We start from the raw sequence: 43,372 nt of genomic DNA, 5'->3' as shown, positions 1-43,372 counted from the left end.
TTGGTTTGTGTCGGGGGTGACTCTGACGGGGGGTTTTTTTTTTTTTTTTCTTTCCTTCTTGTTTTTTTTCCTTCCTTTTTCTTTTTCTTCCCCCCCCCCCCCCACGGACCGCGGCCACAGTCCCTGTCCACCGTCAAGGCACGAAGGTGTCCATGCTTCCCGCTGCCCCCCAGCAGGCCCCGCCGTCACGTCCCGAACGCGCACCCCGAACCGGAGCGGGGGGACGAGCGAGGCGGCGCGCTCCGAGCGGGTTGTTCGAACCCGCCCAGCTCGTCCGCTCCTTCCCCGAAGCGCTGCGCAAACTGCATCCGCGCGTCCTGGTGAAGAACCCGGTGTTGTTCGTCGTGTCCGTCGGCGCGATGCTGACCACGCTGTCGGCGTTACTGCACCCAGCCGTGTTCACCTGGATCATCAGCCTGTGGCTGTGGCTGACGGTCGTCTTCGCCAACCTCGCCGAGGCCGTCGCCGAGGGCCGCGGCAAGGCACAGGCCGAGTCGCTGCGCAGGGCCCGTACCGACACGGTGGCGCTGCGGCTGGAGCACTGGAGCTACGGCACGAATCCCGCCGCAGCCCGCACGGAGGCCGTCGCCGCCACCGACCTGAAACCGCTGGACGTCGTGCTCGTGGAGGCAGGCGAGATGATCCCGGCGGACGGAGACGTCATCGACGGGGTCGCGGCCGTCGACGAATCCGCCGTCACCGGCGAATCGGCCCCGGTGATCCGGGAGGCGGGCGGCGACCGCAGCGGCGTCACGGGCGGCACGACGGTCCTGTCCGACCGGATCGTCGTACGGGTGAGCGCCCGCCCCGGGCACAGCTTCCTGGACCGGATGATCGCCCTGGTCGAGGGCGCATCCCGGCAGAAGACCCCGAACGAGATAGCCCTGAACATCCTGCTGGCCTCGCTGACCATCATCTTCCTTCTGGTCGTCGTCGCGCTCCAGCCGATGAGCGAGTACGCGGGCGCCGCGCAGTCCACGACCGTGCTGGTCGCCCTCCTCGTCACGCTCATCCCGACCACCATCGGTGCCCTGCTGTCCGCGATCGGCATCGCCGGCATGGACCGCCTGGTACAGCGCAACGTCCTCGCCATGTCCGGCCGCGCGGTCGAGGCGGCCGGCGACGTGAACACCCTGCTGCTCGACAAGACCGGCACCATCACCCTCGGCAACCGGGAGGCCGCCGCCTTCATCGCGCTGCCCGGCATCGACGAACGGCAGCTCGCCGACGCGGCCCAGCTGTCCTCGCTGGCCGACGAGACACCCGAAGGCCGCTCCGTCGTCGTCCTCGCCAAGAACCGGTACGGCCTGCGGGCTCCCGCCGAGGGCGAGTTGGCGAACGCCCGCTGGGTGCCGTTCAGCGCGCAGACCCGGATGAGCGGGGTCGACCTGCGCTGGGACAACGGCGCCGTGTGCGCCATCCGCAAGGGCGCCGCCCAGCAGGTGATCGACTGGGTGCAGATGTACGGCGGCCACGTACCGCCGGAGGCGCGCAGGTACGCCGATGCCGTGTCCGCCTCCGGAGGGACACCGCTCCTGGTCGCGGTGCACGACTGGGACGGACCACGCGCCCTCGGCGTGATCCAGCTGAAGGACGTCGTCAAGGACGGCATCCGCGAACGCTTCGCCGAACTGCGCCGCATGGGCATCCGCACGGTGATGATCACGGGCGACAACCCGCTGACGGCGAAGGCGATCGCCGAGGAGGCAGGCGTGGACGACTACCTGGCCGAAGCAACGCCCGAGGACAAACTCGCCCTGATCCAACGGGAACAGGAGGGCGGCAAACTGGTCGCGATGACCGGTGACGGCACCAATGACGCGCCCGCGCTGGCCCAGGCGGACGTCGGCGTGGCAATGAACACGGGTACTTCGGCCGCCAAGGAGGCCGGCAACATGGTCGACCTCGACTCCAACCCGACCAAGCTGATCGAGATCGTCGAGATCGGCAAGCAACTCCTCATCACACGCGGTGCGTTGACGACGTTCTCCATCACGAACGACGTGGCGAAGTACTTCGCCATCATCCCGGCGATGTTCGCGGGTTCGTACCCGGGCCTGGAGTCGCTGAACGTGATGGGCCTGCACAGCCCGACCTCCGCGATCACCTCCGCGATCATTTTCAACGCCCTGATCATCGTCGCCCTGATCCCCCTCGCCCTGCGCGGGGTGCGCTACACCCCGTCCTCCGCACATGACCTGCTGCGCCGCAACCTGCTGGTCTACGGCCTTGGCGGTCTCGTCCTGCCCTTCGTGGGCATCAAGCTGATCGACCTGATCGTCTCGGGGGTGCCCGGCCTTGGGTGAGTCGCGTCCGTCCGCCTGGCTGGCCCGTCAAGGCCCCGTAAGCGCACGTCAGAGCCCCGTCAGAGACGGGGGTTTCGGCTTGCCCGGCGGATGCGGAACGGCTTCCATGGACTTCGTGAACAGCGCCTGGCTTCTCTTCGACCGGCCGCCGAGTCCCGCTCGGCCGCCGCGTCGTGCGCCACGCTGACCGGAAGCGTCCACGTCCTGCCGACATCGCGTCCCGCCGACGCCGTGCCCGCTGACGTCGCGTCCCGCCGACGCCGCTTTCCGTGACCCGAGGGGCGCCGTGATCGGCTCCGGCGCCCCTCGTTCACCTTTCCCCCTCGCACGCCCACCGCCCCTCACCGGGCCGTGCCGGCGTGCCTGCAACCCCGGATGGGATCATGTCCAACTCAACCCTCTCCGCCCGTACCGTCCTGGTCACCGGCGCCACCTCCGGCATCGGCTACGAGACCGCACGACAGCTCGCCGAGCGCGGCGCCACCGTGCTGCTGCACGGCCGCACCGCCGAGGAGACGCAGGCCGCCGCCGACCGCCTCATCGCCACGGCCGGCGTGAAGGCGAACCAACTGGTCACTTATTTCGCCGACTTCGGCCACCTCGAGCAGGTCGAGACCCTCGCCCGCACCGTGGTCGCCGCCCACCCGCACCTGGACATCCTGGTCAACAACGCCGGCATGGCCGCGCCGGAGCGGCACACGGTCACCGCCGACGGCAACGAGGTCGCCTTCCAGGTCAACTTCCTCGCCCACTACCTGCTGACCTGCCTGCTCGAACCGGCGCTCACGAGTGACCCGGGCGGCCGGGTGGTGAACGTGTCCTCCTCGCTGCACCGCACGGCCTCCATCAGCTGGGCCGACCCCAACCGCGCCCGCCGCTACTCCCGCCTCGCCGCCTACGCCCAGTCCCAGCTCGCCCTCACGGTCTTCGCCTCCGACCCGCGCGTCACCGCCGTCTCCGTCCACCCGGGCGTCTGCGACACCGCCCTGCTGCCGCTCTACGCCCACGAGGGCGTCTCCCCGGCCGAGGGCGCCGCACACGTGGTCCGGCTGTGCGACCCGGCCGTCGAGATCGTCAACGGCGCCTACTACGACCGGGACGAGCGGGTCGACCCGGCCCCGGCCGCGACCGAGGACCGCACGGTCAGGCGCCTCAGCAAGCTGGCGGACCTCCTGGTCGGCCGTACCGCCTGAAGAACACACGAAACAAGAGGAGTTGTACGTGTCCAAGCGCGCACGCAAGAAGAAGACCCGCCGCAAGAAGAAGGCCAACCACGGCAACAAGGCCGGCCAGAGCTGACCGAGCACGACAGCAGGGCGGGCGACAGGGAACAGCGTTCCCCCGGTCGCCCGCCCGTCCGCATCCCCTCTCCCCCTCCCATGAGGCATTGATGATCGAGATTTCGCCGCCCGACAAACGGGCGCTCGCGCGCTGGTTCCCCACGCACTCCCCGGGTCCCGCCACGATCGGTGAGCACGTGCTGGCGACGGGCATCGGCCGCTGGTGGGCCGACCGGTCCGTCCAGCCGAGCACGGTCGCCGTCTCCTGCGCCGGCCACGTCGTGCTGCGCGGCAGCCCGGAAGAGCTGACACCGGAACTCCTCGCGCCGCTGGCCGGCAACCGGGTCGAAGCACCGGCCCGGTTCCTGCCCGCCCTCGGCGCCGCCTTCGACCAGCTCACCCCCTGGGAGCGCATGATCTGGACCCTCCAGGCCACACCCCAGCCCGCCACGGTCCCGCACGCGGTCACTGTACGGCGCCTGGAACCGGCGGACACCGACGCCGTGCACGCCCTCGGCCCCGACGCCTCCTGGCTGTCGGCCAGCTGGGGCGGCCCGCGCGGCCTCGCCGCCTCCGGCCACGCCTGGGCCGCGGTAGGCCGCACCGGCCGCATCCAGGCGGTCGCCTGCACCTACTTCCGCGGCACCAGCTACGAGGACGTGGCCGTCCACACCGTCCTGGACCACAGACGCCACCACCTCGCCCTGGCCTGCGTCACCGCCCTGTGCGCGGACATCACCTCCCGCGGCCACACGCCCAGCTGGAACTGTTCCCTCCACAACCGCGCCAGCCGCCTCCTGGCCTGGAACGCCGGTTTCCGCCTCGTCCGCGAGTACGTCCACTACGCGGTGGGGAGCCCGTGTCACTCCATCGGCTCAGTGCCTAGCCAGCCGGCAACCGCCACGGAGACAAGGAGCCGTCAGTGCCCAGGAAACCCCCACTCCTCACCTTGCCGATCCTCGAAGGCCGCCACGAGCTCACGATCACCCGGCTGAAGCGCGGGGAGGACTCCTTCACGCTCCACTACCGAATCACACCGCAGGTCCCGGAGCCCGACGGCGAAACCCTCGCGCTCCCGGTCCTGGAGGCCCTGGACGACCTCGGCAACGAGTACGGAGACCGCGGCGGTGCCTACGGCACCCATCCGGACGGCACCTGCACCGACGGCAGCCTCAGCGGACATCCGTCCCTGCATCCGAACGCGAGCAGCCTGCGAATCCGCATCACCTGGCTGCGGGGCGCCAGGGAAACGTCGTACGCCATGACGCTGGGTGTCCGGCCCTGAAGGCGCGCCACGCGATGTGCTCGGCCTTAACGCGGTCTTGACGCGCTAAGCGGATATCCGTGCGGGCCCATGCGTCACTCCTTGCTTAGGCTGGTGCGGCCGTCCGTGTGATGGCCGGAACCCCACGCTGAGCCGCACATCAGGAGAGCACGTCCATGGCCACCACCGAACGCCCTCCCAGTACCAGCCGCCTGCGCACCTGGATGCTGGAGGGCCTGTCCGACATGGGCAAGCACGGCGGCCACACCGGCCCGCACGCCGAGCCCGAGCCCCCGCACAAGGGCCAGCGCTGGTACCGGGTGATGTGCCTGACCGGTGTCGACTACTTCTCCACCCTCGGCTACCAGCCCGGCATCGCCGCCCTGGCGGCCGGCCTGCTCTCCCCCATAGCCACCCTCGTCCTCGTCGTCGTCACCCTTGCGGGCGCTCTCCCGGTGTACCGCAGGGTGGCCGAGGAGAGTCCCCACGGCGAGGGCTCCATCGCCATGCTGGAGCGGCTGCTGTCCTTCTGGAAGGGCAAGCTGTTCGTCCTGACGCTGCTGGGCTTCGCCGCCACCGACTTCCTGATCACCATCACCCTGTCGGCCGCCGACGCCTCCACCCACCTGATCGAGAACCCCCACCTGACGAGCACGCTGCACGGACAGCAGATGCTGATCACGCTGCTGCTGGTGGCCCTGCTGGGCGCGGTGTTCCTCAAGGGCTTCCTGGAGGCGATCGGTGTCGCGGTCGCCCTGGTGGTCGTCTATCTCGCCCTGAACGCCGTGGTCGTCGTGGTCGGCTTCTGGCATGTCCTGACCGCCGGGCACGTGGTCACCGACTGGACCAGCGCCCTGACCACCCAGCACGGCAACGTATTCGCCATGATCGGTGTGTCCCTGCTGGTCTTCCCCAAGTTGGCTCTGGGCCTGTCCGGATTCGAGACCGGCGTCGCCGTCATGCCCCACGTCCAGGGCGACCCCGACGACACCGAGGAGAATCCGAAGGGCCGGATCCGCGACACCAAGAAGCTGCTGACGGCCGCCGCGCTCATCATGAGCGTGTTCCTGATCGCCACCGCCTTCATCACCACGGTGCTGATCCCTGCGAACGAGTTCAAGACGGGTGGCCAGGCCAACGGCCGGGCACTCGCCTATCTCGCCCACGAGTACCTGGGCAACGCCTTCGGCACGGTCTACGACCTTTCGACCATCGCCATCCTGTGGTTCGCCGGCGCCTCCGCGATGGCCGGCCTGCTCAACCTCATGCCGCGTTACCTGCCCCGCTACGGCATGGCCCCGCACTGGGCGCGGGCGGTGCGCCCGATGGTGATCGTCTTCACGCTGGTCGCCTTCCTGGTGACCTGGATCTTCGACGCCAACGTCGACGCACAGGGCGGCGCCTACGCCACCGGTGTACTGGTCCTGATGTCCTCCGCGGCCATCGCGGTGACCATCGCCGCCCGCAGGGCCGGGCAGCGCCACTGGACCATCGGCTTCGCCATCGTCTCGGCCGTCCTGCTCTACGTCACCGTCGCCAACGTCATCGAACGCCCGGACGGTGTGAAGATCGGCGCCTGCTTCATCGTCGGCATCATCCTCATCTCCCTGGCGTCCCGGCTGGCCCGCGCCTTCGAGCTGCGCGTCACCCATGTCGAGCTGGACGACATGGCAGAACGATTCATCCGCGACATCGCCAGCCGGAAGATCCGGTTCATCGCCAACGAACCGGGCCGACGGGACAAGGCCCAGTACCGCGACAAGGTCGAGCAGATACGGGCCGACAACGAGATGCCGGAGCAGGAGGACTTCGTCTTCGTCGAGGTCACGGTCACCGACCCCTCCGAGTTCGAGGCCGGCCTGACCGTACGCGGCGAGGTCCTGCACAACCGCTACCGCGTCCTGACGGTGGAGTCCTCCTCCATCCCCAACGCCCTCGCAGCCCTCCTCCTCCACGTCCGGGACACGACCGGCTGCACCCCGCACATCTACTTCGAGTGGACCGAAGGCAACCCCTTCGCCAACTTCCTGCGCTTCTTCCTCTTCGGCCAGGGCGAGGTCGCCCCGGTCACCCGCGAGGTCCTGCGCGAGGCAGAACCGAACCGGGAACGCCGCCCCCGCGTGCACACCGGCTGAGGACCGACCCCGCGACCGCGTCAGGATCCCGTCAAGATTCGCCCGCACGCGTTAGGAGCCCGTAAGCAGCGGTCGCCGCACCGGGTGCGGGCGCCTAGCGTCGGCGGCATGCGACGGAGCGGACCGCCAGGCTCGGCCGGCGACCGCCACTGGCGTGGCAGCGCCCGGCTCGCGGTGAGCTGCGCCCTGCTGTTCTGCGCCATGAGCATGCTCGTCGACTGGGACGCCGACACCCTGACACCCCTGCGCACCCTGCTCTGGATCACCCTGTCGGCCGCGGTGTGCGCCGTCCTGCTTCCACAGCGGGTGAGCGCGGGCCCCGGCTGGCTGGCGGTCCGCACCCCCTGGCGCCGGCACATGGTCCGCACGGACGCGCTGGTCTCCGTAAGGCAGTACGACGGCGTCTCCTCCCACCTGGTCCTGCGGGACGTCCACGGCCACCGCCTGGAACTCGACCCCCGCGTCCTGGCCGCCAACCCCCTGCTCTGGCACGAACTCGACACGGGCGTCCGCCGCTCCATGGAACGCGGCACCTTGCGTCAGGGAACCGACGTTCTGGAACGGCTGGGCCACCGTATCGACGACGAGGCGCTGCAGGCGGTCCTCCGCGCGTCGGGACTCTCCTGACCTCATCCCGGCGCCACGCACACGGTCCCACTACCCGTTCCCGGCGGTGGCCACATCTCCAGCGAGCCACGCGGCCGGCAGGAAGTCCCTGGCGCTGAGAAGCCTGTCCAGGACGCCGACGGACGATCGGGGGCGGCGGCGAACTCGGTTCTCGGCCTGGCCGTGACTCCCGCTTGGCTTTCGGCCTGCCGCATGACGTGGAGGTCACGGTGCACTCTGCGAACACCCAGGTCATCAACGGACCAATCGGCAGCCTTCTCTGACGTCCTCTTATCGCTGCCAGCTGCCGCTGGTGTGTCGCAAAGCGGTGGTTTCATCTGATCGACGAGGTGACGGGAGCGTGAAGGCATGTCGGTCAAGGGTGGGCAGAGCTGAAGGCGAAAGCTCAGATGCGGGTGGAACGAGGTGGATCCAGGTGAGCCATCGCCCAGTCGGGCGGACTGTCCGTCGGTGGCCTCGCCGGTGGGGTGCGCTCCTCGATGGACGGGAAGGGGATCTGCGCCCGCCTGCAACACGGCCGCACGACATCCTGCTCGCCCACGAGCGGACCCATCTCGCCTCTCGTGCAGGAAACGTTGTTCAGGCGACCGACGAGCGACCCAACCAGCGCATGCGAGACCTCGGCGTCGTCCAGGGCGCCAGCGCCCGATGACGACCGTCATGGTCGAGGCAGCGGCTACCGATGGGCTCGAGCGATCCGCCGCAATAACCCCTACAGGCCGGCGACACGGAGACGCCGTTGAGACGCAGCGCCCCCGCCTACCTGCATTGGCGCTGGTGATCGGTATTGTCCGCCTCGATGCACCGGGCCCGTGGACAGTGGTCCGCAACGAGGAGGATCACCATGGCCGATCGCCGGCAGGGGAACGCGCCGGATGACGGATCGCGGACGCCCGAGGCTCATCATGCGAGCGCGTACGACACGGTGCGCATCGCGCTGGTCATCGGCGCTCTCGGTGTGGTCTTCGGTGACATCGGCACCAGCCCGATCTACACCCTCCAGACCGTGTTCAATCCGACGGACCCGCACCCCGTCCCGGTCACCCCACAGAACGTGTACGGGGTCGTGTCGCTGGTGTTCTGGTCGGTGGTAATCATCGTCCTGGTCACCTACGTGCTGCTGGCGATGCGCGCCGACAACGACGGCGAGGGCGGCATCATGGCGCTGATCACCCTCGTACGTCGGTGGACCCCGCGACGGGCCGGACGGACCGCCGCCGTACTGGCCGCGCTGGGCATCTTCGGCGCGTCCCTGTTCTTCGGCGACAGCATGATCACCCCGGCGATCTCGGTACTGTCCGCGGTCGAGGGACTCAAGGTCGTCCAGCCCTCGCTGGAGAGCGCGGTCGTGCCCATCACCGCAGTCATCATCGTGCTGCTGTTCCTCGTCCAGCGCCGGGGAACCGCGGCAGTGGGCCGGGTGTTCGGTCCCGTCATGATCGCCTGGTTCACCGCCATCGGCGCCTGCGGTGTCGCCGGCATCGCGGACCATCCGGCCATCCTCAGGGCACTGTCACCGACGTACGCCCTGGGCTTCCTGTTCGGCCATTTCGGCACGGCCTTCTTCGCCCTGGCCGCGGTCGTGCTCGCGGTCACCGGCGCCGAGGCGCTCTACGCCGACATGGGGCACTTCGGCCGCCGGGCGATCACCCGCGCCTGGATGTTCCTCGTCTTCCCCGCCTGCATCCTGAGCTACCTCGGCCAGGGCGCCCTCATCCTCGCCGACCCGCACAACACCAGCAGCCCCTTCTTCCTGCTCGTGCCCACCTGGGGACAGTGGCCGATGGTCGTGCTCGCCACGGCGGCCACCGTCATCGCCTCCCAGGCCGTGATCACCGGCGCGTACTCGGTCACCTCCCAGGCCGCCCAACTCGGCTACCTGCCGAGGCTGCGGATCGCGCACACCTCCGAGTCGACCATCGGCCAGATCTACGTCCCCTGGATCAACTGGATGCTGATGGTCTCGGTCCTCACCCTCGTCTTCGCCTTCCGCAGCTCCACGGCGCTCGCCTTCGCGTTCGGCATGGCGGTCACCGGCACCATCACCATCACCACCCTGCTGTTCTTCTACGTCGCCCGCGCGAAATGGGGCACGCCCAGATGGCTGGTCGCCACCGGCGCCACCGTATTGCTCTTCGTGGACCTGCTGTTCGTGGCGGCCAACATGACCAAGCTCGTCCACGGCGCCTGGCTGCCGCTGCTGATCGGCATCACCGCGTTCACCGTCATGACGACCTGGCAACGCGGCCGCGAGATCGTCACCGCCGAACGCGCACAACTCGAAGGCCCGCTCCCCGAGTTCATCGAAGACCTCCGCTCGGAGAAGGTGACGACGCTCCGGATCCCGGGAACGGCCGTCTTCCTCAACCGGGGCAAGCAGACCGCACCCCTGGCCATGCGGGCCAACGTCAAGCACAACCACGTGCGCCACGACCAGGTCGTGATCCTCTCGCTTGAGACAGAGCCCGTGCCCCGCGTCCCGGCCGACCAGCGGATCGTCGTCGACGACCTCGGTTACGCCGACGACGGGATCATCCACGTCACCGCCCGGTTCGGCTACATGGAGACACCGGACGTACCCAGCACCCTGGCCATGCTCACCCCGGCCCAGACCGAAGGACCGTTGAACCTCGACCAGGCGTCCTACTTCCTGTCGAAGATCGATCTCCGGCGCGGCAAGTCACCGACGATGGCGCCCTGGCGCAAGCGGCTGTTCATCGCCACCTCCTACATCACGGCCGACGCCGCCGAGTACTTCGGCCTTCCCCGCGACCGCACGGTGATCATGGGCTCACACATCGAGGTGTAGACGCGCTCCGGCCGCTGATCGTCGGGCGGAGCGGGCCCGGGATGCACTACGCACCAGGTTCTTCAGGTCCGGTTTCGTCGCTTCCCGCTCCTGCCGCGCGGCCGACGGCATACCCACCGAGTGACACCACGGTCCAGGCTGCCGTCGCCACCGCCAGGGCGAGCCATGCCGAGTGGTGGCGCAGAAGGACGGCGGTGGTCAGTGCGACCAGAAGGCCGATGGTTCCCAGGGCGGCGCGGCGGGCGTCGTCGCGGGCGCCGCGCAGGCCCTCCTCCTTGGCCACCAGGGTCAGACTGGCCGGCAGGATGGCGGGAAAAGCGAATAAGACCCCGCCTACTGGCAGTCGCCGCGATGGCGGGGAGTACGCCGGTCAAATCAAGGACGGGACAGCCGACGATGAAGACGACGGCGCTTTGGCCACGGTCTGGGTGACGAAGAAGAAGGCGCAGTTGATCACCGGGTACCAGCGCCGTGAGGGCAGTGCGGCCACCGCCTCGTCTGCGCACCAAAATCCTGGCACGGACGCCCCTATTACGAGGGGCGCTTGAAACCGGCCTCACCAGGTTGAATACCCGATCCTGCCATCCACGCCCCCACCCGCGCGTGGCCGGGCGCGCCATGTGCTACGCGGATCGTTACGGACGAGCAGGCGGGTGCGATCGCAAATCAGGCACTCCCAGATCGTCGCAGGAACCCGGACTGCGTGAGGCGCCGACTGCATCGTCCGCGCCAGCGCAGACGCCCCTATAACGGGGGAACGCTGGATACCGTTCTGACCAGGTTGAAGACCTCGCGGGCGACATACCGCTTGAGGCATCGGATGATCTCGCGCCGGGTCTTGCCTTCCTGGGTGCGGCGTTCGTAGTACGCCTGGGTTCGGGGGTCGTGGCGCAGGCGGGTGAACACGATGCGGTGCAGGGCGGCGTTGGCCTGCCGGTCGCCGCCGTGGTTGAGCCGTCGCGTGATGCGCCGCCCGGAGGAGTACTCGATGGGGCTGACTCCGCAAAGGGCAGCAAAGGACGCCTCGGTGTTCAGCCGCTCGGGATTGTCCCCCATGGTGATCAGGAGAGTGACGGCGCTGTCCGGGCCGATGCCCATCGGTACGAGCAGTTGCGGCGCGTGGCGTTCGACGAGCCGGGTCAGGCGTTGGTTCAGCTCGTTGATCTGCCCGGTGAGCTGTTCGATGCGTTCGGCGAGCATGCGTAATGTCATGTGGGTGGCCTGGACCACCGCGTCCTCGTCTCCCCCACCATCGGGTGGGCTGAGGGTCGCGCAGGTGCGGAACAGCTCGGCATTGCCCAAGCTCGACAACCGTTCCCGCAGGGCGGGGTCGGCGATCACTAGGACGGCCTTGAGCTGGTTGATCGCCTGCGTGCGGGCCTTGACCGCGGAGTCCTTGGCGAGTTTGTAGATCCGGGCGCCTTGCACGGGTCCGTCGCCGGCCTGGGCCCGGGTGCCCGCTGAGCACGGCTCGCGCTGCGGCCTGCGCATCGAGCGGGTCCGACTTGCCGAGCAGACGGCGGGCTGTGCGGTCAGGCCGATTCACTTCGAACACCTGGACATGCTGGGCCAGCAGGTAGCGGGACAGGCCCGCGCCGAAGGTACCGGTGCCCTCCACACCGGCCCGGCGCACCGTCCCCCGCCTGCGGGCCCACACGAGCAGCCGACGGTAGCCGGCCACCGTCGCCGGAAAGGACTCGGTGCCAAGGACCTTCCCCAGCGGGGAGATTACGGCGGCGACGTGAACCTCACCGTGCGTGTCCACGCCGAGCACGACTTCTCTCCGCACGGGAGGATCCGTACTGGAGGAGGTGCTGCGCTGTCTGGTCGTCATGGTGGTTCGCCTCCCGCAGGGTGACACGCTGAGTGGATGGCACCGGCCCGCTCGGGCGGTCTGAACCGTGATGGCGCCTGGAACTCGGCAAGGCCCCTATTGGGACACGCCCTGTGGCTCGGTGACAGCAGAAGCCAGCCCGCAACGACGGTCGACAAGCCTGTGACTGGACACTTCGGTCAAAGATCTCAAGAGTCAGACCCCCGTCCGGGACGGCATCGCGCAACCGTCGCATCGATCCCGGCGTATCGGCATCTACCGACCACAGCCGGATGGCTTCGCCCGAACCAATGCCCAACCTGGCCGGAGCAGGCTGAGAATGAGTTGACTCCCCGCCCACTCGCGACCGGCAATGACAGACAGCCGTCTGGGCCGCCTTACGGTCGCCCTCCATCGGCCATCGCACGAACGGCTTCGAGCCCTCATTCTGGTGCACGGTTGTCCGCAAGTCATGGCGCGGGCTGCCAAAGAGGCTGCCTAGCAACTCGGCAAAGGCACCGGCGAGTGCTTGGGAACTCGGTCTACTCGAGTAACGGGGAACAGCAGCACCGCACGAAGGGGCGCCCGCGTGGAAGGCATAGCGCATGTGGGCGCTGCCGGACCCGATGCTCGCGGCCCCCGTCACCGACCCGGCGCCGCCCGATGGGTGGGCCGCCGAGGAGAAGTGGGACGGTTCTCCAGACACCTCGTGATGTCTCATTCGCGTTGGCACCGTTCACCCAGGTCACGACTGGTCCTTCGTGCGTGCGGCTGAGGCTTGCCGGGTGTCTGCGCCGGCGCTGACGTGCCGCTGGGTCTCCTGGGGGCCGTGCCAGTCCAGGCAGACGGCGGTGGCATCGTCTTCGAGCCGGCCGTCGGCGGCGTCCCGGACCGCGGACGTCAGCGCCAGCACGGTCTCCCTCGGGTGCAGATTCCGGGTGCGCGCCAGCAGGGCGGGCAGATCGACCTTCTCTCCGTGACGTTCGAGCATGCCGTCGGTGAACATGAGCAGACGGTCACCGGGCCGCAGGTCGAGGTCCTGCACACGGTACGGGTGGGGAGTAAGCTCAGACAGCCCGAAGGGATGGTCCACCTCGCAGGTGATCGTCTCCACAGCCCCGTTGCGCATGCGCAGCGGCCAGGGATGACCGGCGTTGACGAGCCGGGCCCGCCCGGTATGGAGATTGATGCGCAGGAGCTGCCCGGTGGCATGACCGTGGCCGTGCTCGATCAGTGCCTGGTCTGCCCGGTGGGCCTGTTCGGCCAGGCCGGTGCCCGCCCGGCGGGCACCGCGCAGGGCGCCCACCAGGACCGTGGCGGCCAGGGCGGAATCCATGTCGTGGCCCATGGGATCGGTCACCGACACGTGCAAGGTGTCGCGGTCCACGGTGTAGTCGAAGGTGTCGCCGCTGAGGTCCTCGGAGGGCTCCAGGTTCCCGCACAGGGTGAACTGTGCGGCCTCACACGACAGCGACAGGGGCAGCAGCTGGTACTGGATTTCAGCTGCCAGGGTGGGGGGCTTGGAGCGTTTGCCCCAGGTGTAGAGATCGGTGAAGCGGCCGTTGGCGATCACGATGTAGGCCAGGATGTGGGCGGCTTCCCCGACTGCATCGAGCACGTCCTCGCCAGGGCCGGTCGGCAGGAGCAGTTCCAGCAGCCCGATCGCATCCCCCCGGTTGGTGACGGGCACGATCACCCGCTGCCCCTCGCCGGTCGCGTCCTGATACAGGCGCTGGGTACGGATCACCTCCTCGTAGACGCTGCCGAACAGAGGAATCCGCTCGGCCTGCCGCCCACCCTGAGTGGGAGCGGTGGACAGCCGAGCCACCGCCTTCCCCGTCAGGTCCACGATGAGGAAAGAGACCTTCGTGGCCTCGAAACGCCGCCGCAGGTCCTCCGCGATCACGTCGACGGCGTCCGCCGGCGCCGCTTTCTCCGCTGCCGTCAGCAATCGGGTGAGCCCACTCTGTCCACCACTCACGACCGCAGCCCCTTCCACAGCCCCCCACCAGCTTGGTAATCGCCGCAGTGAGCGTCAATCCGTGAACAGTCACGCTCCGGCATTCGCCCGCGGACGCGGCCGCCACGGCTGCTCTGTACAAAAGCGGCTCGACGGGCCCATGTCTTATGAGACACGCCAGAGTCTGGAGAACGATGGCTGGAGAGCGCTGCTCTCTCTGGATGCCGGGCGTTTGGTGTTGCGCTCTCGCAGGGACAGGAACCTCGCACCCTCCTTCCCCGAGGTTCGTTCCGGGCACGGTCCAGCCGCCCGACGCGACGGCACTGGACGGCGCTGGTCGTACGGGAAATCCAGCAGGCTCGCCTTCGAGCGACTCCAGGGTCGCCTCCAGCGGCGCGGTGCCGGCGCTGCCCGGCTCACCGAGCAGTGGCCCGCCCACTTCGTCGCCTTCGACTTGTTGCGCCTGGCGGGCACCGACACGACCAGGTGGCCGTACGCGGGCGCCGCAGGGCTGCTCTGGAACGCCTCTTTGCCGAACGGAACCTCACCGCGCCGTGGGCGCTGTGCCCGTCGTTCCCCTCGCTGACCTGGAGATTCACGGAACTGCGGACAGAGCCCTGAAAACGGCCAGGGCTACTTGTCGCCCCACTTGGTCCGGCGTTCAACAGAGTGGGGAGTTTCAGCGAGCGTCGCGCCCGCTGCCGACCACGCGGCCGGTACGTTGGCGGCCACCGGTCCCAGCTGACGTGGACCCGCAACGCGGCCGGCCCGCAATCCCGCAGTTCAGGGGCGGCCACTCCGCCGACCTGACCGCCGAATACCGAGCCGGTGTCCCATGGCCGGCCGCTTCACCGTGCCGTCGGGCCCGTTTTCGCGGGGAATTCCTCGATACCGATGACCCGCAGCAGTTCCAGCCGCTCGCGAGCCTCGGCGACGCCGAGCGCGGCGCCGTGGTCGGCGAGCAGAAGACGGATGCCGCGCCGGCCGCTCCCAGGAAGGCGCTGTGCACGGTGGCCAGCGGGGAGTCGGGCGGTGCGTCCAGGTCCACCCAGCTCGTCGCTCAGCTCGTCGAGGTCCTGGTCGACCGGCCACGGTGATGTCGACGGCTGTCACCGTGAGCCCCAGGTCCTGCCCGGCCGAGTGGAGGACCGATCGGCGTACCTGGTGGACCCGGTCGGGCAGCGGGCGGTCGAGGGCGGCGGCCAGGGTCATGGTCACCCGCACGTCGGTGCCGTTGCCCTCGGGTATGAGCCGGCAGGTCGCGGCCCTGGCACCGGGGACCGTGTCCGCGGCCCGCCTCAGCACCTTCGCCGCGGCGCTCTCGGCGTTCCGCAGGTCCCGGTCGGGGTCGGCCAGGGGCAGCAGGCACCCGAACCGGACCTCTGCCCTGACGACGTCCATGACCCGGTCGGCGAGCGCGTGCAGGCCCGGAGGGTCCTCGTCGCGCAGCGTCCGGGCGGCCGCGTTCACCGCGGCCAGTGCCTCGACCGCCTCGCGGCAGTGAGGACAGGACACCGGGTGCGGGTCCGCGGCCGGTGCCGCGTCCTGCGCCTGTTCCCAGACCCGGCTGAGCAGGCGGCCGCAGGGCAGTACCTCATCGCCTGCGAACAGGGGCACACCGCTGACCGCAAGCGCTCTCATGGCCGCGGACGAGACCCTGCACGCCGTCTCCGCCGCCGACCGGCCACTCGGACCGGACGAGGCAGGGAAGTACGGGGAGGACGGCCCCGCCTCAGCGGCCGTTCCGGCACGGACCGATCGCGCCAGTCGCCTGGTCATCGGCATGTAAGACGGTCGCCACGACCGATGCCTTCCCGGGTTTCGGACCTGCCTCACGAACCGGCGCAGGCACATGCAGGGGTCTCGACCGGCGGCATCCCCGCCCCCCGTGGTCCTCGTCCCGAGGAGCAGCACATGCGAGCCCTGATCGTTCTCATCGTCGTGATCGGCCTCCTGGCCGTCCTGACCCTCGCCCTGTCCGTGAAGGTCGTCAAGCAGTACGAGAAGGGAGTGCTGTTCCGCTTCGGCCGACTTCTCGGAACACGCTCCCCGGGGCTGCGGTTCATCATCCCGTTCGTCGACGCCCTGCACCGGGTGTCGCTGCGGGTCGTCACCATGCCGATCCAGTCCCAGGGCATCATCACCCGGGACAACGTGAGCGTGGACGTGTCGGCGGTCGCCTACTTCCGGGTCGTCGACGCCGTGAAGTCGGTCGTCGCCGTGGCAAGCCGACGGGTTCGCGGATTCTCGAGGTGGAAGCGCGAGGAACCGGAGGGAGGCTTGGCGCGCGCTGGCGGAGTAGCCCACGGGTTCGGGACCGACCTTGGGGGAGCGTTCGTCCGGTCGGGTGTGGGTCAGGTGGGCTGCCGTCCGGCCGGGGCTCCGCCCGGGCATTTGTGAGAAGCATGCACGCGCCTCTCTTCTGCTGAGTCCGCCTGGGGGGCCGGGCGCGAGTGGGTCAGGTGAGGGACCCCAGGGCGGCGTCCAGCCGGGCGGTGGCATCGGTGGCGACCGGCTCCAGGGCGGGCAGGCCGGTGAGGGTGACCATGGTGCCTGGGTCGAGGGCCTGGACGAGCGTGGTGTCGCCGTCGCGGCGGACCACGACGTTGCAGGGCAGGAGCAGCCCGATGCTGCGGTCGGCCTCGAGGGCCTGGTGGGCGAGCGGCGGGTTGCAGGCGCCGAGGATCAGGTAGTCCTCCATGTCGTGGCCGAGCTTGGCCTTGAGGGTCGCCTTGACGTCGATCTCTGTGAGGATGCCGAAGCCCTGATCGGCCAGGGCCTTGCGTACGGCGATGACGGCGCTGCCGAAGTCGGTGCTGAGGCGGACGGTGCGGTCGTAGGACACGGACACTCCCGGGTAGCGCGGAACGACTGATTCCTCTATACCCCACCGGGTACCCGCCGGGCGTCGGGCGAAGCCCTGAGGGGGCGCTTCCCGCCTCTGGAATACCCCCCTGGGTATAGCTGTTAAGGTGAGTGCCAGATACCCCCCGGGGTACATCATTCGAAAGGAGTTATGAGCCGTGTTCTTCGTCGACACCCTGGAATTCGAGGGCCTGGGCAACCGCAGCTACCTGGCCGGCGGGCCCGATGCGGCGGTGGTCATAGACCCGCCGCGGGACATCGACCAGGTCATGGCCGCAGCGGCCCGCCGTGGGGTGCGTATCGCTTTCGTGGCCGAGACCCATCTGCATAACGACTACGTCACCGGCGGCCTGGAGCTGGCGCGCGTCACCGGTGCCCGGTACCTGGTGCCGACCGGGGCGAACGTGTCGTTCGACCGCACCCCGGTTGCCGACGGCGACACGGTGACGGTGGACGAGGGCCTGGTGCTGCGCGCGATCGCTACTCCCGGGCACACCCCGCACCACACCTCCTACGCCCTGACCGAGGGCGGGCGCGGTGTGGCGGCCTTCACCGGCGGATCCCTGCTCATCGGCACCGTCGGGCGCCCCGATCTGGTCGAGCCGCGGTTGACCGATCAGCTGGCCCGCGCCCAGTACGCCTCCGCCCACCGGCTGGCCGACGAGTTGGACGACGAGGTGCCGGTGCTGCCCACCCACGGGTTCGGCAGCTTCTGTTCCTCCTCCCAGGCCGAGGGAGACGCGACCACGATCGGTAAGGAGCGCGAGACCAACGACGCGCTGACCCTGGATGTGGACACCTTCGTCGCCCGGATGCTCGCCGGGCTGGACGACGTGCCCGCCTACTACGCGCGCATGGGCCCGGCCAACGCAGCAGGCCCCGCGCCGGTCGACCTCACCCCGCCGAGGCGTGGGGACGCCGAGGAGATCGCCTCCCGGCTGGCCGCGGGTGAGTGGGTGGTGGACCTGCGCAGCCGCACGGCCTTCGCCGAGGGGCACGTGGCCGGGTCGTTCAACTTCGAGGGCGAGGGCAAGCTCGCCACCTACCTGGCCTGGCTGATCCCGTGGGGCAAGCCCGTCACCCTGCTCGCCGACACCCCGGAGCAGATCGCCGACGCGCAGCGGGAGCTGGCGCGGGTGGGCATCGACCGCCCGGCCGCCGCCGCCACCGGCGACCCGGCCGGCTGGATCCGTGAGGGCGAGCAGCTCGCCTCCTTCCCCCGCGCCCGCTTCGCCGACCTCGCCGAAGTCCGTGAGCGCGGCGACGACGTCGTCGTCCTGGACGTGCGCCGGGACTCGGAGCGCGCGGGCGGCTACATCGACGGCTCCGTCCACATCCCCATCCACGAGCTGCACGGCCGCATCGACGAAGTACCGGACGGGACGGTCTGGGTGCACTGCGCCGGCGGGATGCGCGCGGCGATCGCCGCCTCCCTCCTCGACGCCGCCGGCCGCGACGTGGTCGCCATCGACGACGGCTTCGACGCCGCTACCGAGGCAGGACTGACCCTCACCCGCCCCGGCCGCACCGACTGACACGCCCTACCGCGCCACCGCACGAAAGTGATCGAACGATGTTCTCGCTTCTCCGCCGCGGCCCCGGCCGCCTCACCCCCCAGCAGGCCCACCAGCAGACCAGCGACGGCACCGCCGTCCTGCTGGACGTCCGCGAAACCCCGGAGTGGAACGCCGGGCACGCGCCCGGCGCGCTGCACCTGCCCCTTTCCCGTCTGGCGGCAGGGGCGCCGCTCCCGGCGGCCACGCAGGGCGGGCCGGTGGTCACGATCTGCCGCTCCGGTCACCGCTCCCAGCAGGCCGTCACATTGCTGGCCGGACGCGGTGTTCAGGCCACGGACGTCACCGGCGGCATGACTGCCTGGGCGCGTGCGGGGCTGCCGGTCATCGGTCCGGGCGGCAACGAGGGTGTCATAGCGTGAGTGCTCTGATCCTGGCCCTGATCGCGGGGGCGGTGGTCGGTCTCGCGCTCGGCGCGCTCGGCGGGGGCGGCAGCGTCCTGGCCGTCCCGGCGCTGATCTACCTGCTCGGCTTCACACCGGCCGCCGCGACCACGGCCAGCCTGATCATCGTCACGGCCACCTCGCTCACCGCCCTGTACGCCCACGCCCGCACCGGCAACGTCCGCTGGAAAGCCGGCGCCCTGTTCGCCGCGGCCGGACTCCTGCCCGCAGCCGCAGCAGGAGCCGCCGCATCCCGCCTGCCCCAGCCGGTACTTACCGCCGCATTCGCTGCCATCGCCGCACTCGCCGCCGTCAAGATGCTGCGCCCCAGCCGCACCGCCACCGGCCCGGCGGCCGGCGAAGCAAGGCCGGCCAAGGCCGCCGGCACCGGCGCAGGGCTCGGCGCGCTGACCGGACTGCTCGGGGTCGGCGGAGGCTTCCTCGCCGTCCCGGCCCTGGTCACCGTGCTGGCGTTCGAGATGCAGGCCGCCGTCGGCACCAGCCTGCTGGTCATCTCGGCGAACTCGCTGGCTTCCCTGGCCACCCGCGGCGCCACCACCGCCGGTGTCAACTGGCCGGTGATCGGCCCCTTCACCGGGGCGGCCATCCTGGGTGCCTGGGACGGCAAACGCCTGGCCACCAAGGTCACCGGCACCCTACTGCAGCGCACCTTCGCCGCCGTGCTGCTGGCCGTGGCAGCCTTCATGCTCATCGACGCCCTCACCTGAGGAGTCAGACGGATGATCGGGCGCCGCGGCACCACGGCTCAGGCCAGAGACAGGAACAGCTTCTCCAGCCGGGTGCGCATCTGCTCCCGGTCGCCGGAGGCGGCCATGTCGGCGTCGGTCATGCAGTGCTGCAGACCGGTGGCGATGATCGCGAAACCGGCCTTGTCCAGAGCCCGGGACGCCGCGGCGAGCTGGGTGACGACGTCCTCGCAGTCCCGCCCCTCCTCGATCATCTTGATCACCCCGGCGATCTGGCCCTGCGCCCGGCGCAGCCGGTTGACCACCGTCTTCAGTTCCTCAGCCGCCATCGCCAGTTCCACAACCCACGCTCCTTCGAGATACCCCCTCGGGTATCCTACCGAAGGGGTAACCCGAACCAGGCAAAGGAAAATCCCCGTGGCACCCACCACCGCCCTCACCGCCGACCAGGCCAACGCCCGCCTGCACGAGCTGACCGTCATCGACGTGCGCACCCCCGGCGAATACGCCTCCGGCCACCTGCCCGGCGCCCACAACATCCCCCTCGACCACCTCGATGCCGCCCTGCCCGCCCTGAAGACCGCTGCCGACCGCGGCGACCTCCTCATCGTGTGCGCCTCCGGCGCCCGCTCCGCGACCGCCTGCCGGCGTCTGGCCGACCACGGCGTCACCGCCGCCACCCTCACCGGCGGCACCACCGCCTGGACGCAACTCGGCCACGACACCCACCGACCCGCCGGCACCCGCACCCCCTGGGCCATGGACCGCCAGGTCCGCCTCGCCGCCGGATCCCTCGTCCTGACCGGCCTGATCGCCGGCCAACGCTGGAACGCGGCCCGCTGGCTGTCCGCAGGCGTCGCTGGCGGCCTGGTCTTCTCCGCCCTCACCAACACCTGCGGCATGGCCAAGGTCCTGGCCAAGCTCTCCCACAACCAGCCCAAGGCCACCGACCTGGACGACACCCTCGCCGCCCTGACCGGCTGACCCCCGGCCGCCAGGCGGAGCAATGACCGCCCACTCAGAGTTCTCCCGCGAGACGATGCGGTCGGCGCAGACCGGGCGAAGTTCTTCGCCGCCGGAGCGTGCTATCTGCTGGTGACGTCGAGTTCGGTGTACATCCCGGCGAGGTAGTGGCCGGGAAGATTGCACACCAGCTCGTAGCGCCCGGGACGCAGCGTCAGCGTGGTCCATGCCATCGCGCCAGGGGCGATGCCGTTTCCCTCGCCTGCTCCGCAGCTGCGGGATGCCTCGCCCAGGCTGCTCGCCTCGTTGATCTTCCCGTCAGGGCCGGTAGGGCGCTCCCCGATGACCTGACCCGCCGGCAGTGGGAGCACCACCACCTCGTGCGCCATGGCACCGGTGTTCACAACCCGCAGCGACACCACACCGGCGGAGACCGTGGCGGGACGAGCCTTAAGACGCATCATGCGGATGCCGTACCCGCCGGGAACGCCGCCCATCATGCCCCGGCCCATGTCGCTCGCGGTCACGTCCACCACCTGGCCCGGCAGCGGGGGCGCGCTGCAGCGCGTTCCTTCGGCGCGCCATGCCGCAGGAGCCGCATGGCGGAAGGCGCCGGTTCCGGCCAGCACCATGGTGCTCGCGATGCCCAGCACCAGTGCGGCAACCGCCCCGGCGATGATCAACCATGTGCCGCGCCGGCGGTCCGGGTTCACCGGTGCTCCCGCAGCAGCGCAAGGCGTCGTTTGTACTCGTCTTCGTCGATTTCCCCGCGGGCGAACCGCTCGGCCAGCAGATCCTCGGCCCGCCTGCTTCCCCATCCCGGCTCACCGGACGAGGGAGGCCGTCCGAACTGGCGGTCGTGATGGGCACCGCTGAAGTAGCGGACGAGCGCGACGATGCCGAAGATCACCAACGCCCAGAACAGCACCATGAACACGGCCATGAAGAACCAGCCGCCCCAGCCCCAGCCTCCGTCGTACCACATCACGCCAATCACCTACTCTCGGCTCGCCTACGGCTGTGAGCTCTCCTTTTCCAGGATGACGCGGTTCGACGTCGGTGAAGAGGGCCTACCGGCCCTCGCTCAGGGACAGCAGGCCGTGCATGCAATCGGGCGGTCCGGGGCGATCGGACACCGAAGATCGTCAAAACCTGACTCAGCGTGCTCAGGCCGCATCGGCGAGATGCGCACACCCTCCGCCGCTGCGGTCGCCCTGCCGCCTCGATGTCGAGCTCGGCGAGCAGGCCGCGAATCCGTCGCTCACACGCTCGACGAGACGCTGTCGGAGACGGACCGTATCGACCTGGACATCCGCCAGATCCTCGACGTCACCACCGTCGACTGGGGTGTGCAGGTCACGCTGGTCGAACTCAAGGACATCCAGCTGCCCGACACCATGAAGCGCGCCATGGCCCGCCAGGCCGAGGCCGAGCGGGAGAAGCGAGCGAAGATCATCAACGCGGAGGGCGAGTCCCTGGCCGCAGCCGCGCTCGGCGACGCCTCGGACACCATGATGGCCCACCCCCTGGCGCTTCAACTGCGCAATCTCCAGAGCCTGGTGGAGATCGGTGTCGACCAGAACACCACTGTCGTCTTCCCGGCCCCTCTCATGAGCACGATCGGCGAGCTCGGCTCCTTTTGACCCGACTACGGCCCGAGCGATCCGTGCCGTGACCGTCGCCTGTCGCGCGCGTCCTCCGGGCACCAGCTGATGATGGGAGTACGGCCGAACACGCGGAGTTGATCATGACGGGTTGGCGGGTCAGGGACTACACCCAGGACGATCTCGAAGCGGTGATCCGTGTCGACATGCAGAGCGGCACGACCGAGGAGCCGCCGCTCTTCCCGCTCTCGGACGCCGTGACGGCCCTCCAGACCCGCCACCCGGCCGTGGTGGCCACGGCCGACGACGTGCTGATCGGCGCCGCGGTGAGCAGGGTGGAGGGCGAACGGGCATGGATCCTGCGCATCTGCATGGTGCCCGGCTGGCGGCAGCGCGGGCTGGGCAGTGCCCTGATCACCGCCCTTGAGCAACGGCTCTTCGCCGCCGGCGTCCGCGCGGTGCACGCCGCCCTGCCCGAGGGCGAGACCGGTGCCACCGCCCTGCGCAACTGCGACTTCGGTGCCCGCCCCGGCCTGGTCTTCTTCGAGAAACGCGGACCGGTGACCCCACAGTCGGCCGGCACGCTGTCCTCGCTCGGAGCGGAGCTGCCGCCAGGGGGGCTCTGGCAGAAGGTCGCGGGCATGCAACGGGAGAAGCAGCTCATCGAGCGGCGCCTGGTCCTGCCGCTGGCCCATCCCGAACTGGCCGCCCAGCACGGAGTGGAACCGCCACGGGCGGTGATGCTGTTCGGCCCGCCCGGGACCGGCAAGAGCACGTTCGCGCACGCGATCGCCAGCCGCCTGGGATGGCCCTTCCTCGAACTGTTCCCCGCCCGTCTGGCCGCCGAGTACGGCCTGGCGACCGGGCTGAACCGGCGCTTCGACGAGATCGCCCGGCTCGACCACGTCCTCGTCTTCATCGACGAGGTCGAGGAGGTCGCCGGCGAACGCGGCGGCGCGGACGCGACCGCTGTCGGCGTCGTCAACGAACTGCTCAAGGCGATCGTCCGGTTCCGAAGCCAGGACGGACGGCTGCTCGTCTGCGCCACGAACAACGTGACCACGCTCGACTCCGCGTTCCTGCGGCACGGCCGCTTCGACTACGTGCTGCCGATCGGCCCTCCCGACCACACCGCCAGGACCGCGCTGTGGGAGAGCTACCTGGTCCGAGCGGGCGCACGGGCCGACAGCGCGGTACTCGCGTCCGCCAGCGAGGGGTTCACCCCGGCCGACATCGCCCACGCGGCGCGCACCGTCTCCCAGGCCCAGTTCGAGCGCACCTTCGACACCGGAACCCGGACCACCCCCACCACCGACGACTACCTGGACACGATCCGCGACACCAAGCCCACGGTCAGCGCCGCCATGGCTCGGGAATTCGCCCAGCAGACGGAGGAGTTCGCCCGCATCTAACGTCCAGGCCGATGGAGAGCCGATCTGCGACGGACGTGTCAGGCCGGCGTAGGTGGCGTGTCGCTGCCCGTTTCGATGAGGATCTGCCTGGCCTCGGTGACGTTGTCGGCCCGTACGGCCCTGGCCATCGCGGCGCGTGCCGCGTCGGGCGACGTGTCCGGAGGGACCAGCAGCAGGGAGAAGTGGTCCCGGTCGCCCCGGGTGATGAGGACGGTGTCGTCACCGACCGGGAAGGAGTCGATGTGCACGACCCGGTCGTCGACCATCACCCGGGTCGGCAGTCCGTCCCAGGCACTGCCGTCCAGACCGACCCGGGTGATGGGCCCGAGATGCTCGGTCAACGCGGAGATCAGCGAGGGAAGCTCGGCACCGATGTCCCGGGACCGTGGCCACCATGCGCCGTCCAGGATTCCCTCGCGTGCGTGTGTGGTCTCCAGCCGCAGCAGGGCCGTCCCGGGTTTCACCGACCGGTGCACGGCGTCCGGCAGGAGCCTGGGGAAGTCGGGGGTGTCTGAGCCTGCCATGGTGTCCGCCCGTCCGCAGAGAGCAGTGCGACCGCACGGCGTGCGACCGCACGGCGTGCGACCGCACGGCGTGCGACCGCACGGCGTGCGACCGCACGGCGTGCGACCACGATACGACCCTGCTACCTCACGGTACTCCGCACGACGCTCCCGCGAGCGCTTCGCCGCAGGCGCGGTTGCGGAAACAGGCAACGGCTCCGGCGTATACCCGCCGGAGCCGCCCTTCCGGGTCATTGCACGTGAGCGTGCGCCGACCCGCTTTCCAGGTTACGTCAAAGGGACTAATCCGCCATAAGCAATCCTTGCGAGGGTTCACTTCGGTCCGAGAAGCCGACGCGGCGGTTCAGCCACGCCCTTCCTCTTCCGTCTCCATCTGCCGGATCCCCTGGTGCGTCAGCGTGATCATCCCGGGCGTGTTGCCCCTCTCCCAGTCCACGACGACCCAGCCTTCACCTGCCAGGTACATACAGGCAGCGGCCATGTCCTGCTCAGGGATACCCAGGTCCGTGCGGAGCTTCGCCCCATCGACACCCAGGAGGCGATTGCCCTCGGCGGCCTGGTACAGAGCCTGCATGATCCTCTCGCGGTACGTCTTTCGGTCTCGCAACATCGCCATGACGCGCCTTCCTCTACCGCCCACGGTCGGGCCGAAGCCGATGTCATCCGCGGTCGCCGTCGCGGTGGGGCGCGTCGGAACGGTCGCGTCCACCGACCGACGGTGTCTCCGGGGCCGACGCCCGATCCCCGGCAGAACATCGCTGTAGTGGAAGGCAGCGATCCGTTCGGCGTGCTGGCCGTTGAGCCGGTGGATCAGAACGACTCCGACGGCGATCAGGACGAGCAGCACGGCCACGGCGATGACGAGCATGGGATCTCACCTCCGCCGACCGGCGGGCGAAGGCCCTGCCGAGCCGATGGACCGGGGCCGGGACGACGGTCGACCTGCTCCGCCGTCGTCCTCCCAGGCTTCTTCCCTGTTTCGTGCATCGATCCTGTCTGCTGCTTGCTCCCGGGCCGAGGCATCGACGCCGTCGCCGACCATCAACTGCGCGGCGGCATCCGCACCGGTTTCCGGCGGAATCACCAGCACGTCCCGGCGGCCGTCAGCGGAGAAAAGAGTGAGTCGGTGGGGATCCTGCTCCTCGGTGGACCAGCCCACCTGCACGGTGCGCCCGGCGTAGGACACCCAGTGCGGCAGGACGGGCCAGTAGGCCGGGTGCACGGTGACACTCGTGATACGACCCCAGAGATCACCCAATGCGGCCGTCAACGACGGCAGCTCACGGGTGAAGGCACGGGAGCGAGGCCACCACATACCGTCCAGCCCGCCCGGCGCGGGCGTCAGGGACAGCCGGGCCGGCTGCGGCGACGCACCTCTGCTCGATGTCTTACGGTCAATGGTCACGGCCATGGCGCGGACCTGTCCCCGGGCTCGTGGGTGCGGCCCGGCGCTGTCGATCATCGGGAACGGCACCCGCAGCGGAGCCGGTGCGCGAAGAACTCCCGGTGTCTTCACACTACTCCGCTCACCGGTCCGAAAAGCCCGGGATGACCAGGCAGTTTTCTGCCGTCGGGGCCTGGTCGCCGGTGCCGGTGCCGGTCAGAGCCAGTCCTTGCGCTTGAACGTCAGATACAGCAATGCGGACAGGAGCACGATGACGGCGGCGGAGGTGACGAATCCCGACTCGCGGCCGAAACCGGGATAGGGGAGGTTCTGGCCGTAGTAGCCGGTGATCGCGGTGGGTACGGCGATGATCGCGGCCCAGCTCGTCACCTTCTTCATGATCAGGTTCATGCTGTTGGCCTGGACCGAGAGGTTCGTCTCCATGACCGAGGCCACCAGGTCCCGCAGTGATTCCGTCCACTCGGTGGCACGCAGCACGTGGTCGTAGACGTCCTGGTAGTACGGGACGAGAGGGTCGGTGATCAGGTGCAGGCCGGGGCGCATGAGCCCGTTGACCACCTCGCGCATCGGAAGCACGACGCGGCGCAGCCGGATGAGCGATTTGCGCAGTGCGAAAACCCGGCGCTGCACGGCTTCGATCTCACGGCGCCCGGCCGCGAAGAGCAGGCCCTCCAGCTCCTCGATGCTGTCGTCCAGTTGCTGGACGGCGGCGAAGTGTCCGTCCACGAGATGGTCGAGCAGGCCGTGCAGCAGGAATCCGACGCCGTGGCCGGCCAGGTCCGGGCTCTCGTCCCAGCGGGCGACGACGTCCTCGATGTCGAAGCCGTCGTCCTTGCGGACGGTGATCATGGCCTGGCCGGTGAGGAATACGGCGATCTCGCTGTACGTCAGCTGCGCACCGTCCGGGCTGACGGTCACGGCATAGGCGCTGAGGAACTCGTGGGTGCGATAGCGGTCGAGCTTCGGCCGCTGTCCACGCTGGGCGGCATCCTCCAGAGCCAGTTCGTGGATGCCGAACTCCTGACCGAGCATGGTGAGTTCAGCGGCTCCGGGCCGGTGCAGGTCCAGCCACAGGACCGACGCCGGATCAGCGAGATGCGCAGGGACGTCACCGACGGGAAGGTCCTCCAGGACGAGAGTGCCGTCGTGATACAGCCGGGTACGCGTCACCATGACCCGAGGCTAGTGTCTTATATCCCTTCCATGCCGCTTCGCCCCGATTGCCAGCGCGGCAGGTTCATCGACAGCAGTCACCCTCCGGGGAGGATCTCACGACGTCAAAGCCCGGCGACATCCGCAGGCTCCGGCCTACAAGCACCGGGGTGCCGGTCCGAAGGCAGGGATGTGGGTACCCGGCTGCCGCATCGCATCCGGCGTACACCGCACGACCGGATGCGGCCCGTCAGCCGGGAAGGGCACTCCGAGACCATGACCACGCATACCCCGCGCCGTCGCCCGCCTCCCCCCGCAGGTGGCAGTGATTTCGCCCGCCTGTCGAAGAAGATCGCCGAGGCCGGCCTGATGAACCGGCGCCCCGGCTACTACACCGTCCGGTCCATCGTCGTGGCCGTCGCCTACGCTGGGGGCTGGAGCGCGTTCGTCCTCATCGGCGCCGGGTGGTGGACCCTGGCGCTCGCCGCGTTCCTCGCCGTGATGTTCGGGCAGGTGGCTCTGCTCGCCCACGACGTCGCGCACCGCCAGGTCTTCCGCCGGCGCCGGCCCAGCGAGACGTGCGGCCGCATCGCCGGGGCCGCGATCGGGATGGGCTACGGATGGTGGCAGGACAAACACACCCGCCACCACGCCAACCCCAACCACGAGGACCTCGACCCCGACATCGCCCCGGACCTGCTGGTGTGGTCCCAGGACCAGGCCCGCGCCGCGACCGGACTGCCGAGGATCATCGGCCGCTGGCAGGCGTTCCTCTTCTTTCCCCTGCTCCTGCTCGAAGGGGTCAACCTTCATGTCTCCAGCGCGCGAGCACTGGGCAACCGCGCCCTGAAGAACCGCGCCCTGGACGGCACGCTGCTCTACGGGCACACCGCCGCCTACCTGACCGCACTGTTCCTCGTCCTCCCACCCGGCATGGCGATCGCGTTCCTGGCCGTCAACCAGGGCCTGTTCGGCCTCTACCTCGGCTGCCTCTTCGCCCCCAACCACAAGGGCATGCCGACCCTGACCGGCAACGACCGCCCCGACTTCCTGCGCCGGCAGGTCCTCACCGCACGCAACGTACGCGGCAGCTGGTTCACCGACCGCGCCCTGGGAGGCCTGAACCACCAGATCGAACACCACCTGTTCCCCAACATGCCCAGCCCCCACCTGCGCAGGGCCCGGCCCATCGTCCGCCACTACTGCCAGGACCTGGGAGTCGACTATCTGGAAACCGGACTGATCGCCTCCTACCGGCAAGCACTCGCCAGTCTCCACCGAGCAGGAGCGCCACTGCGGCGAGCCCGTATCGGCAGCGCCCCAGCATGACGCACCGGCGCCGGCGGCGTACTCCAGAGCCCTGTCCCGGTGCCCGGCTGCAGTGATCCGGTGAAACGCAATTGCCGGAACAGCCCCGTCGGCTTCCCGGCGGGGCTGCGCCGCCTCACGGCTCCCCTTGAGGTGGCTGCTAACGCGGTCGCGCGAGCGCGGCCACCAGGCGGTGCAGCAGGGCCGGTGCGGAACCGGTGGGAGCGAGCGTGAGGCGAAGGACGGGGCGAACCCGCCTTCGGGTGAAGCCGGGCGGGAGATGGTCGCAGTCATGACGCGAACCCTGCCTCGGGCCGACCGGAAGCGGCCCGGCGTATTGGATCACCGAGAACTACACAGACATGAAGGCCGATGTTCGAAGGGTCCTCGGTAACTCCAGCGTACTTCTGGGCAGTACGACTCAGTGGTCTGCGTCGTAAGTCTTTCGGGGGTTGACTTCGCGGCTGGGCGTCGGCGGGCTTGTGGCCAGGTGACGGGGCGGATCTGGCATGCGATGCCGAGGGCATTCTCGGGTGCCGATGGGAATGCCGGCGTACAGGAGGCGTCTGATCGGGGGAGGCTGGCTCGCCCGGGCCCGCCTTGTCCCGGGCGCGCCTGGGGCCGAGGCGGCGGAGGGATGTGGCGTCAGGAGTCAGGCGACGGGCTGTGCTTCGAGGAATGCGAGGGCTCTGGCCACGAACTCGTTGTGGAACTGGAAGATCCCGCCGTGTCCGGCGTCCGGGTAGAGGGGGACGAGTTCGCTCCGGGGCAGGCGTGCGGCGAGGTCGAGGGTGTTCTCGCTCGGCACCATCCGGTCGCTCTCGCCGTTGGCCACCAGGACTGGCTGGTGGATGCGCGACAGGTCCGCGGGCGCCTGCAGGCCCCATCGGTGGATGGCCTTGAGCTGGGCGCGGAACGACGTCAGCGAGATGGCCCTGTCGCGGTCGCTGGTGCGTTCCTTCAGCCGTTTGAGGAAGGCGCGTGCTTCGCGTCGGCCGTGTTCGGTGTCGGTGAAGAAGAGGAACTGCTTGGGGTCCTTGCGGGTCAGGAAGCCCTTCAGGATGTCCCGGAGGGTCAGTGCGGTGACCTTGTCGATGCCCGGGCCTCCGGCGGGGCCGGTGCCCGCGAGGACGACCCTGCGCACCAGCTGCGGTTCCTCGGCTGCGATGACCTGGGCGATGAAGCCGCCCATCGACAGGCCGAGCAGGTCGACCTGCTCGAAGCCCAGGGCTCGGATGAACAGCACTGCGTCGCGGGCCATCGCTTCGATGGTGTCGGGGGTGGAGCCGCCCGACGCGCCGACTCCGCGGTTGTCGAAGGCGATCACCTGGCGCCGGGCGGCGAGTCCGTCGACGACGCGGGGGTCCCAGTTGTCCAGGACAGCGGTCAGGTGGTGGAGCAGGATCAGTGGTACGCCGTCTCCTTCCGAGCCGAGCTGGCGGTAGACGAAGTCGACGCCGCGCACGGACACCGAACGGGTCGGTGCATCTTTGTACGTCGACGGGGCGGGCCTGGGGGTGGGGGACCTGCGCGGTGCGCTCATGATCGGTTCCTGGGGTGTGGAGGGTAGGGGTGGTGGGGTGTGGGATCCTCTCGCCGCCCGGGGCCTGGCGGTGGAGCGGCGGGGGCTGGTGCTCACACCGTCGCGATGACGACCTTGCCGGCCTTGGCGCGTCCCTTCTCGGCGTACTCCATGGCTTCGCGGCCCTGCTCGAAGGGGAAGACACAGTCGACGACGGGGCGGATCTTCCCGGCGTCGACGAGCCGGGTGATCTCGCGCAGCTGCTCGCCGTCGGCCTTCATGAACAGGAAGGAGTACGTCACGCCCTGGCGCTTGGCGTGGCGCCGGGTCGTGAAGCTCAGCGCGTTCATCGCCTGGCGCAGGACCGGGTTCGCGCCCAGCTCGCGGGCGAAGTCCGCGTCGGGGGGCCCGGCGATGCTGATGACCTTCCCACCGGGCTTGAGGATGCGCAGGGACTTCTCCAGGGTCTTGCCGCCGAGGGTGTCCAGGACGACGTCGTAGCCGTCCAGGACGTCCTCGAAGTCCTGGGTGCGGTAGTCGATGACGACGTCCGCGCCGAGCTCCTTGGACAGGGCGGTATTGGCCGCGCTCGCGGTAGTGGCCACGTGTGCGCCCAGGTGCCTGGCCAGTTGGAGGGCGATGGTGCCCACCCCGCCGGAGCCCGCGTGGATGAGGACCTTCTGGCCCGGCCGGACCCGTGCCTTCTCGACCAGCGCCTGCCATGAGGTGAGGGCGACCAGGGGAAGGGAGGCGGCCTCCGCCATGGTGAGGGTGGCCGGCTTGTGGGCCAGGTCGTCCTGGTGGACGGCGATGAGTTCGGCGAAGGTGCCGATGCGGTCCTTGTCGGGCCGCGCGTAGACCTCGTCGCCCACCGCGAAGCGGGTGACGGCCGAGCCGACCTTGACCACCACTCCAGCGAGATCGTTGCCCAGGATGAGAGGCAGGCGGTACGGGAGGATCCGCTTGAAGGCACCGTCGCGGATCTTGAAGTCCAGCGGGTTGACGCTCGCCGCGTGGATCTTGACCAGCACGTCGTCGGCGCCCGGCTTCGGATCGGGCAGCTCGGCGGCGCGCACCGCGGACTGGTCACCGTACTTCTCGATCAGGTACGCCTTCATCATCATCTCCGTTTTCCGCCCGCAGGGGGACGGGGTCTCCGCTCGCTCCAGGCTTGCCCCGGTACGAGGTACTTTCTTGTCTGCACTGCTGGTTCAGAGGGCTCCGCGCCGATGCGGCGGGGGCGCCTCACCCCGCATTCGGCGCGGCGGCCAGGCCCTGCTTCACGTGCCGGGTGACGTCGTCGGCGAGGACCTCGGGCAGGCCCGTCTCGATGCCTGACAGAGCCTGGGCGGCGACCTCGGCCGGGTCGGCCTTCTGCTCGGCGGGAACGCTGGCGGCCATGTCGGTGTCCATGTATCCGACGTGCAGCGCCGTCACGGCGATGCCGCGGGGCACCAGCTCCTCCCGGACCGCACCGGTCAGCGCCCAGGCGGCGGCCTTCGCCGCGGCGTAGGAGCCGAGGCCGGCCGGGTGCAGCCAGGACAGGACGGACAGCACGTTGAGCACGGCGCCGCCACCGTTGGACTCGATGACCGGGGCGAAGGCCCGGGTCACGGCGAGCGGGCCGAAGAAGTTCACCTCCATCTCCAGGCGCACCGCTTCCAAGCCGCCCGCAATCAGCGGCGTGCCGGTGGAGATGCCGGCGTTGTTCACCAGCAGCGTCGCGTCAGAGGCGGTGCGGGCCGCCTCCCGGATCGACTCCGCGTCCGTCAGGTCGAGCCGCAGCGGGACGGCCCCGGGCAGGTCCACCGTCTCGGGGCGGCGGGCCGCCGCGTACACCTTGGCCCCGCGCGCCATGAGCTGGGCGGCCAGATGCCGCCCGAGCCCCCGGTTGGCGCCGGTGACCACCGCGACCGCGTCCTTCAGTTCCATGAGCACTCCCAGCGTTGAGCACGGCGACGACCGCACGATAGATTGCATCCGTCATCTAAATCTCAGCCTAGAATAGATTTCGCTCGACATCCAACTGGGAGGGGTGACCGATGGGCCGCGTATCGCAGGCACAGGCACAGGAAAACCGCCGACGGGTCGTGGAGACCGCCTCTCGGCTGCTTCGGGAAGAGGGCACCCGCCTGAGCGTCGCCGACCTCATGAAGTCGGCCGGCCTGACCCACGGCGGCTTCTACAAGCAGTTCGCCTCCAAGGCGGCCCTCATCGACGAAGCCACCGCCCACGCGTTCGCCGAACTCGCCCAGCACCACAAGGACGGGCTCGATCAGTACGCCGGGCAGCGCGACGCCGCCCAGCGGGCGCTGATCGACGCCTACCTCTCCGTCGAACACCGCGACAGCCCGGCTGACGGCTGCCCCGCCGCCGCACTCGCCACCGACATGGCCCGCGACGGCGGAGAGACCGAGGCCCACCGCGTCTACAGCCAGGGGGTGGGCGACTTCGCCGACTTCCTCGCCACCGAGGACCAGGACGGCATCACCCGGCTGTGCACCATGCTCGGCGCACTCGTCCTGTCCCGAGCCACCAACGGCACCCCGCTCTCCGACGAGATCCTCACCGCCGCACGCACGGCACTGATCGGCACCAACTGACCACAGAGACGGTGCAGGGCGGCACGCCGCAGGAAGGGCGCGCTTCTTTGCACCCCGTCGCCATCCACTTCTCGTGCACGGCTCTCCCGCGTTGCATCGCACCGCCGCATGCCCGATCGTCCTGACGGCCTCCGAGCGTGAGCGGCTGAAGAAGATGGCCTACGGCCACAAGACAGAGCACCGGCTGCGCCAGCGCGCCCAGGTCGTCTTGTACGCGGCTCGGGGCCGCTCCAACGCGCGCATCGCCCGCGAGACCGGGCTGCAGGTGGAGACCGTCCGCACCTGGCGCGACCGTTTCGCCGGGAACCGGCTGCCCGCCCTGTCCGACCGCAAGCGTTCCGGGCGTCCCGCTTCCTTCGCCCCGTTACAGAGGGCCAAGGTCAAGGCGCTGGCCTGTCAACTGCCCGCGGAGAGCGGCACGCCACTGTCCCGCCGGTCGGCCTCGGAGCTGGCCCGCGAGGTCATCGCCCGCGCCATCGTCGACACAATCTCCGCTTCCACAGTGCGACGCTGGCTCGTCCAGGACGCGATCAAACCCTGGCAACACCGGTCCTGGATCTTCATCAGCGACCCCGGCTTCCGGCTCAAGGCAGCCCGTGTCCTTGACCTGTACACCCGCGCCTGGGACGGCGAGCCGCTCGGCGCAGACGAGTATGTGATCAGCGCGGACGAGAAGACCTCCATCCAGGCCCGCTGCCGCTGTCACCCCACCCCTCGCCCCCGGGCAGGCCAGGGCGGTGCGGGTCAACCACACCTACGGGCGCGGCGGAGCACTGGCCTACCTGGCCGCCTACGACGTCCACCAGGCCAAGGTGTTCGGCCGCTGCGAGCCGACCACCGGCATCGGCCCGTTCATGAACCTGGTCACCCAGGTCATGAGCCAAGAACCCTACGCCAGCGCGAAACGCGTGTTCTGGATCGTCGACAACGGCTCCTCCCACCGCGGCAAGGCCGCAGCAGCCCGGCTGACCACTGGGTTCTCGAACGCGGTACTGGTCCACACCCCCGTGCGCGCCTCTTGGCTGAACTAAGTCGAGGTCTATTTCTCCGCCGTACAGCGCAAGGCCCTCTCGCCCAACGACTTCACCGACCTTTGCCAAGTCGGGAACCGGCTCCGAGCCTTCGAAGACCGCTAGTACGCCACGGCGCAGCCGTTCCAGTGGAAGTTCACCACCTCCAACCTGGACGATCTGCTGGCCAGGCTCGACCGACACGCCGCCGATCGCCCAGAAGAATGCTTGCCCCGACGCGCCGCATGATCAACCCCCGAAGGACTAACGACGAAGACTACTTGGACCGGTCGAGACGAGCCCGTTCCCTGCCGCTCGGGCATAGCGTTGATGCAGGTCGTACCGATCGTTGTCAACTCCGCAGTCGTCGATCCGCTGGTGTGTCGGCCTGCCAACGCGTCCGCGGTTTCCGGCGAGGGTTTGCATGGCTGGAAAGGCGGCATGGTGGAGGACATGGGAGATGAGGGGCGGTGCCGGTCGGTGGCCGAGCCGGATTTCTGGCGGCAGGTCGTCCGACGGCTGGGCACAGCTCTCATCGTGGTGGACCCCACTGGACGGATTCTCGCGGCCAACCCGGCTGCCGAGCGCCTGCTGGGCCGTGCCGCCGCCGCCATGCGGGGCGAGGACGCACACGACCTGCTGCACCGGGACGCGGCCGGCGGCCCGGTGCCCCGGGAGCAGTGCCCACTACTGCGGTCCCTGGCCGAGAGAGCCGAGGCACGGGGGGGGGTGAGATCTGTCTGCGCGGTGACGGCCGTCTGACCGCGATCTCCTGGTCCGCTTCCCCTCTGAGGGACGACAGCGCCTTCCAGGGCGTGGCCGTGCTGTTGACCGACGCCGCCGGCAACCGCAGCACGCGCCGGGAGCGTGCGGCCTACACGCGGGCTCTGGAGGACCGCACCGAGCGGCTGACGCTGGTGGCGGAGATCACCGACGTGCTGGGTCAGACACTCGAGATCGACGAGGCCCTCGCCCGGCTGGGCCGCCTGCTGGTTCCCCGCCTGGCCGACTGGGCGGCGGTAGACCTGCGGGTCGGTACCGGACAGGTCCACCGTGTGGCGGTGACGGGCCCGGGGGGCCGCCACGCCGCGCAGGAGGACTGGCGCGAGCGCCTGCCCCAGACGGAGGTGGGAAGAGCCCACTCTCCGCTCGTCCAGGTATTGAACGGCGGTGATCCCGTTCTGCAGCGCGAAGCAGACGTCACCGAGTCGGCCGGCTCTGCCCTGGCCGCCGTCCACAGCGGCTTCCTGCGGGCGGTGGGCGCGACATCCGCCCTCACCGTGCCGCTGGGCTCCGCCCGTCAGGTCACCGGCGCCCTGACGCTGGTGCGCACCGCCCCGGAGACCCCCTTCGACACCGACGATCTGAAAGTGGTGGGCGACATCGGCCGCCGGGTCGGCCTGGTCATCGACAACGCCCGCCGGTTCGGCCGCCAGCGTGCCGTCGCCGAGGCCATGCAGCGCAACCTGCTCGCCCCGCTGCCCCGGCTCGGCCGCCTGCAACTGGCCGCCCGCTACCAGCCCGCCCCGGCCGGCTCCCAGGTCGGTGGCGACTGGTACGACGCCTTCGAGCTGAAGGACGGCACGCTCGCGCTGGTCATCGGCGACGTCCTGGGTCACGATCTCACCGCCGCGGCCGGCATGGCACAACTGCACGGCATCCTGCGGTCACTGGCCTGGGACCGCGCCGGCCCACCCGGCGCTGTCGTGGACCGCCTCGACGACGCCCTGCCCGCCATCACCACCGTCCCCATGGCCACCCTCGTCCTCGCCCTGCTCGAAGGCAGCCCGCACACCGGCCCATGGACGCTGCGGTGGACCAGCGCCGGGCATCCGCCGCCCCTCCTGCTGGCCCAGGGCGGACAGGCGCAGTACCTCGAAGCCGGGCAGGGGCTCCTCCTTGGCGCCGGTTCGAGCACCGTCGGCAGCCGACCGAACGCCGCGCAGTCGCTGCCGCCGGGTTCCACCCTGCTGCTCTACACCGACGGCCTGATCGAAATCCCCGGCAGCGACCTCGACACCGGCCTCACCCGTCTGCGCCACCACGCCCTCGCTCTCGCCCACGAACCGCTCGACACCCTGTGCGATCAGCTACTCGGCCGCATGCCACCCGGCAACACCGATGACGTGGCCCTGCTCGCCCTGCGGATGCCGTCCTGAACCATGACGTGGGCAACTACAGGCGTGGACCTCATCTTGCGGAGCGGTCGCGGAGCGTTACCTCCCCCTGGTCGATGACGAGGAGACGGGTTCGCGTGAGACCCGCACGCCTGCCCTTCTTGGTGGAAGGGATCTGGTGTGACGTGGACGCGACCGCTTCCAGTACGTCGGCCGCACGACCACGCACCGAGTTCACCGACGCTCGGTTGGTCGCGTGGGCGCGGTTCGCGATCCGCCCGGCCTCGGAGAGACATGCCGTGCCGTAGACACTCCTCAAAGGCCGATGAGTTTGCAGAAGCGAAGAGTGCCTCCCGCTTGGGCGCGGAGAGTCCCTGGGTGACAGGCTGTGCCTCGGCCGTCAGAGCGGCGGCGTCGCCCCCTCCTTGCTTCGGGTGCTCAGGAGGGGAGAAGCCGGGCACAACGGTGCCCTCGGCGGACGTTGCACGCACCTGTTTGAGAAGCCCCGTCGGACCGCACCGGCGAGGCTTCTCGTCGAACACCGCTATCACACACCTGTCACCGACTGCGTCGACTCACGCGGACCAAAACGCTCTGACCTGGAATTGTGCGGTCACCTTGGACTGACCTGGACGCCGACAGACGGTCTCTACAACCTGTGCCACGTGGTACCCAGTGAGGGACCCAGGATCAGGACCGGAGCGTCTTCTGGCCCGTCGAAGCGGTATTGCAGGGTGTTCGGGGGTGTCTCACTCACGCCCCAGACCCTCTCACGTCTCACGGACGCCCCTATAACACGGGGGTGCGGGAAACCGGTCTGACCAGGTTGAATACCTCCCGGGCGGCATATCGCTTGAGGCATCGGATGATCTCGCGTCGGGTCTTGCCCTCCCGGGTGCGGCGTGCGAAGTACGCCTGGGTGCGCGGGTCGTGGCGCAGGCGGGTGAACACGATGCGGTGCAGGGCGGCGTTGGCCTGGCGGTCGCCGCCGTAGTTGAGCCGGCGTGTGCTCCGACGGCCGGAGGAGTACTCGATCGGACTGACTCCGCAAAGGGCAGCAAAGGACGCCTCGGTGTTCAGCCGCTCGGGATTGTCCCCCATGGTGATCAGCAGGGTGACGGCGCTGTCCGGGCCGATGCCCACCGGTTCGAGTAGTTGTGGGGCGTGGTGTTCGACGAGCCGGGTCAGGCGTTGGTTCAGCTCATCGATCTGCCCAGTGAGCTGTTCGATGCGCTCAGCGAGCATTCTCAGGGTCATGTGGGTGGCCTGAGCCACCACGTTCTCGCCGTCCTCGCCGGCGCCTGGGCCGAGGCGTGCGCAGGTGCGGAACAGCTCGCGGTTGCCCAGGCTGGACAGTCGTTCCCGCAGTGCGGGATCGGCGATAACCAGAACGGCTTTGAGCTGGTTGATCGCCTGGGTACCGGCCTTGACCGCGGAGTCCTTGGCCAGCTTGAAGATCCGGGCGCTGTGCGCCGGTCCGTCGCCAGACTTGGCCCGGGCCCGGGCGCGACCGCTGAGCACGGCCCACGCGGCGGCCTGAGCGTCGAGCGGGTCCGACTTCCCGAGCAGTCGGCGGGCCGAGCGGTCGGGCTGGTTCACTTCGAAGACCTGAATCTGCCGGGCCAGCAGGTAGCGGGACAGGCCCGCGCCGAAGGTGCCGGTGCCCTCCACACCGGCCCGGCGCACCGTACCCCGCTTGCGGGCCCACACGAGCAACTGTCGGTAGCCGGCCGCCGTCGCGGGAAAGGACTCCGTTCCCAGGATCTTCCCGAGCGGGGAGATCACGGCGGCAACATGCACCTCGCCGTGCACGCGTAGGTCTGCGGCGGTGGCCGCAGCACGGCACCCGCCGTGTGCGAGGCCCTGGCCGCCCTCTACCGGGCGCTCCCGGCGCTGTCAACCATCCCGGACGGGGATCAGAGCCACCCGCGGCGAACTGCCTGCGCGCCCGCCTGGAACCGGCTCGTCGCCCCGAGGCGGACGGTCAGGTCGGTGATCCGGCGGCGCAAGGTGCGTTCGCTGAGGCCGAGTTGGCGGGCTATGGTCTCGTCCTTCAGTCCGGCGTGGAGCAAGTGGAGCAGAGCACGCTCCGCCTCGCTGAGGTCGGGATGGTCGTCCGTCTCCCGGGCCTCGCTGCCGAAGACGGGCGTGGCCTGCTGCCAACTCGCCTCGAAGAGGTCGACCAGTGCGTCGCACAGCGGTGACCGGTGGACCAGGGCGGCCGTGGTGCGCAGGCCGTCCGCGCCCGCGGTGAGCGGAACCAGGGCATCGCGGCGGTCGAAGACCAGCAGCTTCAACGGCACATGGGGCAACACCCGGGCCTGCTCTCCGAGTGACACGAGGTGCTGGAGCAGTTCCGCGCGCTCGGGGACGGCCAGCACCTGGCTCGAATAGACAGCCCGCGCCCGCACGCCTCGGGCCAGCAGGTCCTCCTCGAACTGCAACGCACTCGCGTCAGCCGACAGATAGGGCGGGGTGTCGAAGCACAGTACCTCGTGCTCGGCGGCCGCCATCAGCTCGGTCAGCCAGTCGTTGATCGCTGTCGGCCCCTCGATGATCTCCACCAGCCGACTCGGGTCGGAGCTCAGTTTGCGCTCGTTGAACTCGGCGCCGTAGGCGTCCAGCGCGGCCTCCGCGCGCTCCAGCTCCAGACGGCGGGCGCGGATCAGAGCGGCCAGGCCGATGCGCGGATCCAGCGGGGCGTAGCGGGTGGGTCGTCCCGCCGAGGGGACCGCGAGGCCCGCCGCGACCAGGTCGTCGAGCATGCGGCGGGCCTGTGCCGTGCCGCAGGACTGATGCCTGGCCATTTCGGTCGCGGTCAGTGGCGGCGAAGCCAGCAGATGGCGGTAGGTGCGCTCGGTCGCATCGTCCAGACCCAGGGACTCCAGCACAGGTTCGCCTCCTCATGTATGTCCCGGCCGAGGCGGCGCCTGGCCGCTACCGGCTGCTGACCGGTATCGGCCAGCCGTTCGTCTCCCGGTGAGCCGGGTGCGCTGGAACAGTACCGGCATCCCCTGCAGGGCGGTTCACCAGTGCTTCTTCGACACAACCGCCCTGCTCCCACCCGAGAGGCGCGTGGTCACTTGAGAATGCGTGGAAAGGGCATACGCTCCGGCATGGTCGCCACCGTGCTGGGGCTCGCCGCCGGCCTGCTGGTCACACCGTCGGCTCAGGCGGTCCCTCAGCAGGGCGCGAAGAGCGTCCGGCTGACCGCCGCCGCGATCGAGAGGCTCAGCAGGCGGTACGAACCCCGGATCGACGGCACGCCCGGGCAGGTCGCCGCCCAGGAGGGGCCCGCGGCTGCCGCCCCGGTGCTGCCGGGCACGAAGCCGAGCGTGATGGCCGGCCCGGGCGAGCACACGGACACCCCGTCCTCGTCCGTCGCCCCGGGTTTCCAGCGGACCGGTCGGTGGGAGACAGCCCGTGGCTTCGCCGAGAGCCTGGCGCTCGGCGGCACCAAGGACTGGGTGGGCGTCTTCAGCGGCGGGACCGTCGCCCGGTACGACGCCCAGGGCAGGCAGGTGTGGAGCCGCGGAGCCACCTCCTTGTACAAGGACTGGCAGGTGACCCCCGACAACTGGTTCCAGCCGTACCCGTATCTGCCGAACCTCTACGCCGGCTACAACCCGTACCAGATGTCGGCCACCGGCAAGCAGCCGTACGTGACGGGCGACTTCAACGGCGACGGCGTCCAGGACGTCGCCGTCGCCTACGCGGTGGGCGACTGGCCGTTCCGGCCGTTCTCCTCACCCGGTTCGAAGGTGGACTACGGCACCTTCGTCACCGTCCTGGACGGCCGTAGCGGGAAGACGGCGTGGAGCAAGCTGGTTCCCGGCTACGTCGGCACCATGCTGTTCCAGGACGGCAAGCTGATCGTCGCCAACACGGTCGGCCCGGACTGGGGCGGCGATCCGGTACCCGAACAGGGCGACAGCCGCAGCAATCTGACCGCCTACAGTTTCGGCCACGCCGGTGACGGCAAGCTCACCGGAACCGCCGACTGGACCTACTCGACGCACGCGCCCTGGGCGTACTGGGGCGCTCTGACGTCGATGGGAAGCGGCCGGATCGCCGCGTCGTGGTCCGACACCCCGATGGACCTGGGAAGCCCGCGCCCGGCGGACGGCAACGTGCTGGTGCTCGAGACCTCCGACGGCAGCGTCATGGCGCACACCAAGACTCCCGGCTACCCGCGCATGCTGGTGAAGGATCCGGGCGCGGACCGTGTTCTGGTGGTCGAGCAGAACGACCCGTTCGACAAGGTGCGCTGGGACCTGACCGCGATCGACACGCACAGCGGTGAGCGTGCGGTGCTCGCCTCTCGTGAGGGCACCGTGCCGGAGGCCTTCCACGTCCTGCCGAACGCCAAAGACGGCCGGCCACGGTTCGCTGTCGCGGAGCTTGGCATCGACGCCGACATGTCCGACGGACAGAGCACCATCTCCGGCTGGGACGCTCAGGGCCACACCCTCTGGTCGTACTCGACGGCATCCACAATCGGCGGACCGAACGCCCCGACCATGGAGCTGGCCTCCGACGCGAAGGGCAGCGAGGTGTTCGCCTCGCTGTCCGACCCGACGACCGCCACCGCCGCCGCCCCCGCGGGTCCCGAGCACACCCAGCTCATCGGACTGAACGCCGCGAGCGGTCACCTCGACTGGCGACAGGAGGGCGCCGTCTCCGGCGACACGATCACCCGGTACCAGGGCGGACTCCTCACCGTCGGCTATGACGACACCGCCTACACGGTCAACCCCCACAGCGGTGCGTCGCACGCCATGCCCCTGGCCGGCGACCCGTACACGGCCGTCGCCACGGACGTGAACCGGGACGGGAGCAAGGACCTGGTCGTCGCCGGCCAGAGCCGTGGTGTCTTCGCCGTCGACGGCAGAACCCTGAAGAAGGCGGCGCCGACCGTTCTGTGGCGGGCCACCGTCGACAGCTCGGTGCACGCCCTGCGCCTCCTGCCGAACCCGGGCAAGGACGCGACCGGCGCCTCGGTGGTGGCCGCGACCGACCACGGCTTCGCCGTACTGGACACGCACAGCGGTGAGGTACGCGCGAACGTGCACACCGGCGGCTATGCCGCTTCGCTCACGGTCGTGGGCGACGGCCGCGGCGGATCCGAGATCGTCGTCCCGGACAGCAGCCTGACCGCGTACACCGCGCAGGGCAAGAAGCTGTGGACGTACCGGCCCAAGGGCACGGCGGGCAAGAGCCTGGTCTTCTCCAGCGTCACCACGGACGGCGCCGGACACCTGTTCTTCGAGTACGGCGGCACACACCACGGCATCGGCCTGCCCACGCAGGCCACCGACCCGGCGCCGACGGCGGTCAGCCTGGACGCCGCCACCGGCATCCCGAACTGGACCGAGACCCCGACCGGCTCTGATGCCGTCGCGATCGTGCCGACCAACCCCGCCCTGGCCGACCCGAACATCCCGGGCGCCAACGGGCACGGTGTCGCCTTCGCCTACACCGGCGATTTCAGGAACTACCGCCACCTGGTCCAGATCCTCGATGCGCGCTCCGGCGCGGTGATCAAGAACTACGACAGCCCCGGAACGTCGCAGGGCTTCGTCGCGTCCAAGAAGACCGGCCTGGTCGAGATGCGCGAGTTCAACGACTTCGTGTACCCGGCGAACGGCGGTGAGCCCTACGACGTACCCACCTTCTTCGGCTTCCACTCCGCAGTGTTCGCCAGATCCGTCGGCGGAACCGAGGCGTTCGTCGGTGCCTACCAGAACCTGTGGTCCTACGACACTCCCTTCGCGGACAACGACGGCTTCCTTCGCGAGAGCGCGACGGACTTCGCCCTGGGGGCGAGCCAGGTGAAAACAGCGGCGCTGGGCGACGGCCCCGGCGACGACTTGATCGGTCTCGCGCTCGACTGGCGGGCTCTGAACATCGCGGCGCAGTCGATCGGTGACGCCGTCAACGACATCGACTACTTCCCGCACGGCCTGACCACCTACAAGCTCTCCGAGGACGAGCCCACCCGGATTCCGACTCCTCCGAACGGCGACACGTCGGCCGCGGCCCCGCAGACCGCCGCCAAGGCGGGTCAGTTCAACGGCGACCGGATGCACAGCGCGAGCCCGCTGAAGGACCTCGGCATGCCGATCGGCACCGCCTCGGTCCCCATCGAGATCCAGTCGAAGACTCCGGCAGCCAAGAGGCTGAGCGCGGGCCAGGACAACGCCCAGGAGGTCGCCCCCGGCTACACCCCGCAGCAGATCCAGGCACGGCTGGGCCTCAAGGGTGACGGCACGGGCCAGACGATCGCGATCGTCGACGCGTACCACTACCCGACGGCGAAGGCGGACCTGAACCACTTCGCCGCGCACTTCAACCTGCCGCAGACCTGCGATACGGCCGGCACGGGAGAGGACTGCTTCGACTTCCAGCAGGTCTACGCGGACGGTACCCAGCCGGACGTGGACACCGGCTGGAACGAGGAGGCGGCGCTGGACATCGAGTGGGCGCACTCGGCGGCCCCGCACGCCAAGATCGTCCTGGTCGAGGCCAAGGATCCGACCATGGCAGCGCTGTCCCGGGCCCAGGACGCGGCCGCGGCGCTGCACCCGGCCGCCGTCAGCAACAGCTGGGGCGCCGGCGAGTTCTCCGAGGAAGCCTTCTACGACGGCCACTGCAAGCTGGCCGACTCGGTCTGCGTCCAGTCCACCGGAGACTTCGGCTACCCCGGCAGCTACTCCGCCACCAACCCCTACGCCCTGGCCATCGGCGGCACCAACCTCCGACTGGACGCCGACGGCAACACCATCGACGAGACGGCGTGGAGGTCCACCGGCGGCGGCCTGAGCTACTTCGAGCCGCGCCCGGCCTACCAGGACGGCGTGCAGCCCTCGCCACTCAGGGCCACACCGGATGTCAGCTTCGTGGCCGACCCCGCCACCGGCGTGCCGGTCTACCTGACGATGACGTACGGCGGCGCCTCCCACTCCATGTGGTTCAAGGTGGGCGGCACCAGCCTGTCCGCCCCGATCTGGGGTGCGATCATCGCCTCGGCCGACCAGCTCCGGGCCACCGCCGGCAAGCCGCACCTGGCTTCCGACGGTCCGGACGGCGACACGGCGCACACCGATGTCTACGCGCTCGGCAGCAGCTACCTGCGAGACATCACCGCCGGCTCCAACGGCCGATGCGGCGCGGAGTGCACAGCCGGCCCCGGCTACGACACCGTCACCGGCCTCGGCTCCCCCACCGCGGGCGTCGACGGGGCCCTGGCAGCCATGAAGTAGCCATCCGGTGTGAGCACGCAGGGTCCCGGCGTCCTTCTGGACGCCGGGACCCTGAGCTGTCTGTCGTCGAGGCTCTCAGCCGAGGTCGTGCAGGGGGCGCTGGGTGACCTTACGAGCGGCTGCTGTCACGCCTTGGACCTGACCAACACCGGCCCGCTCACCTTGCTGACCGGCTACCAGACCCCCGCCGCCATCCGCCGTATCGGCGCCAAGCGGCTGGAAACCTGGCTGCGCAACCGCCATGTCGTGCACCCGGACCGGATCGCCCAGATCGCCATCGAGGCCGCTTACCGCACGTTGCTGGAACGCCGAACAATGATCAGAACCGGGCGGATGGAACAACTGTCGGGCGGCGAAGCGGACACGTTCCCTCCGCCGCCGCCCACGCCTACCCCGCCTCCTACGGGCCAGGACAACTGACGCAACAGGGAATGAAATATTTGTCGTGCTGGGTGGCCTGGGCCAACCGATCGTGACCCTCGTCGCGCGAACGAAAGTGGATACGGGCCACGAGACGCTTCTCAACCGCGGGCCAGGTTCTGCCCAGTGCACGCCTCAGCACCGGCGCTCTCATCCTTCCCAACACGAATCCAGCACGGTAGGGATGAGCAGTGATGATGGCAGGTGACGAGAGGTCAGAAAAACCACCACCGATCCAGCACGGTAGCATTCTAAGTGAGCGTTTGGTTCTCGGTTGTCTGTTTCATTTGGCTTAGCTGTCACGCCAGTTGGTGGTGGCTTCGTGGGTGAGGCGGCGGGTCATGAGG

The 43,372-nt window shown here is 69.6% G+C and carries 37 protein-coding genes and 3 pseudogenes; 24 read left to right on the top strand and 16 right to left on the bottom strand.

The window, feature by feature from the left end:
- Positions 1-152 precede the first annotated feature (152 nt).
- From kdpB to ACZ4SW_RS35895, 8 genes are all read left to right on the top strand, one after another.
- Complete coding sequence (gene kdpB, locus ACZ4SW_RS35930; RefSeq protein WP_468253278.1) at positions 153-2,306, top strand: potassium-transporting ATPase subunit KdpB; 2,154 nt, start codon at positions 153-155, stop codon at positions 2,304-2,306.
- 383 nt (positions 2,307-2,689) lie between these two features.
- On the top strand, positions 2,690-3,499 hold the full coding sequence (locus ACZ4SW_RS35925; protein ID WP_468253277.1) for an SDR family NAD(P)-dependent oxidoreductase: 810 nt from the start codon (positions 2,690-2,692) through the stop codon (positions 3,497-3,499).
- Between the two features lie 28 nt (positions 3,500-3,527).
- A complete protein-coding gene (locus ACZ4SW_RS35920) occupies positions 3,528-3,605 on the top strand; it encodes a 50S ribosomal protein bL37 (protein ID WP_468253281.1) in 78 nt (25 codons plus the stop codon).
- A gap of 91 nt (positions 3,606-3,696) precedes the next feature.
- A complete protein-coding gene (locus tag ACZ4SW_RS35915; RefSeq protein ID WP_468253275.1) occupies positions 3,697-4,581 on the top strand; it encodes a GNAT family N-acetyltransferase in 885 nt (294 codons plus the stop codon).
- The gene (locus ACZ4SW_RS35910; protein WP_468253274.1) at positions 4,536-4,871 is read left to right on the top strand and encodes a hypothetical protein; all 336 of its coding nucleotides are present in this window, start codon (positions 4,536-4,538) and stop codon (positions 4,869-4,871) included. Before ACZ4SW_RS35915 ends, ACZ4SW_RS35910 begins: the two co-directional genes overlap by 46 nt.
- Before the next feature lie 155 nt (positions 4,872-5,026).
- Positions 5,027-6,985 carry an APC family permease gene (locus ACZ4SW_RS35905; RefSeq protein WP_468253273.1) on the top strand — a complete coding sequence of 653 codons (1,959 nt, stop codon included), beginning with the start codon at positions 5,027-5,029 and terminating at the stop codon, positions 6,983-6,985.
- Between the two features lie 108 nt (positions 6,986-7,093).
- Positions 7,094-7,612: a hypothetical protein gene (locus ACZ4SW_RS35900; protein ID WP_468253272.1), complete on the top strand. Its 519-nt coding sequence runs from the start codon at positions 7,094-7,096 to the stop codon at positions 7,610-7,612.
- Between the two features lie 844 nt (positions 7,613-8,456).
- A complete protein-coding gene (locus tag ACZ4SW_RS35895; RefSeq protein WP_468253271.1) occupies positions 8,457-10,421 on the top strand; it encodes a potassium transporter Kup in 1,965 nt (654 codons plus the stop codon).
- Between the two features lie 46 nt (positions 10,422-10,467).
- Here ACZ4SW_RS35895 and ACZ4SW_RS35890 read toward each other — a convergent pair whose 3' ends face one another.
- The 3 genes and pseudogenes from ACZ4SW_RS35890 to ACZ4SW_RS35880 all read right to left on the bottom strand — a co-directional run bounded on the left by ACZ4SW_RS35890 (position 10,468) and on the right by ACZ4SW_RS35880 (position 14,215).
- Positions 10,468-10,764 carry a DUF3147 family protein gene (locus ACZ4SW_RS35890; protein ID WP_468253280.1) on the bottom strand — a complete coding sequence of 99 codons (297 nt, stop codon included), beginning with the start codon at positions 10,762-10,764 and terminating at the stop codon, positions 10,468-10,470.
- 401 nt (positions 10,765-11,165) lie between these two features.
- Positions 11,166-12,255: pseudogene (locus ACZ4SW_RS35885) on the bottom strand (IS110 family RNA-guided transposase).
- 724 nt (positions 12,256-12,979) lie between these two features.
- Complete coding sequence (locus ACZ4SW_RS35880) at positions 12,980-14,215, bottom strand: PP2C family protein-serine/threonine phosphatase (RefSeq protein WP_468253270.1); 1,236 nt, start codon at positions 14,213-14,215, stop codon at positions 12,980-12,982.
- A 725-nt stretch (positions 14,216-14,940) separates the two neighbouring features.
- Between ACZ4SW_RS35880 and ACZ4SW_RS35875 the strand changes: the two genes are divergently transcribed.
- Together ACZ4SW_RS35875 and ACZ4SW_RS35870 are read left to right on the top strand one after the other, a co-directional pair.
- Positions 14,941-15,291 (top strand): hypothetical protein, encoded by a 351-nt coding sequence (locus tag ACZ4SW_RS35875; protein WP_468253268.1) that lies wholly within the window; start codon positions 14,941-14,943, stop codon positions 15,289-15,291.
- An 817-nt stretch (positions 15,292-16,108) separates the two neighbouring features.
- Positions 16,109-16,594: an SPFH domain-containing protein gene (locus ACZ4SW_RS35870; RefSeq protein ID WP_468253267.1), complete on the top strand. Its 486-nt coding sequence runs from the start codon at positions 16,109-16,111 to the stop codon at positions 16,592-16,594.
- Positions 16,595-16,652: 58 nt separating this feature from the next.
- Here the strand turns inward: ACZ4SW_RS35870 and ACZ4SW_RS35865 are convergent, their stop codons facing one another.
- Positions 16,653-17,039 carry a DUF302 domain-containing protein gene (locus ACZ4SW_RS35865; RefSeq protein WP_468253265.1) on the bottom strand — a complete coding sequence of 129 codons (387 nt, stop codon included), beginning with the start codon at positions 17,037-17,039 and terminating at the stop codon, positions 16,653-16,655.
- A 178-nt stretch (positions 17,040-17,217) separates the two neighbouring features.
- Here ACZ4SW_RS35865 and ACZ4SW_RS35860 point away from each other — a divergent pair, with 178 nt between their 5' ends.
- From ACZ4SW_RS35860 to ACZ4SW_RS35850, 3 genes are read left to right on the top strand one after another with little or no spacing between them, the layout of a single operon-like run.
- Positions 17,218-18,594 (top strand): rhodanese-like domain-containing protein, encoded by a 1,377-nt coding sequence (locus ACZ4SW_RS35860; RefSeq protein WP_468253264.1) that lies wholly within the window; start codon positions 17,218-17,220, stop codon positions 18,592-18,594.
- Positions 18,595-18,632: 38 nt separating this feature from the next.
- A complete protein-coding gene (locus tag ACZ4SW_RS35855; RefSeq protein ID WP_468253263.1) occupies positions 18,633-18,995 on the top strand; it encodes a rhodanese-like domain-containing protein in 363 nt (120 codons plus the stop codon).
- On the top strand, positions 18,992-19,744 hold the full coding sequence (locus tag ACZ4SW_RS35850) for a sulfite exporter TauE/SafE family protein (protein ID WP_468253262.1): 753 nt from the start codon (positions 18,992-18,994) through the stop codon (positions 19,742-19,744). The genes ACZ4SW_RS35855 and ACZ4SW_RS35850 overlap by 4 nt, the downstream gene beginning before the upstream one ends.
- Before the next feature lie 38 nt (positions 19,745-19,782).
- Here the strand turns inward: ACZ4SW_RS35850 and ACZ4SW_RS35845 are convergent, their stop codons facing one another.
- Positions 19,783-20,064 (bottom strand): metal-sensitive transcriptional regulator, encoded by a 282-nt coding sequence (locus tag ACZ4SW_RS35845; RefSeq protein ID WP_391142960.1) that lies wholly within the window; start codon positions 20,062-20,064, stop codon positions 19,783-19,785.
- Positions 20,065-20,140: 76 nt separating this feature from the next.
- Here ACZ4SW_RS35845 and ACZ4SW_RS35840 point away from each other — a divergent pair, with 76 nt between their 5' ends.
- Positions 20,141-20,707: a rhodanese-like domain-containing protein gene (locus ACZ4SW_RS35840; RefSeq protein WP_468253261.1), complete on the top strand. Its 567-nt coding sequence runs from the start codon at positions 20,141-20,143 to the stop codon at positions 20,705-20,707.
- A gap of 101 nt (positions 20,708-20,808) precedes the next feature.
- Here ACZ4SW_RS35840 and ACZ4SW_RS35835 read toward each other — a convergent pair whose 3' ends face one another.
- Together ACZ4SW_RS35835 and ACZ4SW_RS35830 are read right to left on the bottom strand one after the other, a co-directional pair.
- Positions 20,809-21,399, bottom strand: a complete 591-nt coding sequence (locus ACZ4SW_RS35835) for a sulfocyanin-like copper-binding protein (RefSeq protein ID WP_468253260.1) — start codon at positions 21,397-21,399, stop codon at positions 20,809-20,811.
- Positions 21,396-21,671 carry an SHOCT domain-containing protein gene (locus tag ACZ4SW_RS35830; protein WP_468253279.1) on the bottom strand — a complete coding sequence of 92 codons (276 nt, stop codon included), beginning with the start codon at positions 21,669-21,671 and terminating at the stop codon, positions 21,396-21,398. The genes ACZ4SW_RS35835 and ACZ4SW_RS35830 overlap by 4 nt, the downstream gene beginning before the upstream one ends.
- A 199-nt stretch (positions 21,672-21,870) precedes the next feature.
- Here ACZ4SW_RS35830 and ACZ4SW_RS35825 point away from each other — a divergent pair, with 199 nt between their 5' ends.
- Positions 21,871-22,329, top strand: a complete 459-nt coding sequence (locus ACZ4SW_RS35825) for an SPFH domain-containing protein (RefSeq protein WP_468253259.1) — start codon at positions 21,871-21,873, stop codon at positions 22,327-22,329.
- A gap of 104 nt (positions 22,330-22,433) precedes the next feature.
- Positions 22,434-23,702: an ATP-binding protein gene (locus ACZ4SW_RS35820; protein WP_468253258.1), complete on the top strand. Its 1,269-nt coding sequence runs from the start codon at positions 22,434-22,436 to the stop codon at positions 23,700-23,702.
- A gap of 38 nt (positions 23,703-23,740) precedes the next feature.
- Here ACZ4SW_RS35820 and ACZ4SW_RS35815 read toward each other — a convergent pair whose 3' ends face one another.
- The 4 genes from ACZ4SW_RS35815 to ACZ4SW_RS35800 all read right to left on the bottom strand — a co-directional run bounded on the left by ACZ4SW_RS35815 (position 23,741) and on the right by ACZ4SW_RS35800 (position 26,804).
- Positions 23,741-24,226, bottom strand: a complete 486-nt coding sequence (locus tag ACZ4SW_RS35815; RefSeq protein WP_468253257.1) for a DUF5994 family protein — start codon at positions 24,224-24,226, stop codon at positions 23,741-23,743.
- Between the two features lie 343 nt (positions 24,227-24,569).
- A complete protein-coding gene (locus ACZ4SW_RS35810) occupies positions 24,570-25,094 on the bottom strand; it encodes a hypothetical protein (protein ID WP_385842446.1) in 525 nt (174 codons plus the stop codon).
- A gap of 6 nt (positions 25,095-25,100) precedes the next feature.
- Positions 25,101-25,637, bottom strand: coding sequence for a DUF5994 family protein (locus tag ACZ4SW_RS35805; RefSeq protein ID WP_468253256.1), 537 nt, complete (start codon positions 25,635-25,637; stop codon positions 25,101-25,103).
- 189 nt (positions 25,638-25,826) lie between these two features.
- On the bottom strand, positions 25,827-26,804 hold the full coding sequence (locus ACZ4SW_RS35800; RefSeq protein ID WP_468253255.1) for a magnesium transporter CorA family protein: 978 nt from the start codon (positions 26,802-26,804) through the stop codon (positions 25,827-25,829).
- A 255-nt stretch (positions 26,805-27,059) separates the two neighbouring features.
- On the opposite strand from ACZ4SW_RS35800, the gene ACZ4SW_RS35795 reads away from it, so the two are divergent.
- Entirely contained in the window at positions 27,060-28,112 is a 1,053-nt protein-coding gene (locus ACZ4SW_RS35795) for a fatty acid desaturase family protein (RefSeq protein WP_468253254.1), read from the top strand.
- 631 nt (positions 28,113-28,743) lie between these two features.
- Here ACZ4SW_RS35795 and ACZ4SW_RS35790 read toward each other — a convergent pair.
- From ACZ4SW_RS35790 to ACZ4SW_RS35780, 3 genes are all read right to left on the bottom strand, one after another.
- Positions 28,744-29,634: an alpha/beta fold hydrolase gene (locus ACZ4SW_RS35790; RefSeq protein ID WP_351092540.1), complete on the bottom strand. Its 891-nt coding sequence runs from the start codon at positions 29,632-29,634 to the stop codon at positions 28,744-28,746.
- Between the two features lie 92 nt (positions 29,635-29,726).
- On the bottom strand, positions 29,727-30,731 hold the full coding sequence (locus ACZ4SW_RS35785; RefSeq protein WP_030645400.1) for an NADP-dependent oxidoreductase: 1,005 nt from the start codon (positions 30,729-30,731) through the stop codon (positions 29,727-29,729).
- A 127-nt stretch (positions 30,732-30,858) separates the two neighbouring features.
- Positions 30,859-31,545, bottom strand: a complete 687-nt coding sequence (locus tag ACZ4SW_RS35780; protein WP_030645402.1) for an SDR family oxidoreductase — start codon at positions 31,543-31,545, stop codon at positions 30,859-30,861.
- A gap of 110 nt (positions 31,546-31,655) precedes the next feature.
- Between ACZ4SW_RS35780 and ACZ4SW_RS35775 the strand changes: the two genes are divergently transcribed.
- From ACZ4SW_RS35775 to ACZ4SW_RS35755, 5 genes and pseudogenes are all read left to right on the top strand, one after another.
- On the top strand, positions 31,656-32,216 hold the full coding sequence (locus ACZ4SW_RS35775; RefSeq protein ID WP_468253253.1) for a TetR/AcrR family transcriptional regulator: 561 nt from the start codon (positions 31,656-31,658) through the stop codon (positions 32,214-32,216).
- A gap of 154 nt (positions 32,217-32,370) precedes the next feature.
- A pseudogene (locus ACZ4SW_RS35770) lies at positions 32,371-32,721 on the top strand (helix-turn-helix domain-containing protein); the annotation flags it as partial.
- Between the two features lie 232 nt (positions 32,722-32,953).
- Positions 32,954-33,247 carry a hypothetical protein gene (locus tag ACZ4SW_RS35765; protein WP_468253252.1) on the top strand — a complete coding sequence of 98 codons (294 nt, stop codon included), beginning with the start codon at positions 32,954-32,956 and terminating at the stop codon, positions 33,245-33,247.
- Positions 33,248-33,679: 432 nt separating this feature from the next.
- On the top strand, positions 33,680-33,988 hold the full coding sequence (locus tag ACZ4SW_RS35760) for a PAS domain-containing protein (RefSeq protein ID WP_468253251.1): 309 nt from the start codon (positions 33,680-33,682) through the stop codon (positions 33,986-33,988).
- A gap of 53 nt (positions 33,989-34,041) precedes the next feature.
- On the top strand, positions 34,042-35,385 hold the full coding sequence (locus ACZ4SW_RS35755) for a PP2C family protein-serine/threonine phosphatase (protein WP_468253250.1): 1,344 nt from the start codon (positions 34,042-34,044) through the stop codon (positions 35,383-35,385).
- A 747-nt stretch (positions 35,386-36,132) separates the two neighbouring features.
- On the opposite strand, the gene ACZ4SW_RS35750 is transcribed toward ACZ4SW_RS35755, so the two are convergent.
- Positions 36,133-37,155 (bottom strand): IS110 family RNA-guided transposase, encoded by a 1,023-nt coding sequence (locus tag ACZ4SW_RS35750; RefSeq protein WP_468253249.1) that lies wholly within the window; start codon positions 37,153-37,155, stop codon positions 36,133-36,135.
- A gap of 104 nt (positions 37,156-37,259) precedes the next feature.
- A complete protein-coding gene (locus ACZ4SW_RS35745; protein WP_468253248.1) occupies positions 37,260-38,234 on the bottom strand; it encodes a TrmB family transcriptional regulator in 975 nt (324 codons plus the stop codon).
- A gap of 225 nt (positions 38,235-38,459) precedes the next feature.
- On the opposite strand from ACZ4SW_RS35745, the gene ACZ4SW_RS35740 reads away from it, so the two are divergent.
- Both ACZ4SW_RS35740 and ACZ4SW_RS35735 read left to right on the top strand, forming a co-directional pair.
- Positions 38,460-42,605, top strand: coding sequence for a S53 family peptidase (locus tag ACZ4SW_RS35740; protein ID WP_468253247.1), 4,146 nt, complete (start codon positions 38,460-38,462; stop codon positions 42,603-42,605).
- Between the two features lie 126 nt (positions 42,606-42,731).
- Positions 42,732-42,899: pseudogene (locus tag ACZ4SW_RS35735) on the top strand (IS110 family transposase); the annotation flags it as partial.
- Positions 42,900-43,372: the final 473 nt, after the last annotated feature.

This window comes from Streptomyces sp. NPDC028331 (assembly GCF_055565775.1).
This window is presented reverse-complemented; position numbering and strand designations above follow the sequence as displayed.

What these genes read in the sequence shown, in the direction of transcription:
- kdpB (WP_468253278.1), top strand. Translation starts at nt 153, where the DNA reads ATGCTTCCCGCTGCCCCCCAGCAGGCCCCGCCGTCACGTCCCGAACGC.
- ACZ4SW_RS35925 (WP_468253277.1), top strand. Translation starts at nt 2,690, where the DNA reads ATGTCCAACTCAACCCTCTCCGCCCGTACCGTCCTGGTCACCGGCGCC.
- ACZ4SW_RS35915 (WP_468253275.1), top strand. Translation starts at nt 3,697, where the DNA reads ATGATCGAGATTTCGCCGCCCGACAAACGGGCGCTCGCGCGCTGGTTC.
- ACZ4SW_RS35905 (WP_468253273.1), top strand. Translation starts at nt 5,027, where the DNA reads ATGGCCACCACCGAACGCCCTCCCAGTACCAGCCGCCTGCGCACCTGG.
- ACZ4SW_RS35900 (WP_468253272.1), top strand. Translation starts at nt 7,094, where the DNA reads ATGCGACGGAGCGGACCGCCAGGCTCGGCCGGCGACCGCCACTGGCGT.
- ACZ4SW_RS35895 (WP_468253271.1), top strand. Translation starts at nt 8,457, where the DNA reads ATGGCCGATCGCCGGCAGGGGAACGCGCCGGATGACGGATCGCGGACG.
- ACZ4SW_RS35870 (WP_468253267.1), top strand. Translation starts at nt 16,109, where the DNA reads ATGCGAGCCCTGATCGTTCTCATCGTCGTGATCGGCCTCCTGGCCGTC.
- ACZ4SW_RS35855 (WP_468253263.1), top strand. Translation starts at nt 18,633, where the DNA reads ATGTTCTCGCTTCTCCGCCGCGGCCCCGGCCGCCTCACCCCCCAGCAG.
- ACZ4SW_RS35830 (WP_468253279.1), bottom strand. Translation starts at nt 21,671, where the DNA reads ATGTGGTACGACGGAGGCTGGGGCTGGGGCGGCTGGTTCTTCATGGCC.
- ACZ4SW_RS35825 (WP_468253259.1), top strand. Translation starts at nt 21,871, where the DNA reads ATGCGCACACCCTCCGCCGCTGCGGTCGCCCTGCCGCCTCGATGTCGA.
- ACZ4SW_RS35820 (WP_468253258.1), top strand. Translation starts at nt 22,434, where the DNA reads ATGACGGGTTGGCGGGTCAGGGACTACACCCAGGACGATCTCGAAGCG.
- ACZ4SW_RS35815 (WP_468253257.1), bottom strand. Translation starts at nt 24,226, where the DNA reads ATGGCAGGCTCAGACACCCCCGACTTCCCCAGGCTCCTGCCGGACGCC.
- ACZ4SW_RS35810 (WP_385842446.1), bottom strand. Translation starts at nt 25,094, where the DNA reads ATGCTCGTCATCGCCGTGGCCGTGCTGCTCGTCCTGATCGCCGTCGGA.
- ACZ4SW_RS35805 (WP_468253256.1), bottom strand. Translation starts at nt 25,637, where the DNA reads ATGGCCGTGACCATTGACCGTAAGACATCGAGCAGAGGTGCGTCGCCG.
- ACZ4SW_RS35800 (WP_468253255.1), bottom strand. Translation starts at nt 26,804, where the DNA reads ATGGTGACGCGTACCCGGCTGTATCACGACGGCACTCTCGTCCTGGAG.
- ACZ4SW_RS35795 (WP_468253254.1), top strand. Translation starts at nt 27,060, where the DNA reads ATGACCACGCATACCCCGCGCCGTCGCCCGCCTCCCCCCGCAGGTGGC.
- ACZ4SW_RS35790 (WP_351092540.1), bottom strand. Translation starts at nt 29,634, where the DNA reads ATGAGCGCACCGCGCAGGTCCCCCACCCCCAGGCCCGCCCCGTCGACG.
- ACZ4SW_RS35785 (WP_030645400.1), bottom strand. Translation starts at nt 30,731, where the DNA reads ATGAAGGCGTACCTGATCGAGAAGTACGGTGACCAGTCCGCGGTGCGC.
- ACZ4SW_RS35780 (WP_030645402.1), bottom strand. Translation starts at nt 31,545, where the DNA reads ATGGAACTGAAGGACGCGGTCGCGGTGGTCACCGGCGCCAACCGGGGG.
- ACZ4SW_RS35775 (WP_468253253.1), top strand. Translation starts at nt 31,656, where the DNA reads ATGGGCCGCGTATCGCAGGCACAGGCACAGGAAAACCGCCGACGGGTC.
- ACZ4SW_RS35760 (WP_468253251.1), top strand. Translation starts at nt 33,680, where the DNA reads ATGGGAGATGAGGGGCGGTGCCGGTCGGTGGCCGAGCCGGATTTCTGG.
- ACZ4SW_RS35740 (WP_468253247.1), top strand. Translation starts at nt 38,460, where the DNA reads ATGGTCGCCACCGTGCTGGGGCTCGCCGCCGGCCTGCTGGTCACACCG.